This is a genomic window from Stenotrophomonas sp. PS02300 (assembly GCF_029959395.1).
GTDB classification, from domain to species: Bacteria; Pseudomonadota; Gammaproteobacteria; order Xanthomonadales; family Xanthomonadaceae; genus Stenotrophomonas; species Stenotrophomonas maltophilia_AD.
Window position 1 is genome coordinate 1 of record NZ_JASCOP010000007.1, and the last position, 57,517, is coordinate 57,517.

Here is a 57,517-nt window from a genome sequence, read left to right on the forward strand (position 1 = left end):
TGCTGGGGGGCCCCGTGGGGCCGGTGGTGAGCGATTTCCCGCAGGTGGTGAGTGCCGGTGGCAACAATGCCGCGCGCAGCATGCTGCTGCGCGACGTCAACAACCTCACCGCCTACCTCGGCCGCTCGGCCCCGGAGCTGCTGGACACCTGGTACGGCGAAGAGATGTGGGCGCTGTTCGAGGCCGGTGAACTGCTGCCGGACAGCCCGCTGACCGGTGAATTCGTCCATGACGAATCCACCATCGACCTGGACAGCGTGCGCCACGCGATCAACGACGCGCGCGAAGAAGCGCTGATCCGCCAGCAGGGCCGCGAAGCGGCGGAAGAAGAAGACGCCTGATGCGGTACAGCCACGCAGGGCGTGGCTCTACGCGATCAGACGACCGAACCCACCTGCGGTAGAGCCACGCCCTGCGTGGCTGCGCCTGCTCAGGCGTACAACGCCTTGGCGTGATACGCGATGTGCTCGCCGATGAACGACCCGATGAAGTAATAGCTGTGGTCATACCCCGGCTGCATCCGCAGCTGCAGCGGGTGCCCCGCCGCCGTGCACGCGGCCTGCAGCCACTGCGGCTGCAGCTGGCTGTCCAGGAGCTCATCGCCGGCGCCCTGGTCGACCAGCAGTGGCAGCTTCTCGGTGGCCGTGGCCACCAGTTCGCTGGCATCCCACTGCGCCCAGCCAGCACGATCCTCGCCCAGGTAAGCGCTGAAGGCCTTCTGCCCCCACGGCACCCGGGTCGGGGCCACGATCGGCGAGAACGCCGACACGCTGCGGTAGCGCCCAGGGTTGCGCAGCGCGATCACCAGCGCGCCGTGGCCGCCCATGGAATGCCCGCTGATGCTGCGCGCGCCGGTGGCCGGCAGGTGCGCCTCGATCAGCGCCGGCAGCTCGTCAACGATGTAGTCGTGCATGCGGTAGTGCGCCGCCCACGGCTGCTCGGTGGCGTTGAGGTAGAACCCCGCGCCCTTGCCCAGGTCGTAGCCCTCGGCATCGGCCACGTCATCGCCGCGCGGGCTGGTATCGGGCGCGACCAGGATCACCCCGTGCTCGGCCGCGTACCGCTGCGCGCCGGCCTTGGTGATGAAGTTCTGCTCGGTGCAGGTCAGCCCGCTCAGCCAGTACAGCACCGGCAGCTTCTGCGTGGCCGCCTGTGGCGGCAGGTACACCGCCACCTTCATCTCGCAGTTGAGCACCGCCGAGCGGTGCTGGTACACGTCCTGCCAACCGCCGAAGGCGGCGCGGTGTTCGATGCGTTCCATGGGCATTCCCGCCGTGATCAGTAGTGGACGACCGAGCGGATCGACTTGCCTTCATGCATCAGGTCGAAGGCTTCGTTGATCTCGTCCAGGCCCATGGTGTGGGTGACGAACGGCGCCAGTTCGATATCGCCCTTCATCGCATCTTCGACCATGCCCGGCAGCTGGCTGCGACCCTTCACGCCGCCGAAGGCGGTGCCCTTCCACGAGCGGCCGGTGACCAGCTGGAACGGGCGGGTGGAGATTTCCTGGCCCGAACCGGCCACGCCGATGACCACCGACTGGCCCCAGCCGCGGTGCGCGCATTCCAGCGCCGCGCGCATCACGTTGACGTTGCCGATGCATTCGAAGGTGTGGTCCACGCCCCAGGTGGTCATTTCCACGATGACCTGCTGGATCGGCTTGTCGAAGTCCTTCGGGTTGATGCAGTCGGTGGCGCCGAACTGTTTGGCCAGTTCGAACTTGGAGGGGTTGGTATCGATGGCGAAGATGCGACCGGCCTTGGCCTGGCGCGCACCCTGGATCACCGCCAAGCCGATGCCGCCCAGCCCGAACACCGCCACCGAATCACCTTCCTGCACCTTGGCGGTGTTGTGCACCGCGCCGATGCCGGTGGTCACGCCACAGCCGAGCAGGCACACATGCTCCGGGTTGGCCTCCGGGTTGATCTTCGCCAGCGAGACCTCGGCCACCACCGTGTATTCGCTGAAGGTGGAGCAGCCCATGTAGTGGTAGATCGGCTGGCCGTTGTAGGAGAAGCGGGTGGTGCCGTCGGGCATCACGCCCTTGCCCTGGGTGGCACGCACGGCCACGCACAGGTTGGTCTTGCCGGAAGTACAGAACAGGCACTCGCCGCATTCGGCGGTGTACAGCGGAATGACGTGGTCGCCCGGCTTCACGCTGGTCACGCCCTCGCCCACTTCCACCACGATGCCGGCGCCTTCATGGCCCAGCACGGCCGGGAACAGGCCTTCCGGATCATCGCCGGACAGGGTGAAGGCATCGGTGTGGCAGACCCCGGTATGGGTGATGCGCACCAGCACTTCGCCCTTCTGCGGCGGGGCGACGTCGATCTCGACGATCTTCAGCGGTTCGCCAGCGGCGAAGGCAACGGCAGCACGGGATTTCATGGGGAGGTCTCCAGGACAGATGACAAGGCGGGACAGCGCGCGGCGAAGCGCACGCTCATTTCAGGTAGGAACGGATCAGCGCGCTCATGTCGCGCACGCGCTCGGCGCGCTGCACATCGGACTGCGCCGGCTGGCCGAATTCTTCGCGCAGGTGGGCTTCCATCACTTCGGACATCAGCCCGTTGACCGCGCCACGGATGGCGGCGATCTGCTGCAGTACCGGACCGCATTCGGCGCCCACTTCCAGCGCGCGGTCGAGCGCGTCGCACTGGCCGCGGATGCGCCGCACCCGGGCCAGGACCTTCTTCTTTTCTTCCGGGGAGTGAGGCACGGCAGCGCGACCAGAGAACTATACTGGGGGATAGTATACACAACCGGGCGAGCGGCGCTGCACGGCGCCGTCACGGCTGGCCATGGATGCTCATCCCAACCCCACCCCAGCCGCGGACCGACGATGCCCGATGCCCCTCCTTTCGTTGTCCGCTCGTTCGAAGCCAACTACGCCGCTTCCGGCAGCGTCGAACGCATCCTGTCCCTCACCGTGGACTGCAGCTGCGGCACCACCTCCTCGTGCGGATCGAGCCAGCTGATCCACCTGCCCGGTGGCGCGCTGTTCCGCTGTGAGCGCTGTGGCTCGCACCAGGCGATCAGCCATGCGCGCCTGGACGCCAGCAGCGCGCCCGCACCGATGCTGCGCACCCCGGCCGCGCTGCGCGCCGCCGCGCCGGTGGTCACGCTGCGCTCCTGATCCACCGCGTTCCCTGCTGACATGGCCACGCCGTCCGGCTCCCGTCTGGTTGTCTACGCCGCGCTCGTCGGCAACCTGTGCATCGCCATCGCCAAGTTCGTGGCCGCCGGGCTGTCGGGCAGCTCGGCAATGCTCAGCGAAGGGGTGCATTCGCTGGTGGACACCACCAACGAACTGCTGCTGTTGTACGGCCTGCACCGCGCCGAGAAAAAGCCCGACACCGTGCACCCGTTCGGCTACGGCCGTGAACTGTATTTCTGGAGCTTCATCGTGGCCCTGCTGGTCTTCGCGGCCGGCGCGGGGGTCTCGGCGTATGAAGGCATCCAGCACATCCGTCACCCGGAACCGGCCACCAACCACACGGTGAGCTACGTGGTGCTGGGCATCTCGTTCGTGTTCGAAGGCGTTTCATGGTGGGTGGCACTGCGCGAGTTCCGCGCGACCAAGGGCTCACAGGGCTATTTCGAAGCCTTCCGGCGCAGCAAGGACCCCACCACCTTCACCGTGTTGCTGGAAGACAGTGCCGCGTTGCTCGGCCTGGCGTTCGCCGCCATCGGCCTGGCCGCAGCGCAGTGGTTGGACATGCCGGTGCTCGATGGCGTGGCCTCGCTGTGCATCGCCGGCGTCCTGGCGGCCACCGCGTTCCTTCTGGCACGCGAGACCAAGGGGCTGCTGGTCGGCGAGCCGGCCCACCCGCACGTGGCACAACGCATCATGGCCGTGGCCAACACCGATGCCGACCTGCGCAGCGCCAACGGCGTGACCACCATGCAGATGGGCCCGGACCAGGTCGTGGCGATGCTGAGCGCCGAATTCGAAGACGACCGCACCACCCCGCAGATCGAGGCGTGCATCACCCGTATCGAACGCGCGGTGAAACAGGAGTACCCGGAGCTGGTGGCGCTGTTCGTCAAGCCGCAGACGCCGGAGGTCTACCGGGCGCGGCGCGCGGCACTGGGTGATCCGGGATGAAGGCTTCAGCTCGCGCCCCGGCCCGGGGGGATCCGTCTTCATGGTCGCTACACGCGATCAGATAATCTAGCCGGCCTGCGCACGCCCCACTTTGCCCGCGAGACCTCTTTGAACGTTACCGATCCCACAGACAAGCACAGCGGGCGCGACACCGAGCGGGTGAAAATGGCGCTTGCCGCCGGCGCGATCGTGGGGACGTGGTTCTGGGACGTGACCCACGACCGGCTTACCGTCGACGAGGCGCTGACCCATGCGTTTGGCCTGGACCCTGGTGCCGCCCACCGCGAGCTGCGCCTGGAGCAGATGCTGTCGGCCGTGCATCCGGATGACCATGCCGATCTGGCAACGGCCATCAGCGAGGCGCTGATGCGCGGCGGCCGCTACGCGCACCAGTACCGCACGCGCAACGCCGAAGGCCAGTACCGTTGGATAGAAGCGATCGGCCGGGTCGACCTGGACGCCGAAGGGCGCGCTACCGGGTTCCAGGGCGTGCTGATCGACATCGACGAGCGCCGCCAGATCGAGAGCGAGCGCGACCAGGCCCAGACGTTGTTGCGCTCCTTCGTGGATGCTGCCCCGGGCGTGGTGTACGCCAAGGACCGCGGAGGCCGGCTGTTGATCGGCAACCACGGCACCACCGAACTGATCGGCCTGCCACCGGAGCAGTACGTCGGGCGTACCGATGCCGAACTGTTGAATGATCCGGTGCAGGCAGCCGCGGTCATGGCGACTGACGAACGCATCATGGCCACCGGGCAGTCCCAGCAGCTGGAGGAGGAAATCAATTTCCCCGACGGCCGCCGCGCACACTGGCTGTCGACCAAGGCGCCGCTGCGCGATGCCGACGGCACCGTGATCGGGCTGATCGGCACCTCGCTGGACATTACCGAGCGCAAGGCCGCCGAAGCACGCCATCAGGAAATCGAAGAGCGCTACCGGCTGGCGGCGCGCGCCACCAACGATGCGATCTGGGATTGGCGCATGGCAGACGGCCAGGTCATCTGGAACGAGGCACTGGCCGATCTGTTCGGCCATGACCGGATGGAAACCGACGCGCAGTGGTGGCTCGACCACATCCACCCGGAGGATCGGGCGCGCGTCGATGCCGATATCCATGCGGTGATCGCAAGCGACGGCACGGTCTGGTACGGCGAGTACCGCTTCCGCCGCAGCGACGGCAGTTACGCCGATGTGCTCGACCGCGGTGCGGTGCTGCGCGGCGTGGACGGCGAGCCGCTGCGCATGATCGGCGCGATGCTGGACCTCTCCGCCCGCAAGGTGGCCGAGGCGGCGTTGGCAGAGAGCGAAGAACGCCTGCGCTTTGCCACCGAAGCCGGCGACATGGGCTTCTGGGACGTGGACCTGGTGCACGACGTACTGATCTGGCCGCCCCGCACCAAGGCGATGTTCGGGATCTCCGCCGATGTCGAGGTCGGCATGGGTGACTTCTACGCCGGCCTGCATCCGCTCGACCGCGAGGCCACCAGCGCCGCCTTCGCGGCGGCCGCCGATCCGGCGCAGCGCGCGCTCTACGACGTGGAATACCGCACCATCGGCAAGGAAGATGGCGTGGTGCGCTGGGTTGCGGCCAAGGGGCGCGGCCATTTCGAGGGCGACCGCTGCGTGCGCGTGGTCGGCGTGGCGATTGAAGTCACCGCGCGCAAGGCCGCCGAAGCGCGCCTGCAGGAACTCAACGAGCACCTGGAAAGCCGCGTGCTGGAAGAGGTGGCCGAGCGCACCCGGGTGGAGGATGCGCTGCGGCAGAGCCAGAAGATGGAGGCGGTAGGCCAGCTCACCGGCGGCATCGCGCACGATTTCAACAACATGCTGGCCACGGTGATCGGCCCGCTGGATCTGTTGTCGCTGCGCTTGGGCGACGCCGACCCACTCATCAACCGCTACATCGACATGGCCATCGATGGCGCCAACCGTGCCGCACAGCTGACCCAGCGATTGCTGGCCTTCTCGCGCCAGCAGCCGCTGCAGCCGGTACCGGTGGATGCCAACCAGCTGGTGGTGGGCATGTCCGACCTGTTCGTGCATTCGCTCGGCGGCAGCATCCGCCTGCAGACCGTGCTGGCCGCCGACCTGTGGTTGACCTTCGCCGACGCCAATCAGTTGGAAAACGTCATCCTCAACTTGGCGGTCAACGCCCGCGATGCCATGCCCGGGGGCGGCCATCTGGGCGTGGAGACCGCCAACTGCGTGATCGATCCAGGCAACGCCACGGCGCATCCGGAGGTTCCGAGCGGCGAGTATGTGCTGATCACCGTGTCCGACAGTGGCGCCGGCATGTCGCCGGAAGTGATCGCCAAGGCATTCGATCCGTTCTTCACCACCAAGCAGGTCGGCCAGGGCACCGGACTGGGGCTGTCGCAGGTATACGGGTTCGTGAAGCAGTCTGCCGGCCATGTGAAGCTGTGCTCGACGCCCGGCGAAGGCACCACGGTGAGGCTCTATCTGCCGCGCCTGGTCGCCGAACCGGCGGCAGCGTACGTGCCTGCGGTGCGCGATGCCATCGTGCCGGGCGGCGGCCGCGAGTTGATCCTGGTAGTGGAAGACGAACCGGTGGTGCGGCAGTTTTCGGTGGAAGCGCTCACCGCGCTGGGTTACGACGTGCTGGCCGCAGAAGGCGCGGCCACGGCGCTGTCGCTGCTGGACACCCACCCGGCCATCGCGCTGTTGTTCACCGATGTGGTGATGCCGGAAATCAACGGGCGCCAGCTGGCCGACGAGGCCCTGCGCCGCCGTCCGGACCTGAAGGTGCTGTTCACCACTGGCTACAGCCGCAACGCGCTGGAGCGCGATGGCGTGATCGCCCCGGGCGTGCAGCTGATCGGAAAGCCGTTCACCGTCGATTCCCTGGCCACGCGCGTGCGCGCGGTGCTGGCCGGGGCCGGCTGAGCAGGAGAGCTGGCGCCTCAGCGCTTGCTTCGGCCGGCCATGTTGGCCCGCCATGAGTCCAGCGCCGCCGCCAGCTCCATCGACGGATGCAGGCCGAACGTGCGGTGGTACATGCCGGCAAAACGCCCCTGGTCCCACACCCCGTACCGTGCGCACACCGACGTGACGGTATCGCCCGGGGTGGCCTCGCGCAGCGCCTTGCGGATCACGTGCAACCGTTCCAGCATGAAGTACTGGTGCGGCCCCATGCCGAACACTTCATCGAATGCGCGGCTCAACGAGCGCTGCGAGGTGCCGGCGCTCAGCACCAGGTCACCGATCACCGCCTCCCCCCGGATGCTCTTGTGGATGTGGTCCAGGCTGAGACGGATGATTTCGTTGCGCGGCAATGTCGGCCGCCCTCGGGTGCGCCGCACGGCTTCGGGGTTGGCCAGCACCATGCAGCGCAGCAGCGCGTGGATGACCTGGCCACTGAACGACCGGCGCACGCTGGGCTCGTCGAACACGCTGGGGGTCTGCCGGTGGATCGCCAGCGCGCGGGTGACCAGGGTGATGACCGGTGCCATCTCGGCACGGCCGACATTCACTGCGTAGGTGCGATCAATATGGTCGTCGAACAGTTCGGCCACTTCGCGCGCGCGCTGCACTACCGCAGTGGTATCCATGTCCAGCGCAATGAACTTCGATTGCGTGCGGGTAAAACCGTGCACCTCGACACCGGGGGCGAACCAGACGAACTGGTCATCAGCGGTCGCGCTCCCCTGCATGAACGCGTCGCTGCCGGGCAACGAGATGTGCACCACGTAACGTCCGGGCTGGCTCAGCCCGTTGTACAGCGCCGGGGCGCCATCCTGGCCGAGCATCGCGGTGACGTCACCGGCATCCAGGATGTCCAGTGTCCAGGCCCGACCCACCGGCCCGGTCACGCGCATCAGGCCATCCACGCCCGCGAGCGCGTCGGCGTAGGCCTCGAAGTCGGTGAAGCTCAGCAACGGCATCGGAGTTACCCGGTTCCGGTGGGACAGGATGCTTCAGCGGCGCCGGCCACGAAACCGAACTTGCACGGCTTCGGGACCGGTATTTGTACTTGCCGGGGTGGGTCGGCTACGTTGTGAAGGGGGTGAAGCGAACGGAAGCGATCAGGTCGGCGCGAAACCGCGCGTGCTCTTCTTCTCGTTCTTTTCCGCCTTCTTTTCCTTCGCAGTCTTGGCAGGTTTTTTCTTCTGCTCTTTCTGCTTGTCCAGACCCTTGGCCATGACGGCATGCTCCCTGTAGATGGCGTGCAGCATGGCACATTGCAGGGCTGCCGGACGCATTGGCGGACGAATGGTCCGCCCGGCGCGTGATCAGTTGAAGATTTCGCGGATGGCGGTGACCCGGCCGTCCCGGAAAACGATCTGGATGGTCTTGCGCGACTGGTAATACTCCCAGCGCTCGCCCAGGTTTCCGCCCTGGTCACTTTCTTCCTGGATCACCCGGTCCGGCTTGCCGGCCACCTGGGTCACCCTGCCTGCGTTGTCGCCCGAGTTCACCAGGTTGTTGCCGAACCGTACGCTGTCGGCCATCGCCGTGCCGGCCATCAGGCCCAGCGCCAGCACCCATACACTCCTGTTCATCATCCCTGCTCTCCTTGTACCCATGGCGGGTAAGCCATGGGCAACTTTGCCATAAACCGGCTGCGGCGGTCGCAGGAAGGGCATCCGCCTCAGGGCAACGGATGCGCCGGCACGCCATCGTGGGTCATCTTCACGGGCAGGATGTGCCCCTGCGCATCGAACTCCATGCGGTCGATGGCGGTGGCACGTTCATTGCGGCCGGTCTTCCCCAGCGGGCGCCGGTGGTAGACGATGTACCAGCTGTCGTCATCGGGCGCATGGATGAGCGAATGGTGGCCGGCGCTGGTGGCAATGGCCGGGTCCTGCTGCAGGATCCGGCCGATCCGCTTGAACGGCCCCGTGGGCGCGTCGGCGATGGCGTAGGCCACCGAATAATCCGGCTCGCCCCAGCCGCCTTCGGACCACATGTAGTAGTAGCGGCCGCCGCGCTTGAACATCAGCGAGCCCTCGACATACTCCGGCGCGGGGGTGATTTCCTTGTACAGCGTGCCATCTGGCAGCGGCTCGATGCCGGTGAAATCGTCCTTCAGCCGCACGATGTTGGCGTGCTTCCAGCCGCCGTAGAGCATGTACCAGGTGCCGTCGTCGTCCTTGAACACGAACTGGTCGATGGGCTGGGCGCCGTTGCGGAATGAGCCGATCAGCGGCTTGCCCAGCAGGTCGCGGTACGGGCCCTCGGGCCGGTCGGCCACGGCCACGCCAATGCCGCCCACTTCGCTGTCATTCTTGATGTCATTGGCGGAGAAGAAGAAATAGTACTTTCCGTCCTTCTCCACCACCGACGGGGCCCACAAGGCCTCTTTGGCCCAAGAGACCGCTTCGATCTTCAGCACCCCGGGATGCCGGGTCCACTGCACCAGGTCGGGCGACGAAAACGCGTCGAACGCGGTCTGCTCGGCATAGGGTCGCGAGCTGGTCGGGAAGATCCAATAGGTCTTGCCGAACACCGCCGCTTCCGGATCGGCATACCAGCCGGGCAGGATCGGGTTGCCGGACATCGGCGCGGCCACCGCGCCAAACGAAACCGCTGCCGCCAGTGCTGCGGCCACCATCATCGTGCTGCGAACCCCCATGCCCTGCCCTCCCATGCCAGATCATCGAGGGGCCAGTTTAGATCGATTCAAGCGCCGACTTTGTGCGCACTGCAGCATTTTCCCGTGGCAGTTCCAAGGCTGCGCGCAGCCCGCCACCTTCCCGATTGGCCAGGGTCAACCGCCCACCCAGCGCGCGGCTGAGCTGGTCGGCGATGGCCAGACCCAGCCCGGTTCCACCGCTGGTCCGCCCACGCGAAGGCTCCAGCCGATGGAACGGCTGCAGCACGGCCGCCAGTGACGCCTCGGGGATGCCTGGCCCGCGGTCCATCACATCAATGCTCACCCCGCCCTGCGCGCCTATGGTCAGACCCACGTCGGCGCTGCCGGCGTACGCCAGCGCGTTGTCGATCAGGTTCTGCACCACCCGCCGCAGCACCTGCGGGTGGGTCTGCAGCGTGGCCTGGGCACCGGCCACGCGCCGCACCGGCTTGCCCACCTCCTCGTAGTCGCCCACCACGCTGTCGAGGAACGCGGGCAGATCGAGCTGCACCGGGGTGCCCATGCTGACGGTTGCGCTGCGCGCGTAATCGATGCCCTCGCGCACCAGCTGGCTGAGCTGGGTCACATCGCCCAGCAGGCGCTCCTGCGCGGGTGTCTCTTCCAGCGATTCAATGCGCAGCCGCAGGCGCGTGATCGGCGTCTGCAGGTCGTGCGAGATCGCCGCCAGGATCTGCATGCGTTCGCTGACATGCGCGGCCACGCGCGATTGCAGCGCGTTCAGCGCGCGTGCCGCGGTCGCCACTTCCTGCGGTCCCTGTTCGCTGATCGCATCGCCCTGCCCGGCCACGTCCAGGCGGTCGGCGGCGTCGGCCAGCCGTACCAGCGGGCGGGTGGCCAGGCGCACCGCCAGCCACACGCAGCCCAGCAACAGCAGCACCTGCGCGGCGAGCACCCACGGCAGCCAGCGCGCGATCGGCAGCAGCGAAGGCGTGACTTCGATGGTCAACGGCTGGCCATCGGCCAGGGTCAGCTCCACTTCGTAGCGCTCGGGCGACGCCGAGACCGCGCGCGGGCGCAATGCATAGCGGTGTGCCAGCGAATCATCGATCAACCCGGCCACCTGGCGTGCACGCTCGCTGGCCAGCGCGCTGCCCGGCTGTGCGGGGCGCAGCAGGTAGCGGTAAGTGCGCCGTTCCAGCTGCGGCAGCCACGCCGTGCGTTCGGCCGGAGAAAGATGCTCGAGCAGCGCCACGCTGAGCGGCACGTCATCCTCCATGTTGCTCAACATCATCGCGCGCGTGGCGGTGGCGCGCTCCTGGAACAGCAGCGCGAACGACAGGCCATGGGCAAGCAGCATGCCGGCCGCCAGGATCAACAGCAGCCGCGTACCCAGCGTGCGCGGCAACCAGGAGAACCTGCGGGGCTGCACGGCAGCGTTCATGCGTCCTCGTCGAGCAGTACGACCGGCTGGCTGAACACATAGCCTTCGCTGCGCACGGTCTTGATGAAGGTCTGTTCGCGCGCGCCATCGCCCAGGCGCTGGCGCAGGCGGCTGACCAGCAGGTCGATGGAGCGGTCGAACAGTTCGGCGTCGCGCCCTTGGGTCAGGTTGAGCAGCTGGTCGCGGCTGAGCACGCGCTGCGGATGGTCGATGAACACCCGCAGCAGGCGGAACTCGCCGCCACTGAGCGGATACACCGTGCCGGCCTCATCCAGCAGGTGCCGCGCACTGGTATCCAGCCGCCAGCTGCCAAAGCGGATCAACCGTGCGGCCTCGCTCACCTGCAGGTTCGGCGGCAGCATGCGCGCGCGCCGGATCACCGCAGTGATGCGCGCCAGCAGCTCGCGCGAGGAGAACGGCTTGACCACGTAATCGTCGGCGCCCATTTCCAGCCCGATGATGCGGTCGGTTTCATCATCGCGCGCGGTCAGCATCACCACCGGCACGGCGCGGTGCTTGCCGGCGCGCAGGTTGCGGCACAACGACAGCCCGTCTTCGCCCGGCATCATCACGTCCAGCACGATCAGGTCCACGTCGCTGGTCTCCAGCGTGGCGCGCATTTCGCGCCCGTCGGCCGCCTGGCTCACGCGCAGGCCGTTGCGGCGCAGGTAGTCGCCCACCAGCTGGCGGATATCGGCGTCGTCATCGACAACCAGGATGTGGTCGGTATGGGTGGTCATGCCTGCTCCGCGTGGTGGCCATCGGTGACCCGCTGCGGGCCCGTGGACGCATGGTATCGCCGCCAACGCGGCCCGGCGCCAACGCGGGGGCATCCATTTGTATGACTGTGTATCACCCCCCGCTGTGGTGCGGTAAGGCAACAAATCTCCGGGTTGGCGGACACCTGCCGGATACGGGCCGGGCGTTGAATGGCCTCCAACGCCGGCGGCTCCTCCGCTGGCCGCCCACCCCGAGGACACCTGCATGAACGCCATTGCACACATCGGTTCCACCTCCCCCTCCGCCGGTCGCCGGGGCCTGTCCCTGCGCGTAGCCGCCGCGCTGTTGACCGTGGCCCTGACGGCAATCGGCTCGGCCGCCGCCGCGCCTGCCCCCCATGCACTGGAAGCGAACAAGCATGTCGTCGCTGGCGATCTGGACGTGGCCTATGCCGAGTTGGGCCCGGCCGACGGCGAGGTGGTCGTGCTGCTGCACGGCTGGCCCTATGACATCAATGCCTATGCCGAGGTGGCGCCACAGCTGGCGGCCAAGGGCTACCGGGTGATCGTGCCGCACCTGCGCGGGTATGGCAGCACCCGCTTCCTGTCGGCGCAGACGCCGCGCAATGGCGAACCGGCCGCGCTTGCTTCCGATGTGCTGAACCTGCTTGATGCCCTGCACATCCCGCGCGCCAACCTGGCCGGCTTCGACTGGGGTGCGCGCTCGGCCGACATCGTTGCCGCATTGTGGCCGGAGCGGATCAAGTCGCTGGTCTCGGTCAGCGGCTATCTCATCGGCAGCCAGGAAGCAGGCAAGACGCCGCTGCCACCGCAGGCCGAGCTGCAGTGGTGGTACCAGTTCTACTTCGCCACCGATCGCGGCCAGGCCGGTTACGCACGCTACACGCACGACTTCGCCCGCCAGATCTGGCAGCTGGCTTCGCCGCAGTGGCGCTTCGACGACGCCACGTTCGCGCGCAGCGCCGCCGCGCTGGACAACCCCGACCACGTGGCCATCGTGGTGCACAACTACCGCTGGCGCCTGGGCCTGGCCGACGGCGAGCCGAAGTACGCTGCACTGGAGCAGCGGCTGGCACAGGCGCCGAACATCGGCGTGCCGACCATCACCCTGGAGGGCGATGCCAACGGCGCGCCGCACCCCAAGGCCGAGGCCTATGCCGCCAAGTTCACCGGTCCCTATGAGCATCGCCTGCTGCAGGGCGGCGTGGGCCACAACCCGCCGCAGGAAGCACCGCAGGCGTTCGTCCAAGCGGTGATCGATGCCGCTGCACTCTGATCCGCCCCCTTCATCCACACCGAGGCAATCCCCATGAATGCAATCGACAAGATTCTGTACACCGGCAAGACCCACACCGTCGGCGGCCGCGCCGGACGCGCGTACAGCGACGACGGCCAACTGGACATCGCCCTCTCCCCGCCGGGTAGCGGCAAGCCGGGCACCAATCCCGAGCAGCTGTTCGCGGCCGGCTGGTCGGCCTGCTTCCAGGGCGCGATGGCGAAGGCCGCGCGCGGCTTGAACCTGACCCTGCCCGCCGACACCGCCGTTGATGCCGAAGTCGACCTCGGCATGGTCGGCGAGGACTACCAGCTTCAGGCACGGCTGCGGATCAGCGTGCCCGGCATGGACCCCGCACAGGCCTCGGCACTGGTGGACGCAGCACACCGCACCTGCCCCTACTCCAAGGCCACGCGCGGCAACATCGACGTGCAGCTCTCGGTCGCCTGAGGAGATGGACCATGCGCATGCTTCGCCCGATCATCACCCTGCTGGCCGCGTGCATCTCCGCCAGCGCCTGTACGCCGGGCGCAGCGGCCGACCCGGTCCCGCCCAGCCCCAACATGCCGGCGCCGCAGGCGCCGGAGTTCACCGGCATCGAGCACTGGCTCAACGGCCCGCCGCAATCGCTGAGGCAGCTGCGCGGCAAGGTGGTGCTGGTGGAGTTCTGGACCTACTCCTGCATCAACTGCCTCAACGTGATGCCGCACGTGAAGCGGTGGCATGACACCTACGCCAGCCAGGGGCTGACCGTGATCGGCGTGCACACCCCCGAGTTCGGTTATGAAAAGCTGCCGCGCAACGTGGAGGCGGCAGTGAAGCGGCTCGGTGTCACCTGGCCGGTGGCGCAGGACAACGCTTACCAGACCTGGCGCGCGTACGGAAACCAGTACTGGCCGGCGCTGTACCTGATCGACCAGGAAGGTCGCATCGTCTACCGGCATTTCGGCGAAGGCGATTACGCGGCCACCGAAGCGCAGATCCGCAAACTACTCGCCTCATAGCCTCAGAACCGGTACACGAAACCCAGCCGAAGGCCGGCGTCCTTGAAGTCGACGTTGCCGCTGAAGCTGTCCTTGTCGGCGTCTGCCTCGATCCGGGTGTAGGTGTAGTCGAGGGTGAATCCGGTGCGCTCCCAGGGGAACCATTCCACGCCGGCGCGCCCGAAGTAGATGTCGCCGTCGATGTCATCCACGCTGACGGTGAAGTAGCCCACGTCGGCGGAAAGGCGCCAGTCGTCCGCCGGCGTCCAACGCCAGCCGCCGCCGATCATCGGCGCGGGCACATCGGCCGATACCCGGCTGCTGGCCGCGCCACCGCCCTGGTTGCCGCCCACGTCCACATCCAGCTTGATGCCCAGTTCCATGCGGTACCAGACCAGGCCGACGCGCGGACCCAATGCCCACTGGTCGTGCGATGCCGCCCACCAGGTATAGGACGCCTCGTAGGCATCGATATCCACATCGGTGCGTATCGTGCTGGACGCTTGATAGAGCGTTCCGTCGAACTCGATGTCGCGGTTGATCTGGCGGGTCGCATCGGCGCTCTGCGTGTAATACGAGAGCGCGAACTCATGCTTTTCCCACGGGCGCCAGGTCAGGCCGACGGTGGCGACCAGGTTGTCGTCGCCCAGCCCCAGGTCGCGGTGCAGGTCGATGTCGGTACCCCGCCTGCCTTCGCCATCGGCACGGATCTCGGTATCGAACGACGTCACATAGCCGCTGACATGTACGCTGAAGGTGTCCAGCGGTTCCACGGCGTGGGCGCATGGGGCGAACGCCAACACGAGTGTCGGCAGGCCGAGGATGAAGAGGGTGTTGCGGGACGGCAGGGAGAACGACATGACCGGTGCTCCGGGGTGGCCGAGCTCAAGGGAGTGGTGCGGGGTCCGCCAGACTGCAAACCATGGTTGCACCATTCAGGCCGGCGATGGTCAGTAAATGTACTTAATGGGGCAGCCAGGCAGGGCCTGGCTCTACGATGGCGTTTGGGCGGCTGCTTGCCTTTTGAGGATCCTGCATGGAGTTTCTGGTCAACATCGATGTCGACAATCTTGATGCGGCGCTGGCGTTCTACACGCGTGCGTTCGAGCTGCGCGCGGGACGGCGCTTCGGAAGCGACGGCGTGGAACTGCTGGGTGGACCGGCACCGATCTACCTGCTGGCCAAGGCATCAGGCAGCTAGGCCACGCCACAGGTGCGCGACCGCCGCGATTACCGCAGGCATTGGACGCCGCTGCACCTGGACTGGGTGGTGGATGACCTGGAAGCCGCCCTGGCACGGGCGGTAGGCGCAGGCGCACGCGTGGAACAGCCGCCGGCAACCCACGCCTGGGGACGCATCGCCCTGCTCGCCGATCCGTTCGGCCACGGCTTCTGCCTGCTGCAGTTCCTCGGCCGTGGCTACGACGAGATCAGCGACTGACGCGCGTCATCAGTGCGACAGGTACTGTTCGGCGGAAAAAGAGCGCAGGAAATCATCTGCCTCGCGCTTGGACATGCCGTTTTTGCGGGCGTCGGCAAAATCGCGCTGGAATTCCGCTGTTTTCTGGTAGGCCTCGAACTTCGCCGCGCGGTAGGCCGCGAACGCCGCAGCGTCCATCGCCTGGCGTTCGACCACCTTTCCGGCCTCCACCCGGATCAGCTGGTAGTGGTCGTAGGTGGACCCATAGCCCATGTGCACGTACCGGATCTGGCTTCCATCGGGGATCACCAGCGTACCGCTGTACCAGTCGGCCACCACGCGCGCGACGTCGGGAAACAGGGTCGGAAGCAGCTCCTTGGTTTCCTCCAGGGACACTGCGATGGTCACCGATGCCAGCACCAGCTGGTCCTGGTCGATGCGCCAGCGGGCCACGTAGCCGCGCCAGTTCGCGCTGGATGCCACGGTGTCTTCCGGCGGCGCCCAGCCGATCCGCTCCAGATGCGCGGACAGTGGATTGGTGTTGAGCGGCAATTTCTCGCCGTTCACCTCGATCGTGTCCGGAATCTGCGCAGTGGCCTGCACCGCCCCGGGGAGCAGCAACGCCAGCATGCACAGCACCACCAGGATCGAACGGATCATGCAGGTTCCCCTTTCTCAATCGGTCCCGCGCAGCATATCCACGAACGCGCGCAATGCCGAGGACATCTGCCGCTGGCGTGGGTAGTACAGCACCCAGCCGGCGAACGGTTCGCTCCAGTCTTCCAGCACCGCCACCAGCCGGCCATCGTCCAGGTAAGGGCGCGCCGCATCCTCCAGCACGTAGGCCAGGCCCAGGCCGTCCAGCACCGCCTGCAGGATGGTGTGCTGGTCGCCCAGCGTGAGCCGGCCCGGCACATCGATGTCCAGGGTCTGGCCATCGCGCTCGAACTGCCACTTGTACAGATGGCCGCTGGCGAAACGAAAACGCACGCACTCATGCTCCACCAGCTCGCGCGGGTGCAGTGGCACCGCCCGGTCCTGCAGGTAAACCGGCGAGGCCACGATCAGCCCGCGCAGCGGCGGCCCCAGCGGCACCGCCACCATGTCTTCCGGCACGAACTCATGCAGCCGCACCCCCGCGTCGTAGCCCTCGGCCACGATATCCACCAGCCCATCGTCCTGCGCCACCTCCAACCGCACATCCGGGTGCGCGCGCAGGTAATGCGCCAGGCGCGGGCCCAGCTCGGTATGCACCGCCGCGCGGGTGGCATTGATGCGCAGCAGCCCGGCCGGCGCCGCACGGAAGTGGTTCATCTCCTCCAGCGCGTCGTGCACCTGGCCCAGCGCCGGCTGCAGGCGGTCGAGCAGTCGCTGCCCGGCCTCGGTGAGGGCCACGCTGCGGGTGGTGCGGTGGAACAGCCCCACCCCCAACCGCTCTTCCAGCGCGCGGATCGCATAGCTCACCGCCGAGGTCGACAGCGCCAGCTCCGCCCCGGCACGGCGGAAGCTGCGGTGACGGGCTACCGCCGCGAACGCCGCCAGGTGGGTCAGGTTGTCAGTAGCCACGATTGTGCAGTCTGCCTTGATGAATCATGCCGATATACTGACTGTATACCCATGGGAAGCGGGCGTATTGTAAAGCGCCTTTCCATAAATCCCAGGATATCCCCATGTCCCTCGCCCATGGCTATGCCGTGCATGACCAGACCGCGCCGCTGGTGCCGTTCTCCTTCGAGCGCCGCCCGGTCGGTGCCGACGATGTCCGCATCCAGATCCTCTACAGCGGCATCTGCCACTCCGACCTGCACCAGGCCCGCGACGACTGGGGCGGCGCCCAGTTCCCGATGGTGCCGGGCCACGAAATCATCGGCCGGGTCACCGAAGTCGGCGCCAACGTCACCCGCTTCAAGGTCGGCGACTTCGCCGGCGTCGGCTGCATGGTCGATTCCTGCCGCCATTGCGACGCCTGCGACCACGACCTGGAGCAGTACTGCGAAAAGGGCCCGACCTACACCTACAACAGCAAGGAGCGCGGCAGCGACCAGCTCACCTTCGGCGGCTACTCCGACCACATCGTGGTTGAACAGCGCTTCGTGGTGAAGGTCTCCGAGACGCTCGACCTGAAGGCCGCCGCCCCGCTGCTGTGCGCCGGCATCACCACCTACTCCCCCCTGCGCCACTGGAAGGTCGGCCCCGGCCAGAAGGTCGGCGTGATCGGCCTGGGTGGCCTCGGCCACATGGGCGTGAAGTTCGCCAAGGCCATGGGCGCCACCGTGGTGATGATCACCACCACCCCGGAAAAGGGTGCCGATGCCAAGCGCCTGGGTGCCGATGAAGTGCTGGTCTCGCGCGACCCGGCGCAGATGAAGGCCCACGCCAACAGCTTCGACTTCCTGCTCAACACCATCCCGGTCAGCCACGACACCAACACGTACATGCAGCTGCTCAAGCGTGATGCCACCATGTGCCTGGTCGGCGTGATCACCGAACTGGACCCGCCGCTGATGGGTTCCAGCGTGATCTTCGGCCGCAAGCACGTGACCGGCTCGGCGATCGGCGGCATGGCCGAAACCCAGGAAATGATGGATTTCTGTGCCGAACACAACATCGTCAGCGACGTGGAAGTGATCGACATCAAGACCGTCAACGAAGCCTGGGCGCGCATGGCGAAGAACGATGTGCGTTACCGCTTCGTAATCGACATGGCGACGTTGGCGGCATAACGCTTGCGTTCGACAAGGTGACGACCAACGGTCGTCACCTACCGGTTCCGGTTGTTCAGTAAGCGAACTGCTTGAACACCGGGTCCACGCTCTGGTTCCACTCACCGTGGTACAGCGCCAGCTTGCGCTCGGCCGGGGTGATGCCCGACGCCACGATCTCCTGCAGCACATCCAGGAAGTGGCTTTCATCCTGCCCATCCGCATTGCGCGCCGCGCGTCGCTTCAGGCCCGCGATCGCGATCTTCAACGCCTCGGCCGCCAGGTCGCGCACCGTGCCACCGCGGAACGGCAGGTTCAGCGCATGCTTCGGTACGCCATCGCGCAGCGCATGGCGCTCCACCAGGCTGAAGTCACGCACCAGGTCCCACGCCGCATCCAGCGCCGCATCGTCGTACAGCAACCCCACCCAGAATGCCGGCAGCGCACACAGCCGCGCCCACGGACCACCATCGGCCCCGCGCATTTCCAGGTACTTCTTCAAGCGCACTTCCGGGAACGCCGTGGTCATGTGGTCCGACCAGTCACGCAGCGTCGGCAGCTGGCCCGGCAGCACCGGCAGCTTGCCCACCATGAAATCGCGGAAGCTCTGCCCGCTGGCATCGTGGTACACGCCATCGCGGTAAGAGAAGTACATCGGCACATCGAGCAGGTAATCCACGTAACGCTCGTAACCGAAGCCATCCTCGAACACGAAGTCGAGCATGCCCGTACGGTCCGCATCCGTGTCCGTCCAGATGTGCGAGCGGTAGCTCAGGTAACCATTCGGCTTGCCCTCGGTGAACGGCGAATCGGCGAACAGCGCCGTGGCGATCGGCTGCAGCGCCAGCGACACCCGGAACTTCTTCACCATGTCCGCTTCGGTGGCGTAATCCAGGTTCACCTGCACCGTGCAGGTGCGCGTCATCATGTCCAGCCCAAGCGAACCCACCTTCGGCATGTAGTCGCGCATGATGCGGTAGCGGCCCTTGGGCATCCACGGCATCTCCTCGCGCGTCCACTTCGGCTGGAAGCCCATGCCCAGGAAGCCCAGCTCCAGCTCCGCCGCCACCTGCGCCACCTCGTTGAGGTGCGTGCCGGTTTCCACGCAGGTCTGGTGGATGCTTTCCAGCGCCGCACCCGACAGCTCCAGCTGCCCGGCCGGCTCCAGCGTGACCGACGCGTTGTCGCGCAGCAGTGCGATGGTGCGGCCGTTCTCCTGCACCGGCGCCCAGCCGAAGCGGGTCAGCCCGGTCAGCAGCGCTTCAATGCCGCGCTCGCCATCAAAGGTGGGCGGGCGCAGGTCGTCCAGCCGGAAGCCGAACTTCTCGTGTTCCGTGCCGATGCGCCACTGCGCCTTGGGCTTTTCGCCGGAGGCCAACGTGGCGACCAGTTCATTGCGGTCGGTGATCGGCGTCTCGGCGACGTGGCTGGGGCTCGACAAGGGGAGGCTCGCAGGGATTCTGGACTGGACGGGGATGTGGGGCTGATCGCCCTGCATCGCAAGGGCGCAGTATAGGGTGGCCGTTCCGGCCGTCATGCCACCGTGACGGTTTTCTGCATCCTATTGGATGGGACTTGACCGCCTGCCATGCCCGCCGCGCCTGGCTTGCGCGCGTCGGGCCCGGTGCCCGGCAGCAGCAGGGCGCGCCCGCTTGGCCGATACTGCACCGCAATGGACATGCCCGTTACCCCCGATCCGCTGCTGGCCGAGATGGCCAGCCTTGCCGACTGCCAGCGCGCGGGCGGGTATGCGTGCATCACCGCGCGCCGCGAACACGGCGCCCAGTCGGTGGACATCCCGCAACCGCAGTTCGCCATCCTGCTGCAGGGGCGCAAGCAGGTGCGCACCGCACACCAGACCCTGCAGCTGGTGCCCGGCGACCTGTTCCTGATCACCCGCCGCTGCCGGATCGATGTAGTCAACACGCCCGACCCGCAGAGCGGGCTGTACCTCAGCGCGATCGTGCCGCTGTGCGCCGAAGCGTTGTCGGCCGCGCGCGTGCTGTGGAACGAGCCCTTGCCCGAGGCCGGCGACGCACTGGCCAAGCTGTCACTGCACGACCATGCCGACACCCTGCGCCAATGGCGGCAGGCACTGGAGCACGCCCAGTACACCGACGCCCGCCTGGCCCTGGCCTCGCTGGTGCTGGCCTTCTGCCGGCGTGGCCATGGCAGCCTGCTGGTGGCGCCCGAACCCAGCCTGGGCGAACGCATCCGCGACCTGATTGCCGCCCAGCCCGAGCGCGACTGGCAATCCCGTGATTTCGAAGCCCAGCTTGGCCTCAGCGGCGCCACCCTGCGCCGGCGCCTGGCCAGCGAGCAGTCCAGCGTGCGCGAGCTGATCGCCGATGCACGCCTGGCCCACGCCATGAACCTGCTCTACACCACGCAGCTGCCGCTCAAGACCGTGGCTGCCCGCGTCGGCTACCGCTCGCCGGGCAGCTTCAGCAAGCGCTTCGCCGCGCGCTACGGGCTGGAACCGACAGCAATCGGCAACAGCTGAGCGCACCGCGAGCGTTTCGCCGCGCATTCTGAGCGGAACGCCGCGCCCGCCCCGCGCACCATGCAGGCACCGCGGCGCTGCCGCCTTGTATGGAAACGACCATGTCCTTCCCCCGTGTGCGTGTACTTGCCACCGCCCTGCTGCTGGCCACGGTTGCCGCACCTGCGTTCGCCACCACCACCCACCACCCGCGTGAGCAGGTGCCCGGCGTCTACCACCAACGGATCGGCGAACTGGAAGTCACCGCGCTGTTCGATGGCACCGTTGCGCTGGGCCGCTCGGAACTGGTCGGCATCGCGCCTGGCGCGGTGACCCGCCTGCTCGACCACCGCTACGTCCCCGAAGACGGCAAAGGCCTGCAGACCGCGGTAAACGCCTACCTGATCCAGCGCGGCAACCACCTCACCCTGGTCGACACCGGCACCGCCGGCTGCTTCGGGCCGGGGCTGGGCCAGGTGCTGGGCAACCTGCGCAAGGCCGGCTACGACCCGGCCGACGTGGATGATGTCCTGCTCACCCACGCCCACCCCGACCACCTGTGCGGCCTGCTCGATGCACAGGACAAGGTCGCGTATCCGAATGCCACCGTGTGGCTGTCCGACGCCGATGCGGCCTATTGGCTGGACCCGGCCAGCGAAGCCGGCGCGCCGCAGGGCGTGCGTTTTGCCTTCGCGTTGGCGCGCAAGGCCGTGGCGCCCTACGTGGCCAGCGGCAAGCTGCACCGTTTCAGCCCCGGCCAGGCGCTGCCCAACGGCGTCACCGCGCTGGACAGCCACGGGCATACCCCGGGCCATGTGTCCTGGAAGATCGAGGGCGGTGAGGGGCAGGCAGTCCTGGTGTGGGGCGACATCGTGCACTTCCACGCCGTGCAGTTCGCCCAGCCACAGGCCGCATTCGAAGCCGACAGCGACCGCACGGCGGCCATTGCCAGCCGCCGCGCGATGATGGCGCAGGCGGCGGATGGAGGCTGGTGGGTCGCCGGTGCCCACCTGCCGTTCCCGGGGTTGGGCCATGTCCGCCGGGAAAGCAGCGCGTTCGCGTGGGTCCCGGGCGAATTCGCGCCGTTGCCGGCGCGGTAGCACCCGACCGTTGGTCGGGTGGCGGGTGACGCCTTACGGCGCCTCGGGCGCCGGCTTGTTCAGGCCCAGCCAGCCGCCGATGATCCCGCGTGCCTCGTCCACGCCCTGGCGGGCCGGGCCGGAGAAGGTCTGCACGCTGACGGTGTCGCCGAATGCGGACTGCAGCTCCTTGCGCACCTTCTGCAGGGCAATGCCCTGCTGGCCACGGCCGAGCTTGTCGGCCTTGGTCAGCAGCGCGTGCGCCGGCAGCCCGCGCCGGACCGCATAGGCCAGCATCTGCCGGTCGTAGTCCTTGAGCGGGTGGCGGATGTCCATCACCACCACCAGCCCGCGCAGTGCCTCGCGGGTGCGGAAGTACTGGTCGATGAAGGCCTGCCAGTGCGCCTGCAGGTCCAGCGGCACCTTGGCGTAGCCGTAACCGGGCAGATCGACCAGCTTGGCGTCCGGGGTGACTTCGAAGAACACCAGCTGCTGGGTGCGGCCGGGGGTCTTGGAGACCCGGGCCAGGCTGTTCTGGCGGGTCAGGGCGTTGAGGGCACTGGATTTGCCGGCGTTGGAGCGGCCGGCAAAGGCCACTTCGGCCCCCACGTCGTCCGGCAATTGCCGGGTATTGTGGGCCGAGAGAAGGTAATGGGCGCGTTCGAGGAGCAATGACATGGGCATAGGATCGCATGTCCGGGCCCCACGCGTGCTGCCGGTCACGGGTTTTGCCGCACTGCCGCGTTGACCCCGGCGTGAAACGGCATGGATAATCGGGCGATCCCCGCGTGTGCAGCCTGCACACGCCAGGCCGGTCCACACGGAGCTTCCGCATGCGCCATGCTCGCGTTCTTGCCGTTTCCGCTGTCGCTGTATCGTTGCTCGCCGCTGTTGCCTATGCCCAGACCGCAGTGACCCCGCTGCCGGACAACACGCCGGTGAGGACGGCGTCGCTCGAAGTCGATTTCAGCAAGACCACCTGGGGCGATGCCAAGGCGGGCCAGACCAAGGCTGCCGCGTGTGCGGCCTGCCACTCGGCCGATGGCAACGCCACGGTGGAGATGTACCCCAGCATCGCCGGCCAGAGCGAGCGCTACGTCGCCCAGCAGATGGCCCTGATCGCCAACGGCCAGCGCACCTCCGGGGCCTCGGCGGCGATGGTGCCGTTCGTACAGGACCTCAGCCCGCAGGACATGCGCGACATCGGTGCGTATTTCGCAACGCAGAAGGCCAGCGCCGGGCTTGCCGACGACAGCCTGGTGGCCGAAGGTCCCTACAAGGACAAGAAGTTCTACGAAATCGGCCAGCAGCTCTACCGCGGCGGCGATGCCTCGCGCGGCATTCCGGCGTGCATGGCCTGCCACGGCCCCACCGGTGCCGGCAACCCGGGCCCGGCCTACCCCCATGTGGGGGGCCAGCACGCCTCGTACGTGGCGCGACGGCTGCAGGAGTACCAGGCCGGGGTGACCCAGCAGACCGACAAGGCGCACTTCCAGATCATGGCGACCATCGCCAAGTCGCTGACCGAACAGGAAATCCAGGCACTGGGCAGCTACCTGCAGGGCCTGCACAACCGCGCCGATGACGTGGCCGCCGCCGCGCCGCGCTCGGCCGTGGGCGGTGCACGCCAATGACGGCGGGCCGGGACCGATGACAGATGCGCCCCGCCCAGGCGGCGGGTTATGTTCACTGCCACGCCGGCACTGGGCCGGCGTTGTTTTTTCCGATGGAGATGGATGTAGATGACGTTGATGCCCCGCCTGATGCTGTTGCTGCTGGCCCTGAGCCCCCTGTCCGTACTGGCCGCGCCCGCCCCCGCCGCACTGGTGGAAGGCAAGGATTACGAAGTGATCCAGGCCCCCGGCCCGCTCGCGCCGCTGGCCGGCAGGATCGAAGTGGCGGAAGTGTTCGGCTACACCTGCCCGCACTGCGCCCACTTCGAGCCGCTCCTGCAGGCCTGGCAGAAGAAGCTGCCCAAGGACGTGCGCTTCACGCCGGTGCCGGCCGTGTTCGGCGGCTACTGGGATTCCTATGCCCGCGCCTACTACGCCGCCGACCAGCTGGGCGTGGCCAAGCGCAGCCATGCGGCGATGTTCGACGCGCTGCATGAAAAGGGCTCGCTGCCGCTGTCCAACGTATCGCCCCAGGAGCTGGCCGGCTTCTACAAGGACTACGGCGTGACCGAACAGCAGTTCACCACCGCGCTGAAGAGCGATGAAGTGGAGGCCAAGCTCAAGGTGGCAAAATCCTTCGCCCAGCGCACCAAGGTGCAGGGCACCCCGTCGCTGATCGTCAACGGCAAGTACCTGGTCAAGGGCACCTCCTTCGAGGAGATGCTGCGCAATGCCGATGCGCTGATCGCGCGCGAACGCGCCGCGAAGGCTCGCTGAACCGTCACGTACCCTGCACGCGGCGCCCCGGCGGCCGCGTGTCATCATTCCCCCCCTGGCCGGCGCCCGACGCGCCGGCCCCAACATGCTCTGCTGGAGACGCTTCGATGAAGACCCGTTTCGCCCTCATGCTCATGGCCCTGCTGCCGATCCTGGCCGCCTGCAAGGCCCAGGACGGTACCGCCAACACCGCCACGTCGACCGAACCGGCTGCGCCGACCAGCACCCCCGCCACTGAAACCGCCCCGGCCCCGACCGAGGCCGCACCGGCCGCCAGTGGCGAAACCGCCGCCGCCGAGACCGCCGCCGCCGAAGCCACCACCCCGGCCCCGGCCCCCGCGTCCTCACAGCCGACCGGTCCGGCCCCGGTGGAAGGCACCGACTACGTGGTCATCGCCGACGGCAAGCCGTTCCAGCCGGCCACCGGCAAGATCGAAGTGGCCGAAGTCTTCGGCTTCGTCTGCCCGGCCTGCGCCGCGTTCCAGCCGCTGATCGGGCCGTGGAAGGCCGGCCTGCCGAGCGATGTGAACTTCGTGTACGTGCCGGCCATGTTCGGCGGCACCTGGGATGACTACGCCAAGGCGTTCTACGCCGCGCAGGCGCTGGGCCTGGAAGACAAGACCCACGAAGCGCTGTACAAGGCCATCCACGTCGACCAGGCCCTGAAGGGCGAGCGCGGCCGTGATTCGGTGCAGGAGATCGCCGCCTTCTACGCCAAGCACGGTGCCGATCCCAAGCAGTTCGAAGCCACCATGTCGAGCTTCGCGGTGAGCGCCAAGACCAGTGCCGCCAAGCAGTTCGCCCAGCGCAGCCAGATCACCGGCACGCCGTCGGTGATCGTCAACGGCAAGTACCTGGTCAAGGGCAAGAGCTTCCCGGACATGCTGCGCATCGCCGATCACCTGATCGCCCGCGAACGCGCCGCCAAGGGCAACTGAGCCATCAAGAGCAAGCGACCGTCGTGACTTCCCCCAACACGCGGACCCTGCGCCTGCTGACGGCCAACATCCAGGCCGGCTCCAGCACCCGCCGCTACAGCGACTATGTGACCCGCAGCTGGTCACATGCGCTGCCGGCGGGGCGCAAGCGGACCAGCCTGGACGCCATCGCACAGCTGGCCCGCGGTCACGACATCGTCGGCCTGCAGGAGGCCGACCCCGGCAGCCTGCGCTCGGGTTTCACCAACCAGACCCACTACCTGGCCGAGCGCGCCGGCTTCAATTACTGGAGCCACCAACCCAACCGCCGCATGGGCGGGGTGGCCTCCAGTGCCAACGGCCTGTTGAGCCGGCTGGAACCGGTGGAAGTCCAGGACCATGCCCTGCCCGGCCGCATCGGCGGGCGCGGCGTGCTGCTGGCCAAGTTCGGCGATGGCAACGAGGGCCTTGCGGTGGCCGTGGCCCACCTGTCGCTGGGCACCAACTCGCGCATGTCGCAGCTGGCCTTCATCGCCGACCTGTTGTCCGAGCATTCCAACGCGGTGCTGATGGGCGATTTCAACTGCCTGGCCGAACGCCCGGAAATGCAGGTGCTGTACCAGAAGACCAACCTGCAGCCGCCCGGCTGCGCGGTGCCCACCTTCCCGAGCTGGCGCCCGGACCGGGCCATCGACCACATCCTGCTCAGCAACGGCCTGCAGCAACGCAGCGCCGAAGCGGTACCGGCGGCGTTTTCCGATCACCTGGCGCTGGCCATGGAGATCGATGTGCCCAGCCACGCCCTGCGCTGACCACGTAAACGGGATGTCCACAGCGCATATGCGCTAATGCGTGGGGTCTGCCGGCAACGGCACCGTGAGCCCCTTCGTCCATGAACATCGTGGAGACGCCTCCCAGCGAGGTGCGCACGCTTCGACCCGTCTTCCTGCTTGCCGCCACGATCGTGGCGGCATTCGCCATTCTGGTCACCGCGTTTCCCATTTCCTCCGGCGTGCTGCTGCTGGAAGCGCAGACCTGGGCGTCGCGCAACGTGGGCTGGTACTACCTGCTGGCAATGACCGTGTACCTGGTGTTCGTGGTCGGCGTGGCGCTGTCCGGCTACGGCCAGGTGAAACTGGGCGCGGACCATGACGAGCCGGAGTTCAGCTACCTCTCCTGGGCCGGCATGCTGTTCGCGGCCGGGATCAGCATCACGCTGTTCTTCTTCTGCGTGTCCGAACCGCTCACCCATTACCTGCAGCCGCCGCAGGGCGGCGTGGGCGGCGGCGAAGCCGGTGCCCGCCAGGCCATGCAGCTGCTGTTCCTGCACTGGGGCCTGCATGGCTGGGGCGTGTTCGCGCTGGCGGCGATGGCGCTGGCCTACTTCGCCTATCGCCATAACCTGCCACTGGCGCTGCGTTCGGCGCTGTACCCGCTGATCGGCAAGCGCATCAACGGCCCGATCGGCTACACCGTGGATGCACTGGGCATCGTGGCCACCGTGTTCGGCATCGGCGCGGACATGGGCTTTGGCGTGCTGCACCTCAATGCCGGCCTGAACGTGCTGCTGCCGATCCCGCACGCCCCGTGGGTGCAGGTGGCGCTGATCGCGCTGATGATGGGCGCGGCGATCATCGTGGCGGTGTCCGGCGTGGAAAAGGGCGTGCGCTGGATGTCGGACATCAACATGCTGCTGGCCATCGCGCTGCTGCTGTTCATGCTGTTCGCCGGGCCCACCCAATACCTGCTCAGCACTTTCATGCAAAACCTGGGCGATTACCTGGGCAACGTGGTGGGCAAGAGTTTCGATGTGTATGCCTACGGCGGCCGCGCCGACTGGCTGGGCAACTGGACGGTGTTCTACTGGGCCTGGTGGATCGGCTGGGCGCCGTTCGTGGGGCTGTTCATCGCGCGCATTTCGCGCGGCCGCACCATCCGCGAGTTCGTGTTCGGCGTACTGCTGATCCCGCTGGGCTTCACCCTGGCGTGGCTGTCCATCTTCGGCAACAGCGCCTTGGACCAGGTACTGCACCACGGCCAGGAGCACCTGGCGCAGTTGGCCGTGGATAACCCGCCGACCGTGCTGTACGCGCTGCTGGAGAGCTACCCGTGGAGCCGCGCGGTGATCACCGTGACGGTGATGGTCAGCTTCATTTTCTTCGTCACCTCGGCCGACTCGGGCACCGTGGTGCTGTCCACCCTGTCCTCGCACGGCGGCCTGCCGGAAGAAGATGGCCCGCGCTGGCTGCGCGTGTTCTGGGGGGTGATGACCGCACTGGTCACCGCCGGACTGCTGCTGGCGGGCAGCATGGATGCACTCAAATCGGCGGTGGTGCTCGCCTCGTTGCCGTTCTCGGTGGTGCTGCTGCTGATGCTGTGGGGACTGACCCGCGCACTGGGCGAGGAATCGCAACGCAAGAAGGCCTCGCAGTACTCGCCGATCCCGCTGATCGGCCAGTCGCGCCACCAGCGTGGCTGGCGCCAGCGCATCACCCAGGCCGTGCATTTCCCGGTGCGCGACGAGGTGTACCGCTTCATGGATACCGACGTGCGCCCGGCCATCGAAGCGGTGGCCACCCAGCTGCGCGAGCAGGGCCTGGACGTCACCACCCGGTTCGAACCGGGGCAGATGGAACTGGAAGTCAACCATGGCGAACAGCAGGTGTTCCGCTACCAGGTGGTGATGCGCGGTTACCTTACCCCCTCGTTCGCCGCGCAGCGCTTCCGCAACCAGCGCTACTACCGCGCCGAAGTGCACCTCTATGAAGGTGGACAGGATTACGAGCTGGTCGGCTACAGCCGCCAGCAGATCATCAACGACATCATCGACCAGTACGAGCGCCACCTGCAGTTCCTGCATCTGACCCGTTGAACCCGCTGGTCTCCCGACGCAAACAGGAGTCATCGACATGCCCACCCTCCCCGACCAGCTGCTGTACATCGGCGGCCGCTACGTGGCCTCGCAGGGCAACCGCACCTTCGAGGTGGTCAACCCGGCCAACGGCGAGGTGCTGGCCAACGTGCACAGCGCCAACAGCGACGACCTGGACGCCGCGGTGGAAAGTGCCCATGCCGGCCAGAAGGCCTGGGCGGCGCTCACCACCGTGGAGCGCTCGCGCATCCTGCTGCGCGCGGTGGCGCTGCTGCGCGAACGCAACGACGACTTGGCCGAACTGGAAAGCCTCAACACCGGCAAGCCGCTGAGCGAAACCCGCAGCGTGGACATCGTCACCGGTGCCGACGTGCTGGAGTACTACGCCGGGGTGATGCACGGGCTGGAAGGCAGCCAGGTGCCGCTGCGCGAAGGCAGCTTCTTCTACACGCGGCAGGAACCGCTGGGGGTGGTCGGCGCGATCGGTGCCTGGAACTACCCGATCCAGATCGCCCTGTGGAAGGCGGCCCCCGCGCTCGCCGCGGGCAACGCGATGATCTTCAAGCCCAGCGAAGTGACCCCGCTGACCGCGCTGAAGCTGGCCGAAATCTTCACCGAAGCCGGCCTGCCCGACGGCGTGTTCAACGTGCTGCCCGGCGATGGCGCCGGCGTGGGCTCGGCGCTGACCGAACACCCGGGCATCGAAAAGATCTCCTTCACCGGCGGCACCGCCACCGGGCGCAAGGTGATGGCCAGTGCGTCCAGTTCCACGCTCAAGGAGGTGACGATGGAGCTGGGCGGCAAGTCGCCGCTGATCATCTGCGCCGATGCGGATATCGCGCTTGCCGCCGACGTGGCGATGATGGCCAACTTCTACAGCTCCGGCCAGGTCTGCACCAACGGCACCCGCGTGTTCGTGCCGCGTGCATTGCTGGCGGATGTCGAGCAGGCGCTGCGCGAGCGCGTGGCCCGTATCCGCATTGGTGATCCGCTGGCCGAAGACACCAACTTCGGCCCGCTGGTCAGTGCCGCGCACATGCGCCGCGTGCTGGCGCACATCGAAAGCGGCAAGGCCGATGGCGCCCGTGTGGTGTGTGGGGGCGAGCGCCTCACCGACGGCGCGCTGGGCAAGGGCTGCTATGTCGCACCGACCATCTTCAGCGACTGCCGCGACGACATGGCCATCGTGCGCGAAGAGATCTTCGGGCCGGTGCTCAGCCTGTTGTCCTATGAGGATGAGGACGAAGCCATCCAGCGCGCCAATGCCACCGAGTACGGTCTCGCGGCCGGCGTGGTGACCGCAGATCTCAGCCGCGCGCACCGGCTGATCCACCGTCTCGAGGCGGGCATCTGCTGGGTCAACTGCTGGGGCGAGTCGCCGGCCACGATGCCGGTGGGCGGCTACAAGCAGTCCGGCGTGGGCCGCGAGAACGGCCTGGCCACGCTGCGTGCCTACACCCGCACCAAATCCGTCCAGATCGAACTGGACCGCTACGCATCGGTGTTCTGACCATGAAGCGCGAATACGACTACATCATCATCGGCGCCGGTTCGGCCGGCAACACCCTGGCCGCGCGCCTCACCGAAGACGCGGGCGTGAGCGTACTGCTGCTCGAAGCCGGCGGCCCGGACTACCGGCTGGATTTCCGCACGCAGATGCCGGCCGCGCTGGCCTACCCGCTGCAGGGCCGGCGCTACAACTGGGCCTATGAAACCGAGCCGGAGCCGCACATGGACAACCGGCGCATGGAATGCGGGCGCGGCAAGGGCCTGGGCGGCTCCTCGCTGATCAACGGCATGTGCTACATCCGCGGCAACGCGCTGGATTTCGACCAGTGGGCCACCTTCGATGGGCTGGAGGACTGGAGCTACCTGGACGTGCTGCCCTACTTCCGCAAGGCGGAGACGCGCGACATCGGGCCCAATGATTACCACGGCGGCGACGGCCCGGTCAGCGTGGCCACCCCGAAGAACGACAACAACGTGCTGTTCCACGCCATGGTCGAGGCCGGCGTGCAGGCCGGCTACCCGCGCACCGACGACCTCAACGGGTACCAGCAGGAAGGCTTCGGCCCGATGGACCGCACGGTGACGCCGCGCGGGCGCCGCTCCAGCACCGCGCGCGGCTACCTGGACATGGCCAAGGGCCGGCCCGGGCTGGAGATCGTCACCCATGCCACCACCGACCGCATCCTGTTCGACGGCAAGCGCGCGGTAGGCGTGCGCTACCTGGCCGGCGGCAGCGCCGACCCGATCGACGCGCAGGCGCGGCGCGAGGTACTGCTGTGCGCCGGTGCGATTGCCTCACCACAGATCCTGCAGCGCTCCGGCGTGGGCGCGCCGGCCTTGCTGGCGTCGCTGGGCGTGCCGCTGGTGCACGACCTGCCCGGCGTGGGCGAGAACCTGCAGGATCATCTGGAGGTGTACATGCAGTACGCCTGCACCAAGCCGGTGTCGCTGTACCCGGCACTGCAGTGGTGGAACCAGCCGGGGATCGGCGCGGAGTGGCTGTTCAGCGGTACCGGGATCGGCGCCAGCAACCAGTTCGAGGCCGGCGGCTTCATCCGCACCCGTGACGATTTCGCCTGGCCCAACATCCAGTACCACTTCCTGCCGGTGGCGATCAATTACAACGGCACCAACGCGGTAAAGGAACACGGGTTCCAGGCGCACGTGGGCTCGATGCGCACCCCCAGCCGTGGCCGCGTGCACGCGCGCTCGCTGGACCCGCACCAGCATCCCTCGATCCTGTTCAATTACCAGGCCACCGACCAGGACTGGCAGGAGTTCCGCGATGCGATCCGGATCACCCGCGAGATCATCGCCCAGCCCGCGCTGGACGAATACCGCGGCCGCGAGATCAGCCCGAGTGCGGACTGCAGGACCGATGCCGAGCTGGATGCCTTCGTGCGCGCCCGTGCCGAAACCGCCTACCACCCGTCGTGTTCGTGCGCGATGGGTACCGATGCGATGAGCGTGGTGGACGGCCAGGGCCGCGTGCATGGCATGCAGGGCCTGCGCGTGGTGGATGCCTCGATCATGCCGCGCATCATCACCGGCAACCTCAACGCGACCACGATCATGATTGCCGAGAAGATCGCCGACCGCATCCGCGGCCGCGAACCGTTGCCGCGCAGCACGGCCACGTACTACGTGGCCGGCGATGCGCCGGTGCGGCGCTGACGGGGCTTACCCCGTCGGTTCGGCGAACACCGGCTCGCGTCGTTTGGCGGTCACCGTGCTGCCAATGGACGCCACCACCGTGCAGCCGATCGCCGCCCATTGCAGCGGCGTCAGGTGTTCGGCCAGCAGGCCCATCGCCAGCAGTGCGGCCACCGCCGGTTCCATGCTGATCAGGATGCCGAAGGTTTCCTTCGGCAGGCGCTTCAACGCCGCCATTTCCAGCGACATCGGAATGGCGCTGGAGACCACCGCCACACCCAACCCGAACAGCAGGATCTTCGGGTCCAGCAGCGCCATGCCGGCGTGCGCCACGCCCACCGGCACCACCACCAGCGCCGCCGCGCACAGGCCCAGCGATACCGTGTGCCCTGCATGCAGGTGGCCGGCGCGTTTGCCGAAGATGATGTACAGCGCCCAGCACACCGCCGCGCCCAGTGCATACAGCACGCCGCCCAGATCGAGCGGTTCGCCATGCCCCAGTGGCAGCAGCAACAGCAGGCCGGTGGCGGCGCAGCCGACCCAGACGAAATCGATCGGCCGGCGCGACGACCACATCGCCACCGCCAGCGGCCCGCAGAATTCGATGGCCACCGCGATGCCGAACGGGATCGTGCGCAGCGCCATGTAGAACAGCAGGTTCATCACCCCCAGGGTGATGCCGTAGCGGAAGATCGCGCCCGCATCGGCCCGCGTGGTGGTCCAGCGCCACGGCCGGAACACCGCCAGCAGCACCAAGGCGGAGAAGCCCACGCGCAGCGCGCTGGTGCCCTGCGCGCCGATCACCGGGAACAGTTGTTTGGCGAACGAGGTGCCCACGGCCAGGGCGGTGACCGAGCCGAGCACGGCCAGGACGGGGAACAATGTGGAGAGGCGCGACGAAGTCATCGCGCGAGGATACGCCCAGGCACCCGTTGTGAGATACCTGGCGTGTCGTTACCCGCGCACTGCCGCCTCGATCTTCGCCACATCGATCTTCTTCATGGTCATCATCGCTTCGAAGGCGCGCTTGGCCACGGCCGGGTCGCTGCTGTTGAACGCCTCGGTCAGCACCCGCGGCGTGATCTGCCACGACAGGCCCCACTTGTCTTTGCACCAGCCGCAATCGCTTTCCTGCCCACCGTTGCCGACGATGGCATTCCAGAGGCGGTCGGTTTCGGCCTGGTCGTCGGTGGCGATCTGGAACGAAAACGCCTCGCTGTGCTTGAACGCCGGCCCGCCGTTCAAGCCGATGCAGGGAATGCCGACTACGGTGAACTCCACGGTCAGCACATCGCCCTTCTTGCCGGACGGAAAGTCGGACGGCGCGCGATGCACGGCCTGCACCGAGCTGTCCGGGAAGGTGGCGGCATAGAAGGCGGCCGCTTCCTCGGCGGTGCCGTCGTACCAGAGACAAAGCGTGTTCTTGGCAATCATTGGACGTTCCTGGAAGCGGGCCGCAGCCCGGGTGCGCCCACCGTAGGCGCGGCCACGTTAAAGGCGGGTGGGTCGAGGGTTGAAACCGGTAGACATTGCGGATGGGACTGATTCGCATTACCATGCTGCGGTCCCGTTTGCGCCAGGGAGGCGCACGGCGATCAGTTGCCAAAGCCCGTGCCGCTGCACCGCACCCGCCCGCCTACTGCCCCCCACCGTCCGCAGCGCCCGGCATCCGAGGATCGCCGCCTGGTGCGCCGCCGCCCAGGAAACGCTGATGCTCCGTACCGCCGCTGTGCTGTCCCGCCCCCTGTCCCACGGCCGCCTGCCGCAGGCGCTGTTGATCGCCCTGGCCACGCTTGCCGCTGCCCCGGCCTTCGCGCAGGACGCCACCCCCGATGCCACCACGCTGGACAAGATCGTGGTCAAGGGCGAGCGCGCGGAAGTCTATTCGGTCCGCCGCACCTCCGCCGGCACCCGCTTCGACCTGGCCCCGCGCGAGATCCCGCAGTCGATCAGCATCATCAGCCACCAGCGCATCGAGGACCAGAACCTTGATGACATCATCGACGTGCTGGCCAACACCACCGGCGTCACCAGCACTCAGTCCGACAGCGAGCGCACCGAGTTCTACGCGCGCGGTTTCTACATTGACAATTACCAGTTCGACGGCCTGCCCACCACGATGGTGCAGAACTGGAGCTATGGTGACTCCGGCCTGGACCTGGCCCTGTACGACCGTGTCGAAGTGGTGCGTGGTGCCACCGGCCTGCTCACGGGCGCGGGCAACCCGTCGGCGTCGGTCAACCTGATCCGCAAGCACGCCGACAGCGCCGAACTGACCGGCAGCGTGTCGGTCAACGTCGGCAGCTGGGGCCGCACCCGCAGCACCGTGGACGTGACCACCCCGCTGAATGCCAGTGGTTCGGTACGTGCACGCGTGATCGGCAGCTACCTCGACACTGATGCGCAGATGGACCGCTACAACCAGCGCAAGACCCTGGGTTACGCGGTCATTGATGCCGACCTGACCCCGGATACGCAGCTGAGCGTCGGCTACGACTACCAGCAGAAGCGTGCTACCGGCGTAACCTGGGGCGGGTTCCCGATGTTCTATTCCGACGGCAGCCGTACCAGCTACGATGAATCCTTCAATCCGGCCACGAACTGGACCTATTGGGACACGACCACCAAGCGCGCCTTCGCAACGCTGGAGCACGGCTTCGCCAATGGCTGGAAGTTCAAGATCGGCGCCTCGCATGACAAGACCGACTCGGACGACAAGCTGTTCTACCCTTACTTCACGATCTATGGGTTCGACAAAACTACGGGGGCAGGTGTGGTGCCCTACTCGGGCTACTACCAGACCGAGCGCAATGTCGATGCGGTGGATGGCTACGTGGATGGTCCGTTCCAGCTGTTCGGCCGCGAGCACCAGTTCATGGCTGGCCTGAGCTACAACCAGCGTGACTTCGTCAACAACGGCGCGTTCGATTTCCCTGGCCCAATGCCGAGCTACCTGGGCTGGACAGGTGATTTCCCAGAGCCAGCGTGGGCGCCGATGCAAGAGTTCAGTCGCGGAACCATCACCCAGAAGGCCGGTTACGCCGCTACACGCCTGTCGCTTGCCGATCCGCTGAAGCTGATTATTGGCGCGCGTTACACCGACTGGAAGAGCGAAGACGAAGGTGCCGATCGAGCGCACAAGGTCACTACCCCTTACGCCGGCATGGTCTTCGACATCAACGACACCTGGTCCACCTACGCCAGTTATACCGAGATCTTCCAGCCGCAGACTGCGCGTGATCGCAACGACCGCTTTCTTGATCCGGTGGATGGCAAGAGCTACGAAGTGGGCGTGAAAGGCGCCTGGTTTGAAGACCGATTGAATGCGTCGCTTTCGGTGTTCCGCATTGAGCAGGACAACGTAGCCCAGATCACGAACGAACCGATCATCGGTCGGCCAGGCGAGTTTGCGTACGAGGCAGCACGCGGCACGGTCAGCCGTGGCTTCGAGTTCGAACTCAATGGCGAGCTGGCGCCGGGCTGGAATGCCACTTTGGGTGCGTCGCGCTACGTGGCCAAAGAGGCGGACGGTAGCGATATCAATACGCAGTTGCCGCAGACCTCGATCAAGGCATACACCAGTTATACCCCGCAGACATTGGCCGACCTGACCTTCGGTGGTGGTGTGAACTGGCAGAATCGCATCTACGCGACCGACGCGGTGTACGGCCGCTTCGAGCAGGACGCCTACGCTCTGGTCAGCGCCTTCGTCCGCTACCGCCTCGCGCCGCAGTTCAGCGTGCAGGTCAATCTGAACAATCTGCTGGACAAGACCTACTACTCGCAGATTTACGGCTACGGTGCCTACGGCGACGGCCGCAACGGCTCGATCACCTTCACCTGGTCGTTCTGACGGCCTGCAGGAAAACATAGTGCCAGGCCCTGCCTGGCAAACGCAGAAAGCCGGGCGCCCCCCGGCTTTCTGCGTTTCCGCACACCGCCCCATTCACCCTCGCCCGCCCTCCAGTAGTCTTACCGACGCCTGCGCAGCAGAACTTCGGATGCCCCCCTGCCCCTGCGGACCTACCCTTCAGGTCAAACCCCGGGCAGAGCGCGTGACATGACCACCAGCACACCGAACATCCTGTTCGTGATGGCCGATGACATCGGCTGGTTCAACATCAGCTGCAACAACAACGGCATCATGGGCTACCGCACGCCCAACATCGACCGCATCGCGCGCGAGGGTGCCAACTTCACCGACTTCTACGGCCAGCAGAGCTGCACCGCCGGCCGCGCCGCCTTCATCACCGGCCAGTCGCCGATCCGCACCGGCCTGACCAAGGTCGGCATGCCCGGCGCCACCCTGGGCCTGAGCTTCGAAGATCCCTCCATCGGGCAGTTCCTCAAGCACTTCGGCTATGCCACCGGCCAGTTCGGCAAGAACCACCTGGGCGATCGCAACGAACACCTGCCCACCGTGCACGGCATGGACGAATTCTTCGGCAACCTGTATCACCTCAATGCCGAAGAGGAACCCGAATACCCCAACTACCCCAAGGACCCGGCGTTCCGCAAACGCTTCGGGCCGCGCGGCGTGCTCAAGTGCAAGGCCACCGACACCGCCGACGACACCAACGACCCCCAGTTCGGCATCGTGGGCGCGCAGGCCATCGAGAACACCGGGCCGCTCACCCGCAAGCGCATGGAGACGGTGGACGAGGAATTCCTGGCATCCGCACTGGACTTCATCGAGCGCAAGACCGAAGCCGGGCAGCCGTGGTTCTGCTACTTCAATCCAACCCGCATGCATGTCTTCACCCACCTCAAGCCCGAGTCCGAAGGCAAGACCGGCCTCGGCGTGTATCCCGACGGCATGGTCGAGCTGGACGGCTATGTCGGCCAGCTGCTGGACCGCCTGGACCAGCTGAAGGTCACCGAAAACACCATCGTGGTGTTCACCACCGACAACGGCGCCGAGGTCTGCACCTGGCCCGATGGCGGCGCCACTCCGTTCCGCGGCGAGAAGGACACCAACTGGGAAGGCGGCTGGCGCGTGCCCTGCGTGATGCGCTGGCCGGGGGTGATCGAGCCGGGCCGCGTGATCAACGACATCGCCTCGCTGCAGGACTTCATTCCCACCTTCGCCGCCGCCAACGGCGAGCCGGAGCTGGTGGACAAGGTCAAGCAGGGCTACGAGATGGGCGGCAAGACCTACAAGGTGCACCTGGACGGCGTGAACCTGCTGCCGTACCTGTCGGGCAAGACCGACAAGGCCCCACGCGAGGCGTTCATCTACTGGAGCGACGATGGCGACTGCATGGCCGTGCGGCTGGGGCGCTGGAAGGTGGTGTTTTCCGAACAGCGCGCCAGCGGGCTGGATAGCTGGCGTGAGCCGCTGGCGCAGATGCGCATTCCCAAGTTCTTCGACCTGCGCGCCGATCCCTTCGAACGCGGTGAAGAGAGCTTCAAGTACAACGACTGGTTCCTGGAGCAGAACTTCCTGCTCTACATCGCGCCGCCCGCGCTGGCCAAGTGGATGGAGAGCTTCAAGACCTTCCCGCCACGCGCGCGTGCCGCCAGCTTCAGCATCGACAAGGTGATGGAATCGATGATGCCGCGTTGAACGAACGAGGGCACCGCAAGGTGCCCTCGTTCAACCCCGTTACGCCGACATCAGAACCGCAGGTCCGCGCGCAGGTACCAGTAACGCCCCTTCGGGATGTCGTAGGTGGACGCGTCATACCCGTTCAACGAGCACGACAGGCAGATCGGCGGATCCTTGTCGAACGCGTTGTTCAAGCCGGCGCTGAGCTGCAGGCCCTTCATCCAGTCGAACTTGTAGCCCACCTGGAAGTCGTTGTAGGTGGTTGCCGCCAGTTCGTTGGTACCGGCCGCCTGGTCGCTGCACACCGGGAACGCGGCGGCATCGCCGCACTGTTCGGTGAGCTTGGAGATGTGGCGCACGGTCCACGAGGCATTCCAGGCGCCCATGTTCCAGCTCAGCGACGCGTTGCTGGTCCATTCCGGAATCGAGCTGTCGGTGACTTCCACGCCCGGCTCCTGCGGCTGGCGCTGGCCTGCCGCACCCACCGCCTCGTAACGGCCGACGAAGGTGTTCTGCCAACCGATCTTGAACTGGCCGAGATCGGTCTGCGGCAACGTCCAGAACAGGTCCACGTCCCAGCCGTCGGTCTTGATCGAGCCCAGGTTGGTGAGGCGGTTGTTGAAGCCGCTGACCGCACCGGTGGAGGCACGGGTGATGCCATCGCAGTAGATGGAATCCAGCGTATCCACGCACAGGTCGAGCTGGGTCTGCGCATTGATCGCCTGGATGGCGCCTTCGATGTTGTGGCGGTAGAAGGTCACTTCCACGTCGAAGCGTTCGGACCACGAGGCGTTGTTGCCGAACCACGGGCTCCATACGAAGCCGGCACTGAAGCTGCGCGAGGTTTCCGGATCCAGCTGGTCATTGCCGCCGGTGGTGACCGAGATCTGCGAGTTGGCCTGCTGGAAACCGGTTGGCACGCCCAGCGCCGCGCAGTTGGCCGCACTGCCACGCGGCGGCGTACCGCCCAGGCCCACCGAGCACGGATCGAACAGCTGCAGATCGGCACGCGCCGCCGAACCGTACAGTTCACCGATGGACGGTGCGCGGAAGCCTTCGGCATAGCTGGTGCGCAGCACGAAGTCGTCGGTCACCTGCCAGCGCAGGCCGTACTTGGGCGTGAACTCGCCGCCGAAGGTGGAGTAATCCGAGTACCGCCCGGCCAGGCTCAGGTCCAGCTTTTCACCGAGTGCGCTCTTCGCGAAGATCGGCACCGCCAGTTCGAGGTACACCTCGTTGACGTCGTACGAACCGGAGGTCGGCAGCGATGGCACGCCATTGTAGTGGCCACGCACCGTGATCGGATCGGGCTGGTATTCGCCTTCGTACTTGCGGTACTCGTAACCGGTGGCGAACGACAGCGGCCCGGCCGGCAGCGTGAACAGGTCACTGCTCAGGTTGGCGGTGAACAGGGTGAGCTCGTTCTGGCTCTGGTCGTGCACCACCGGCTGGATCCAGTCCAGCATCGGACGGGTGATGGTGCCGGGGCCGCCGAAGATATTCAGCGGCACGCAGCCCGGGGTGGCCGCGCAGATGGCCGGGTCACCCAACGCGATGTTGGCGTTGTAGATGTTGTAGCTGCCGTAGTTGGTCTGTTCGGCCTTGTTCTTGCTGTACATGCCGTTGACGTCCCACGACCAGCTGCGGTCGGCGGCCTGGAACAGGCCCACCAGCCCGGTGGCGAAGTACGTGGTGTTCACTTCCTGCTCGAAGATGCGCGGCCCGCCTTCCACCGGCCGGCGGCCGATCATGCTCAGGTTGCTGGACGAATCCAGGTCGAAGCCGAACGGGTTGTACGGGTTGAGCGCGGAGATGACGATGTTGTCGGCCAGCGGGTTGCCGGTGGCGCCATCGGGACCGAAGAACAGCGGCTCGGGGCCGGCCTGGTTGGTCGATTCGCGGCGGTTGGCCAGCGCCTTGATATACCACTGCACGTTGTCGGTGATGTCGAAGCGGAACTGGCCGAAGATGCCCTTGCGCTCGGACGGGGTCAGCAGCAGGTTGTACTCGGCGAAGTTGAAGCGGTCCGCCGTGGTGAAGCAGTGGTAATCGTCCGTGCGGTCGCAACCGCCCACGCCGTTGAAGGTGGGGCTGGTGGCGCCGTTGTTGGGCGTGATGTTGTAGGCAATGCCGGTGTTCGGGTCGGTGAACATGAAGCGGCCGGTCGGGGTGGCCGAGCTGCCGAACGACAGGCCGGTGCCGGGAACCGGGTAGCGCGACTGTTCGCGGGTGTTGGCATATACCGCGTCCTGCTTGGTCCAGCTGGCGCCCAGGAACAGGCTGTAGCGGTCGCCACTGGTGCCCCAGGCGAGGTCCACGCCCTTCTGGGTGCCATCGCCCTTGCTGTACTCACCGTAGTTCACGGTGACCTGGCCGCCGTCGAATTCACGGCGGGTAATGATGTTGACCACGCCGGCAATCGCGTCCGAGCCGTACAGCGACGAAGCGCCGTCTTCGAGCACTTCAATGCGCTCGACGATCGCCAGCGGAATGGTGTTGAGGTCGGTGGCCGCGCCCACGCCCGAGGCGGAGGACTCGTTGACCCAGCGGATGCCATCCACCAGCACCAGCACGCGCTTGGCGCCCAGGTGGCGAAGGTCGACCTGGGCCGAACCAGCGCCCACGCCGCTGCCATCGGGCGGGAAGCCGAAGTTGCCCGACGAGTTGAACTTGGCGTTGAGCGCCGAACCGGAACCGGTCAGCTGCTGCAGCACCTCGCCGATGGAATTCAGGCCGGTGCGTTCGATCTCGCTGCGGGTGAGGGTCTGAATCGGCACCTGGCCTTCGACCTCTGCCCGCTTGATGCGGGTACCGGTGACTTCCACCCGGTCCAGTTCGGTGGTGGTGCGGGGAGCATCCTGCGCGGTGGCAAGGGTGGGGACGGACAGCAGGCACAGCGCTACGGCAGCCGCCAAGGGGCGGTAATGCAGGTTGTTCATTCGCTCTCTCTCCAAAGGAATGGCTTGCTGGGACCGCCTCGCCTCCCCCTTGAAGCGCGGCAGCGTCTCCTTTGTAAACAACCTGTAAAGATGAAGGCGTGATGAAAGTGTGGATTTCACGCGGACGTTACGGATGCGGCACCCAGCGGCGTGTTTGAGCCGACAAACGGCTGCACGGGACCCGAATTCCGGACGAAAGCGCCCTATTCCGTATGGCAGCTCAAGGCGGTGCCCGACCACCGGCACTGCATGCGGGTGGCCGAAGGGGTGTCGTCCTGCACGGGGATGCCCTGCGCACGCGCGGCCCGGACCCACGTTTGGCGGCTGCGGACATTCTGGAACTGGTACCACCCCACCAGCGACACCGCACCGGCGCGCTGGGCAGCGCCCTGGTCCGGCAGCGGATTGCCGTGGGGGTCGCGGCTTTGACCCGTGAGATAGGCGGCCCGGCGATGGCTGTTGCCGTCCATGGTGTAGACCGTCCGGGAGCGGTCAGGCCAGACAAGTTCGACCCGCAGCGGGCCCATGCCCAACCTGTCGTACAGCTTCAGCCTGCGCTCGTGCAGGTTCATCGACAGCTCGTCGAGCCGTTGGTAACCGGTGGTGGCCCCGGCCAGGTGGCGGGCCAGCTGCGCGCCAAGGCGGGTCTGCAGCGCAGTGTCCTGCGCCACTGTCACCGCGCTGAGCTGGGGCAGGGTTCGCTCGTGGTCGGCAACGCGCACCCCAACGGAAACCGCCGCCAGTGCAGTCGCGGGTAGCAGCACGCACACCAGCACAACAACAACGAGCAAGCAGCCCTGCAACTTCATCGCAATGCCTCCGTGCCCCAACCGCGTTAATCCGTCAGTACGCCGCAGCGCAGTTCCACGCGCTCCGGCCCGCCGGTGGGCGGGCCGGACGTTCTGCTACGGGTTCACGAACGCGATCTTTTCCATGTGCGCGTTGTTGGCGGCTGCCAACACCTTGGCCATCACGTCGTACTCGGCGTTGGGGTCGGTGGCGATGCGCAGTTCGGGAACGTTGCCGGTGTTGGCCTGTGCGGCGTCCTGCATGCGCTGCTGCAGCGAGTTGACCGCAACCATCTGCCCGTTCCAGCTGACCTGGTTGCTGGCGTCCACGCGCAGTTCGATCGGCGGCGGCGGTGCGGTGGGCGGTACCACGGTAGTGGGTTGCGGCAGGTTGACCGGGATGGGCATGGACACCATCGGGGCGGTCACGATGAAGATGATCAACAGCACCAGCATTACATCCACCAACGGGGTGACGTTGATGTCGGCCAGTGGTCCGGAGTTGCCTGCCGCACTGAATGCCATGGTGAGGGTCCTTGTTGTTGGGTTCCTGCGGGCCGGCCAACGGCCGGCGCTACCGTTTCGTTTGAGTCTCCTGCAGCCGTTGGGGCTGGCGGCTCTGACATTACGCCCGTGCGTGGCGCCTGTTCAGGGGGGCGACGGGTGTCGTTCATCATTGAGTTGGCTTGCCCTCACCGGCTTTCACCCCCGCCCGCTATCCTTTCAGCATGAACCGACTCCCCCTCCTGATCCTCAGTTCCGCCACCCTGCTCGCCTGCACGGGCGTGGGCGCCGATGCCGGTGCCCAGAGCTTGGATGCCCAGCGCGCGCAGATGAAGGCGGCCATCGAGAATGCCGAGCGCGGCCAGTTCGATCCTGCCCAGTCAGCGGGCCTGACCCGGCACCCGTTGTATGGCTGGCTGGAGTTCGCCAACCTGCGCCGCAACATCGATACGGTCACCAGTGCCCGGGCCCAGGACTTCCTGAAGCGCTACAACGGGCAGGCCGTGGCCACCAGCTTCCGTAATGTGTGGCTGCCGTCCGTTGCCCGTCGCGAGGATTGGCCGACCCTGCTGGCCAACTGGGCACCGACCGAGAATGTCGGCCTGCGCTGCGCCCAGCTCAACGCCCGCCAGGCCACCGGCAAGGCCGATGCGCAGTGGGTCAGCGAGGCCCAGGCGATCTGGCGCAGCACCGGCAAGTCCCTGCCCGATGCCTGCGACCCCGTTTTTGCGGTGCTGGATGCCAAGGGCGGGCTGAGCGCGGAGCTGCGCTGGGAGCGCATCGATGCCGCTGCCGATGCGCAGCAGCCGGCGGTGATGCGCAGCGCCGCACGCGGGCTGCCGGCCGCCGATCTGGCGCTGGCCAACACCTATGCGGCGTTCGTGGACAAGCCCAATGCCAGCGCGCTGAACTGGCCGCGCAACGAACGCAGCCGGCGCATCGCTACCGATGGCCTGGCCAAGCTGGCCAAGGCCGACCCGGACGCGACCGAACAGCAGCTGCCGCAGTACGCCAACGCGCTGCAGCTGAGCGCCGCCCAGCAGGCGGACGTGAAGTACCAGATCGCGCTGTGGACGGTGGCGTCGTATGGGCCCGATTCCGCACGCCGGCTCAATGCCGTGCCGGATTCGGCGTATGACGAGCGCCTGCACGAATGGCGGGCGCGCGAGGCGATGTCGCGCGGCGATTGGCCGGCCACGCTGGCCGCGATCCGCAAGATGGGCCCGACCCAGCGCAATGACTCGCGCTGGCGCTATTTCGAGGCGCGCATGCTGGACAAGACCGGCAAGCGCAACGAAGCGCTGCCGCTGTACCGCGAAGCGGCGCGCGCGGCCACCTTCCATGGCTTCCTGGCCGCCGACCAGCTCGGCCAGAGCACCTACACGCTGTGCCCGGTGGAACCCAAGGACAGTGCGCAGGCACAGGCCACGGTGGCGCGTGACCCGGCGATCGTGCGCGCGATGGAGCTGTTCAAGATCGAACGTTCGGGCTGGGCCGTGGCCGAGTGGAACGATGCCTTGACCCGCTTCGACACCACCCAGCGCCGCATCGCGGTGGAGGTGGCGCGCGACAACGGCTGGTTCGACCGCGCGGTGTTCTCGCTGGGCAAGACCCCGGAAGAGCAGCGCCTGTACAGCCTGCGCTTCCCGCTGCACCACGATGATGCGATCCGCCGCGAATCGGCGCGCAACGCGATTGACCCGGCCTGGGTGGCCGCCGAGATCCGCGCCGAGAGCATCTTCAACCCGAAGGCGCGTTCCCCGGCCAATGCGATGGGGCTGATGCAGGTGCTGCCGGCCACCGGCGCGAGCGTGGCCAAGACCATCGGCCTGACCAACTACGGCGGTGCGGCCAGCCTGTATGACGCCGACACCAACATCGCCATCGGCACCGCCTACCTGCGCCAGCTGATGAACAAGTACGAAGGCCTGCCGTACGTGACCATCGCCGCCTACAACGCCGGGCCGACCCCGACCGCACGCTGGCAGTCGCAGCGGCCGGGCTTCGATCCGGACATCTGGATCGAGACCATCAGCTACAAGGAAACCCGCGAGTACGTGGCGCGGATCCTGGCCTTCAGCGTGATCTACGACTGGCGGTTGAACGGCGATGCGCTGCCGGTGACCGACCGCATGAACGGGCGGCTGCAGGCGAAGCGGAAGGCGTTCACCTGCCCGACCGATGCGGAGAAGGGCGGCGACTGAGGGCCTGCCCACGGCCGGCGTTGCCGGCCGTGGCATCATGGGCCCATGAAGATCTATCTCGTTGGCGGCGCCGTGCGCGACCGCCTGCTGCAGCGTCCTGCCGGCGACCGCGACTGGGTGGTGGTCGGTGCCACCCAGCCGGAAATGGAAGCGCTGGGTTACAAGGCGGTGGGCAAGGACTTTCCGGTGTTCCTGCACCCGCACACGGGCGAGGAATACGCGCTGGCGCGGACCGAGCGTAAATCCGGGCGCGGCTACCGGGGCTTCGTGGTCGATGCCGATCCATCGGTGACGCTGGAAGAAGACCTGCTGCGCCGCGATTTCACCATCAATGCGATTGCCTGCGATGAGGCCAGCGGTGAGCTGGTGGACCCTTACGGCGGCGTGCGCGACATTGAACAGCGGGTGCTGCGCCATGTGGGCCCCGCCTTCGTGGAAGATCCGCTGCGGGTGCTGCGTGCAGCGCGCTTCATGGCGCGCTTTGCACCGCTGGGCTTCAGCGTGGCACCGGAGACGATGCAGCTGATGCGGCAGATCGCAGACAGCGGCGAGCTGGATGCACTGGTACCCGAACGGGTCTGGCAGGAACTGCGCCGCGTGCTCGGATCGGCGCAACCGTCGGCCTTCCTGCGCACGCTGCACGATGCCGGTGCGCTGGGTGCGGTGTTGCCCGAACTGGAAGCGCTGTATGGCGTGCCGCAGCGCGCCGAGTACCACCCCGAAGTGGATACCGGCGTACACCAGGAAATGGTCAGCGATGTCGCCGCGCAGCTGGCGCCGGGCGATGACATGGTGGGGTTCGCCGCGCTTACCCACGACCTGGGCAAGGCGCTGACTCCGCACGCGGAATGGCCGCGCCATGTGATGCATGAGGAGCGCGGGCTGGAACCGCTGCGTGCGCTGTGTGATCGCCTGAAGGTTCCGCTGGATCACCGCCAGCTGGCCGAGGCGGTGTGCCGCGACCATCTCAACGTGCACCGCATTGATGAACTGCGCGATGGCACGGTGCTGGATCTGCTGGGCCGCTGCGATGGGTTCCGGCGGCCCGAACGGATCGCAAGGATCGCGGTGTGCTGCGAGGCCGACGCGCGTGGCCGTCTCGGCTTCGAGGATCGGCCGTACCCACAGGCCGAAACGCTCAAGCGACTGCACCAGGCGGCGTTGTCAGTGCAGGCCCGCGACCTGGATCTGGCCCACCTGAAAGGCCCTGCGGTAGGCGAAGCGCTGGCCCAGGCCCGCATCAAGGCCATTGCCGCCGCCCGTCGTTGATCCTACGGATGCACCACGAACAGGCCGCCTGCTCCGGGTGAGCGGGCGAGATCGGCGTCCGACAGGCGCGCCCGCGCGGTAGTGATGAAAAGGCGTCCGTCGTCGGCGAATGCCAGGCTGCCTACGTGCGCGGCAGGTACCGGGATCGAGCGCAGGACCGCACCGTTGGGGGCGAGTTCCACCACCGCATGGCCGCCCCACATCGCCACCCACAGGTGGCCTTCCGGCCCCATCGTCATGCCATCAGGTTTGCCTGGCACGCCGAGGAAATCGGTCACCACGCGCGGTTCGCCCAAGCTGCCGGCGTCGATATCGACCGGATAGGCGAGCAGCGTGCGCGCCAGCGTATCGATCACGAACAGCGTGCGCTCGTCGGCGGAGAAGGCCATGCCGTTGGCCACGCCCAGCCCCTCTGCCACGCGCTGCGCGGGTGCTTCCTGGCGGGTTGCATGGAACAGCGCGCCACGGCCGGACAACAGGCCGCGATGCATGGAACCGCCCCACAGCCCGCCCTGGCTGTCCACCACCATATCGTTGAGCCGGCATCCCGCACCGACATCGATCTCCGGGCCGGCAGTGATGCTTCCCTCCGGCCCCAGCCGCAGGAAGTGTGTCTCTCCATTTCCCACCAGCGCGGACCCCACCCGGCCCAACGCCCACACCGGTTCGGTCAGCGGCACGCGCGTGCACACCGTACCCTCCCAGCGCAGCAGGCACGGCACGGTCGGGTCGACCCAGTACAAAGTGCCTTCGGCATCGAAGAGGGGCGACTCGCCCACCATCGTCTGCGCGGCATGCGCCAGCGTCGCCACCGGCGCGGGCGGCGCCTGCAAGGCCTGGATCCACGCGGCAGCACGCCGGCCGACGTCATCGGCGGCCCGGCCGGGACGGTACAGATCGGTGCCGACGCCGAAGGCCCGCACACCTGCGTCGCGGTATGCCCCAATGTCGCCGACGCTCGCGCCACCCACGGCGATCAGGGTCACGCCGGCCGGCAGCACCGCCGACAGCGCCGACAACTGCGGTCGCGCGCCATGGGCCGGGAACGCCTTGAGGTGGCGTGCACCGGCGGCGATGGCGGCGAACGCTTCGGATGCAGTGGCGAACCCGGGCAAGGGGATCATGCCCTTCGCCACTGCGGCAGCAATCACGGCCGGATCGGTATTGGGCGACACGCAGAACGCGCAACCGGTGGCAGCGAGCTGCTCGACCGCATCGGTGGTCACCACCGTGCCGGCACCGATCAGCATGCGCCCTTCAAAATGCGCTGCCAGTGCGGCGATGGTGGGGAACGGGTCCGGCGAATTGAGCGGCACTTCCGCCAGCCGCACGCCGGCGGTATACAGCGCCTCCACCACCGCAATCGCTTCGTCGCCGGTCAGCCCGCGCAGGATCGCGATCAGGCCCGTTTCGGCCAGTGCGCGGTTGAACACCGCATCATGCGCACTCATGCCACCGCTCCCGCTGCCTGGTGCAACGCCAGGAACCCGCGGGTCGAGGCCTGTTGCGAGGCGATGGGCCTGCCGGAGCTCCCCAGCTCCTGCAGTGCGCGCGCATACAGCGCACACACGGGCGCGGCACCGATCAACGGCACCTCATTAAATCCGTCTGCCCAGTAGCGACGCACGTCGGCGAGCTCCGCGCCGATCAGCAACCCACGCAGATAGGAAGCCCCCTCGCGCCGGGCCAGGTCACCCCGGATCACCCGCGCCCGCGCGCCGAACAGCAGGGTGGTCAATCCCGCACCGCCCTGCGCGGCACGCACGCCATCGATGAACGCCGCGCCGTCTTCGGCCGGACCGTCAACCACCGATGCCAGCAGACCCGCTGCAGTGAGCCGGTCGAAGATCTCGCCCGACATCGCGGTCATGAACTCCACCACCACGCCCTGTTCCAGCCGCACCCACTTGCTGTGCGTGCCGGGCAAGGCCACCAGTCCGGTGGCGGGAATCGTCCCGAGCGCGACCATCCCCAACAGCTCGGTTTCCTCCCCGCGCATGATGTCCGGTGAACCATCGCCGCGCCGGCAGGCCAGCCCCGGAACGATCGCCACCGCATGCGCACCGATCTGCACCTCATGCAGGCGCCCGGCGATGGCATCCGGTGATGCCGGGCAGTCCACGTATCCCGCATCACTCCAGCCGATGTTCGAGCCGATCATGCCGCTGGCGTAGATCCGCGAGGCATGTGGCCACGCCGTTGCCACCTCCTCCAGCAGGGCCTGCATCTGCGACCGCTCCAGCCCGGCAATGCCGCCCGGCTGTTCGATCGTCGCGCTGACGGTTCCGTCGGCATCGATCCGGTACGCGCGGAAGTTGGTGCTGCCCCAGTTGATGCCGATGATGTAATTCGTGTCCTGCACACTCATCGCCGGGTCACCCCTGCACCACCGTCCAATGGAAACACCGAACCGGTGATCCAGCCGCTGCGCGGCGAGGCCAGGAACAACGCCAGCTCGGCGGCGTCTCCGGGCGTACCCAAGCGCCCCAGGGGATGTCGTTGCTCGTTGCTGCGCCGGGCAGCCGCCGGATCGGCGGCGCGCGCGAACGAGGCCTGCAGCATCGGCGTGTCCACCGACGCCGGCGCGATGGTGTTGACCCGGATGTTGTCCGGGGCAAACTCCAGCGCGGCGGTGCGCGCCATTTCCTCCAGCGCGGCCTTGGAGGCGGCATACGCCGCCAGCCCCGGGGTGGCGAAACGCGCGTTGATCGACGACACCAGCACGATGCTGCCACCGCGCCCGCGCATGTCCGGCACCACCTCGCGCATCACCCGCAGCGCACCGAGCACGTTGACCGAGTACACGTCCAGCCAAAGGTCGTCGCTGCTGTCGAGCGTACTGCCCGGCGGACAGATGCCGGCGCAATGCACCAGCGCGTCAAAGGGCCCCAGCGCCGTGCGCAGGTCGGCAATCGCAGCACTGACCGCCTCCGGCGAGCGCAGGTCGGCCACGGCACTGGCGTCCGCCCCGCTCGACACGCCCTGGTCCAGCGCCGCCACCCGGGCGCCATCGGCGCGCAGCCGCGTCACCGCCGCTGCGCCTATCCCGCTGGCCGCGCCGGTCACCAGCGCCGTGCGCCCCTGCATTCCCGCCTCGCTCATGCCCTGCCCATCCTTTCCAGAGGAACCATGCTCAGAACCGGTAGGTCAGGCTGGCCTTGTAGGACCGGCCGAACACCACGTTGGTACGCAGGCCTTCGGCATAGCCGTCGAAGGTGCGCTGTTCGCTGTCGAGCAGGTTGTTGCCTTCCAGCTTCAGCGACAGGCGCTCGCTGAAATCGTAGCTCATCGATGCCGACAGGTCCTTGTAGGTATCGTTGTAGATGCCGGTGGACGCCGCCGACAACCCCACCATGCACTCGTCACGCCAGTTGTAGGCCAGGCGGATGCCGAAGGGGCCGTTCTCGTAGTAGCCGATCAGGTTGGCGTTGTTCTTGGACAGGCCCGGGAAGGTCATCGCATTGCCGTTGATGTCGGTGATCGGGGTTTCCGAGTCGATCCAGGTGTAGGTGGCCACCACGCCGAAGCCGTCGAACATGCCGCTGAAGGGCACCTGCGCCAGCAGCTCGGCGCCCTTCACCTTGGCCTTGTCGCCGTTGATCTTGCGCAGCACCAGGAAGTTGACGTTGCTGTAGGTTTCCGCGCTCTGGCGCTGCACGATGAAGGTGGACACATCCTTGTAGAACAGGCCGGCCGAGAGCAGGCCCTGGCCGCCGTAGTACCACTCCAGCGACAGGTCGTACTGGGTGGCCTTGAACGGGTCCAGGTCCGGTGCGCCGCCGCTGCCGGTGCCCGGCGAGGTCTGCACGCCGTTGGCATCGAACACGGCGTTGTTGTTGAGGGTGACGCCGTTGTTGAGGTCTTCGGTATTGGGGAAGGCGACCACTTTGGCCGCGCCGCCGCGCAGCACCAGGCTGTCGGTGATCTGCAGCTTGGCCACCGCCGAGGGCAGTACGTTGCGGTCATCCCGTTCGAAGTTCGACGGGGTCAGCACGCCGGTGCCGCTGATCAGGTTGCCGCGCGAGGTCAGGTCACGGCCCACGAAGCGCAGGCCGACGTTGCCGCCCAGCGCCATGCCGCCCACCTCGGTGTCCCAGTTGAGCTTGGCGTAGGCCTCGAGGAAGTCTTCATCGACGCTGAAGGTGGCCGAATAGGCCAGCGCGGTATTGGCCGGATCCAGGCACTGCGGGTTCTGCGAGATCTGCGGCAACGTGGTGAAGCTGTCGCAGCCGCCGAAGGTGCCGCGGAATGCCCCCAGGTAATCGCGCGGCAGGCCGGCGAACTCCCCCGGCAGGAAGTCGTTGTTGCTGTACACGCGGATGTACGGATCCATCTGCGTGACCGGAATGCCTCCGGCCGGGCGGATGTCGGCGCGGCGCGGGTCCTGCAGGCTTTCCAGGCGGCTGAAACGCGCGCCGACGTCCAGCGAGCGCAGCGGGCCGTTGTCGAAGGCCAGGCTCCAGTCGGTGCGCAGCGCGCGCGAGTCGGTCTGCGCGCGCCAGTCGTTGTCGAACAGGATGGACATGCGCCACTGCGCCGGATCGACCACGTTGACGCCACTGACATTGAAGCTGCCGAAGCTGCCGCTGCGCAGGTCGAAGTCGGTGACCGAGGTCAGCCCGGCCATCGGCGCCAGCCGCATGTAGCGCTGGTTGTAGCTGGCGGTGGAACGCCCCCAGTCCAGTTCGGCCGAACCGGTCACGCGTTCGCCGACCTGGAAGCTGGCGCGCAGCGCGCTGGACAGGGTGTCCGAATCGATGTCGGCCACTTCGGTGTTGAGCAGCACGGTGCCGGTGGATCGGCCGGCCAGCAGGATGTCGTGGTCGGAGTAGACCGCGTTGCTCAGGCCGGCGGAGGGGTTGAAGGCAATCCAGTAGCGGTCGCGCTCGGCCTTCTGCCGGGAGTAGAAGGTATCCCATGACAGCTCCACGCCATCGGCCGGGCGCCACTGCAGCACCGCGCTCAGGCCAACCTTGGTGCGGTCATCGTCGATGTTCTGCGCGCGCATGTCGGTGCTGCCGAAGCGCGTGCGGGTGGGGTCGGTCGGGTCGTTGAAGCGTGCATACCCGGAGAACGTGTCCAGACCCTGCTGCACGACGTTGCGGCGGCCGTAGGTGGCCGACAGCAGCGCACCGAAGGTGCGGTCCTCGTTGCGCCGCGAGATCAGCCCGAACGCGTTGTGGCCCCAGGAATCGGCCATGTCGTCGTAGGTGCCGGCCAGGCTGACCACGTTCTGGTCGCTGTCGCCCGACAGCGGCTGCCGGGTGTGGATGTCGACGATGCCACCCAGCCCGCCGGAAATCTGGTCGGCGCCGGCCAGCTTGGTGACTTCCAGCCGCGAGATCAGCTCGGAGGGCACCAGCGAGAGCAGGCCGTAGGTGGAGGTGGCCAGCTGGTCCAGGCCGTTGCCGCCGCGCCCGGTGGCATCGACGATCTGGCGGCCGTTGTACAGCAGCACGTTTTCTTTCAGGCCGCGCACCAGGATGTCGCTGCCCTCGCCCATGCCGCGCTCGAGCTGCACGCCGGCCACCCGGCCCAGCGATTCGGCGACGTTGGTGTCGGGCAGCTTGCCGATGTCATCGGCCACGATCGCGTCGACGATCTGCGGCGAATCGCGTTTGAGGTCGCGCGAGGCTTCCAGGCTGCCGCGGATGCCGACCACGCTCACGGCGTCGAGCGTCTGCGCCTGCGGGTCGCCGGCGGTGGTGGTGGTGGCGGGCGGAGCATCCTGTGCGGCGGCCAGCATCGGCGCCAGCAGGCAGGTGCCCAAGGCGGTGAACAAGGTGGAACGTCGAAAACGAAGCATGTATCGGCCCTCTCCCAAGGTAGGGATCCCGCTGCAGGCCCCCGACCTGCCCAGCTGGATCCAGCGCTTTTTCGTCGTTGCTGCTGCGCTGCGGCTTGGCAGCGTGTAGCTAATATAGCAATATGATTTGACCGCGCACGCTGCAATGCAGCGAAGAATCAAGACCCGCCTGTAGCGTCTGCGGCCACTTCCCTTCCATAGTGTTGCTATCCATGGCACACGCTTTCCAACAAGGACCCGGCGCAATGGCCGTTCTGCAAGGTGTCTTCCCGATCCTGCCCAGCATCTTCGACGCGCACGGCGCGCTCGACGAGGCCGGGACCGAAGCCGTGTTCGAGTACATCCTGGCCGCCGGTGCGGCCGGGGTGGTGTTTCCGGGCCTGGCCAGCGAGTACGACATGCTCACGCTGGATGAGCGCCTGCACCTGACGGCCTGCATCGGCCGCTGGAACCGCGGCCGCGTGCCGTTCATCGTCGGCGCCAGCGCCCGCACGCTGGAAGACGCGGTGCGGCTGGCCCAGGCCGGTGGCCAGGCCGGTGCGAGCGCTGCGATGGTGCTCACCCCGCACGCGCTGGCCGGTGATGCCGAGGGCATGGCCGCGTTCTTCAGCCGCCTGGCCAGCGAATCGGGCGTGGCGGTGATGCTGCAGAACGCACCGGCGCCGATGGGCGTCGGGTTGGGCGTCGACGAGGTGGTGGCACTGACCGCGCGCGTCCCCGCCATTGAATACGTCAAGGAAGAAACGATGCCCTCGGGGCATCGCATCACCGCGTTGTCCGAACGCGCCGGCAGCAGCGTGCGCGCGGTGTTCGGCGGTGCCGGCGCCCGCTATGTACTGGATGAACTCACGCGCGGTGCGGTCGGCACGATGCCGGCCTGCGAAATCACCGAGGTCCACGTGGCGATGCTGGCGGCCTGGGCGGCGGGCGATCAGTCGCGTGCGCGAACGTTGTTCGAACGCACCCTGCCGCTGCTCAGCATGCAGGCGGTGTTCCGCTGGCGCCTGACCAAGGCCATCCTGCTGCGCCGCGGCCTGATCGGCAGCGACCATGTGCGTGCCCCGGGACCGGCACTGGACCGCTTCGACGAACACGAACTGGATATCCTGCTGGATCGCATCAGCGACCTGCTGCCGTTGGACACCGTCCCCGGGCAGGCACGGAGAAGCCACGCGTGAGCCAGGTCACCCAGGTTGAAACCTTCATCCTCACCGTTCCGCGCACCACGCCCTACCTGGGGCCGCTGGGGCCGGGCGAGCGGGTCAACTCCCGCGGCTACCTGGTGCGCAGGGGCAACGGGACGCTCTACCCCACCGTGGACCGCTCGGTGCTGGTGCGCGTCACCACCGCCGATGGCGCGGTGGGCTGGGGCGAAACCTATGGCATCTGCGCGCCGCGCGCGACCTGCGAGATCATCAACGACCTGCTTGCGCCGGAACTGATCGGGCGCGAGCCGGACGACGTGGAGCAGATCTGGGACGACCTGTACGGGCTGATGCGCGTGCGTGGCTGCGGCAGCGGGTTCCACACCGATGCGCTGGCGGCGCTGGACATCGCCCTGTGGGACCTGCGCGCGCGTGCGGCCGGCCAGCCGCTGTGGGCGCTGCTGGGTGAGCGGCGGCGCGACACCATTCCCGGTTATGTATCGGGCCTGCCGGCGGCAACGGTCGCGGAGAAGGTGGCGATGGCGCACGCGTTTGCGGCGCAGGGCCACGATGCCTTCAAGGTGCATGCCGTGGTCAGCCATGAGGGCATCGTCGAAGAAATGCAGGCGCTACGCGCCGAGCTGGGCGATGCGGTGCACCTGATGGTGGACCTGCACTGGAAGTTCGATCACGCGCGGGCATTGGCGCTGGCAGGGCAACTGCTGCCGGCGCAGCTGACCTTCATCGAAGCACCGCTCAAGCCCGAGGATGTGGCCGGGCTGATCGCGTTGGGAAGCGACAGCCCCATTCCCGTCGCCGCCGGCGAAGAGTGGCCCACCGACCATGTCGCGCGGTTGCGGCTGGTCGGGGGAACGCTGGCCTACGTGCAACCGGAGATGGGCCACACCGGCATCACCCAGTTCCTGCGCATTGCCCACCTGGCGGCAACGCACGGGGTGCAGGTCGCGCCGCACGCCACCATCGGCGGCGGCATCTTCATGGCCGCCAGCCTGCATGCATCGGCGGTCATCGACGGCCTGTGGCGCCACGAGTGGCAGCACTCCATCTTCTCGCGCTCGGTGGAGATGCTCGACACCGACATGGCGTATGAGCGCGAGGGTTACACGCTGCCCTCCGGTCATGGCCTGGGCGCGCAGCCGAACGCGCGCTTCTGGGAGCACGCCGAGTTCGTTCCCTGAGCGTTGGGGCCGGACACTGTCCGGCCCTTCTCAACCTGCCGCCACCGCCTCGGCGTCCGGGCCAACCAGCGTCATTCGCGAACGCTTGGCTTTTCTCAGCGCGGTCCACGCCAGCAGCACTGCAATGGGGTGCAGGAACGCCATCAGCACGAACGCGCGGTCGAAGTTGCCGTCTGCCACCAGGTGGCCCACCACCTGCGCCGAGACCATGCCGCCGAGTGCACTGCCGCAGCCCACCAGCCCCGCCACCGACGCGATGTAGCGCGACGGGAACAGATCCACCGTCATCGCGGTGAGGTTGATCTGGTAGGTCAGGTGCGCGAAGGTCACCACGCACGCCAGCGCGAGCAGCAGCGGAATCGGCGGATGCAGCGCCACCAGCATGCCGATCGGCGCCAGGCACGCTGCACCGATCATGGTGGTCAGGCGTGCCCGCACCGGGCTCATGCCGCGCTTGACCAGCCGTCCTGATATCAGGCCCCCGCCCACGCTGCCGATGTCGGCGGCGACGTAGACGATCCACGCCAGCGAGGCGATCGCGGCCAGGCTCATGCCGCGCGCGTCGCCCAGGTATTTGGGGAACCAGAACAGGTAGAAGTACCAGACCGGATCCGCCACCGCGCGCGAGGCGACCAGCGCCCACACCGTGCGGTCGCGCGCCAGCCGGCCCCAGACGCCTTTCATCGACGCCGCCGGTGCGGTTGCCGCGGGTGTTTCCAGCGTCGGCGTGGCGACCGCCTCGACCGTTGCGGCCGCAGGCACCTCGGTGGCCGCCTGTCGCGCCGGGCGCGGATAGACGAAGTACCACGCAATCATCCACAGCAGCCCGGCCACGCCAGTGATCCAGAACGCGCTGCGCCAGCCGTAGGTCAATGCAATGCCGCCGATCAACGGCGGCGCCAGCGTCGCGCCGATCATCGCACCGGCGGTGTAGAGGCCCAGCGCCAGGCCACGCTGCGGCGCCGGGAACTGCTCCGACACCACCTTGGTGCCCACCGTGTAGTTGCCCGGCTCACCCAGCCCCAGCGCGAAGCGCGCCGCGCCCAGCTCGAACGCACTGCGTACGAAGCCGGTGGCGATGTTGGCCAGCGACCACCAGCCCACGAACAGCAGCAGCGCCACGCGCGCGCCCAGCCAGTCGGTAACCCGCCCCGCCATCACGTAGGCCGCCGCGTAGGCGAACAGGAACACCTGCACCACGCGGGCGTATTCCAGGTCGCTCATGCCCAGGTCGGCCTGGATGGTGGTGGCCAGGATCGACAGCGCCTGCCGGTCCAGGTAGTTGATCACCGTGGAAAAGAACAGCAGGGCCAGCAGCACCCACTTGGTGTTCCTGCCGCCGGTCATGCGCCCGCACGCTTGGACATTGCCGATGCCTCCCCTTCGGAAGGCTGCAACGTATTGCTATTGTAGCAACATGTCAAACCGCACTGCGGCAAAGCCCTCAGCCGATCTCGGCGGCCGCCGTGCGCAGTGCCGCGACCAGTTCTTCGGTGGCCGATTCGGGGATCCAGCCGGACATCGCAATGCCGGCATGCACCGGATCGCCCATGGCAATGGCCACGATGTGGTGGTCGCGTTCGTCGGCCACGTGCACGCGTGCGTGCCCCTGCCGCCTTGTCTGTTCCAGGGTGGCCAGCAGCTGCTCGATCCCCTCCGGGAACATCGGGATGGGGCGGTCGGCGTACAGCTCGCGCACCTCCTCGTCGGACAGCTGCGCCAGCAGCACGATGCCGATGCCGCTGGTGGTCGCCGGCAGCAGGCCGATGCGGCCCAGGCCCCGCGCCGCCTCGATTCCCGGCGGCGCATGGAACAGGTAGCTGACGCTGTCGTTCCACAGTACGCCCAGCGCCACGGTATGGCCGAACCGCCGCAGGTGCTCGAGCACGGGCAGCGCGCGGCGGATCAGCCCGGAGGCGAACAGGCTCTGCGCGGCCAGCACGTGCATGCCCGGGCCGGCGGTGTATTTGCGGTCGGCGGTCTGCCGGGCAATGCCCAGGTAGGCCAGCGTCTTGAGCAGCCGGTTGACCCGGGTGGGGTTGGCATCCAGCTGCCGGGCCAGTTCGCGGCAGCCCACCGGCTCGGGCGAGGACGCCAGCGCCTGCAGGGTCGCGATACCGTCGATCAGGCTCTGGTTGGGCTGGGCATTGGGCTTGGTTCGCATCCGGAAAGCGTACTTCCCCGCCGGAGGTAATGCCACCAATAGCAACACAATGCCCGGTTCCCGCTAGAAATCGAACCGCATCCCCACCGTGCCTTCGATCACCTTGAGCTCCTTCTGACGGCTGCTTTCCAGGTCGCGCGTGTAGTCGGCGACCGCAAACGCGCTGACATTGGCGTTGAAGCGCGCCACCACCCCGAAGCCGACTTCCAGCGCGCGCGAATCCTGCTGGTTGGTGATGCGGTTGCTGTCGAAGTCGATGCGGTCTTCGCCATCGAGCGTCTGCCAGTAGTTGAGCTTGAAGTACGGCTGCCACCCGTTGCCGGCAATGTCGTAGTCGGCAGCCACGCGCAGGCCGACGCGGCCGGTCCAGGCGTTGTCGGCATTGAAGCGCAGCTGCGCGATGCGGTCGGCGGTATCGTCCACCGAGGTGCGCTGCCAGATCACCTGCACCTGCGGTTCCAGCCACCAGGCCGACTGGCCAAAGCGCAGCAGCGGCTTGCCCAGCTCCACCGACGCCGTGGTGCCGTCACCCTCCACGTCTATTCCGATGCCACGCGCGGAGGTGGCCTCGCCGTCGTAACGGCTCTGCATGACCACCACGTCCAGGTAGCCGCCCGCGCTGCCGGTGCGCGTCCAGTACAGGCCCACGTGCTTGTCATCCAGGCGGGTGCTGCCCACCGCGACGTTTTCCCAGCCGATCGCAAAGCCGTTGACGTTGCCCTGCGCACGGGTGCGGCCGACGAATACGCCGAACTGATCGCGGCGGCTGTCGTCGGCGTTGGCGTACAGGTCCAACCCGGCCTGCACGCCCTGGATGTCACCGTCGAACCCGGGCTGGGCATCGCCCTCCCAGTGCTGGTCGTGGCTTTGCCCGACCAGCCGTGCCCATGCCGCGCGGACACCGCCCTGCCCGGCCAGGATGCGCTGCTCGCCCTGGCGTTCGTGGAAGGTTCCCAGGCTGGCCAGGCTGGTCTCGCGCAACAGCGGCGGCACTACCGAGTCCACGCTGGTCTCCAGCCGATACAGGGGGACGACGGCCTCTTCGGAAGGACGTGCATCCGGCGTCGGCGGCACTGCCAGCGGACCGGGAATGGCGGCCACCTCGGTCGGTACCGGTGGCGGCACCTCCACCTGCGGTTCCGGCACCGGCGGCGGCGGGGCCGGTTCCGGTGGGGGTGCCGGCTCTGCGGCCACCGGGTCTGGATTCTCGGGGACATCCGGTGAGGGGGGCGGCGGCAGCGCAGGCGGCGGCGCCCCCTGCGCCTCCGGCGGCGGTGGCTCAGGCGTCACCGAGCCCAGACCCGTCGGCGGTGAAGTCGCCGCGGCGACCACTCCGTTGACCAGGGTCGAACGCAGGTACCAGTTCTCGCCACTCCCTGCGCTGACGCCGCCCTTGAACAGGAAATATTCAAATGCACCGGCCGCCACCGGGCTGTACAACGCGAACGCGTTGGCGCTGGTGCTGGCACCGTTGATCGCCTGCACCACCAGGATGCCGTCGGCCACCGTTTCGGTGCCTGCGCCGCCCGCATTGAGGATGCCCACGCCGGTGGTGCCGTCGGCAACGCCGTTGGAGATCACCAGCCGGTCCGACGCGGAGTCGTCCGCGCCCAGCACCGTGTCCAGGTACAGCGCGCCGCCGTTGCCGGTGTAATGCCGGCGATGGTGAACGCGTCGCCCGCACCGTTGGTGCCATTGGTCAGGTCGATCCGCCCTGCGTTGGTCACGCTCACCGGCAATGCAGCGTTGAAGGCAACGATGCTGGCATTGACGCCGCCGCCGAACAGCGTGCTGGTGGCGTCGACATCGAGCGTACCGGTGCCGCTGGCGCTGTCGCCCAGGCCCAGGTCGCCATCGAAGGTGAGCTGGGTGTCATTGCGCAGCGCCACCGCTTCCCAACCGGTGAAACGCGCCACGCCGCTGGTCTTGACGTTGTCCATGCTCAACGTGTCATTGCCCAGGCCACCGGCGAAGCCGGGCAATGCGCCCAGGTGGGCGACGTTGAGATCGGCCAGCGCAGCCGTGTCGTCTCCCTCGCCCATGTCGACCAGGCCATGCACCACCCCACCGCCGCTCCAGTCCACACGGTCATTGCCGAAGCTGAGGCGGATCTCGCCACGCACGGTGCCGCCGGTGATGGTCACCGAATCGTTGCCGCCGCTGACGCTGATGTTGCCGCCGATGTAACCATCGGAGAGCACGATGGTGTCGTTGCCGAAGCCGGTGACGAGGTTGCCGTCGATGGTGCCGCCGGACATCAGGAAGGTGTTGTCTTCCAGCTTCATGTTGACCCGGCCGATGCGGCCGCCGGTCATTTCGCCGTAATCACCGTCATCGAACGCGCCGACGATGCGCCCGTCGGTCATGCGGAAGCGGTCGAGACCATCGCCCTGCAGCAGCGCACCGATGGTGCCGCCGGTCATCAGGAACGTATCCATGCCCGACCCCTGCTGCACCGTGCCGGTCACCGTCCCACCGCTGACCTCGAGGCTGTCCAGGCCTTCGCCCTGGTCGATGCGGTCCATCGTTCCGTCGCGGATGACGATGGCATCGCTCCCTACGCCCTGGAGAACGCCGCCGCTGAGCGTACCGCCCAGCATCTCGAACCGGTCGGCGCCGGTCCCGAAAATGATGCCGCTGGATCCACTGATGACGCCGCGGTTGATGACGGTCGTGGCCGCATTGGTCACGATGGCGCCGCCGCCGGTGTTGCTGATCGTGCCGCGGTTGTCGATCAGATGCCCCGCCCCGCCATTGAGACCGATCGATGCGCCTCCGGCGACCACCAATTGCGCACCGCTCTCTACGTTGATGGTGACGTTGCT

49 protein-coding genes and 2 pseudogenes (1 of these 51 cut by a window edge) are annotated in these 57,517 nt (G+C 67.4%); 24 read left to right on the forward strand and 27 right to left on the reverse strand.

All coding sequences use genetic code 11. The features are described from left to right. A pseudogene (locus QMX79_RS02940) lies at window positions 1–341 on the forward strand (serine protein kinase RIO); the annotation flags it as partial. An 89-nt stretch (window positions 342–430) separates the two neighbouring features. Here the strand turns inward: QMX79_RS02940 and fghA are convergent. The 3 genes from fghA to QMX79_RS02955 are packed head-to-tail and all read right to left on the reverse strand — an operon-like array spanning window position 431 to window position 2,719. Then, on the reverse strand, window positions 431–1,261 hold the full coding sequence (fghA, locus tag QMX79_RS02945; protein ID WP_282244213.1) for an S-formylglutathione hydrolase: 831 nt from the start codon (window positions 1,259–1,261) through the stop codon (window positions 431–433). 17 nt (window positions 1,262–1,278) lie between these two features. Continuing rightward, window positions 1,279–2,388, reverse strand: a complete 1,110-nt coding sequence (locus QMX79_RS02950; RefSeq protein WP_282244214.1) for an S-(hydroxymethyl)glutathione dehydrogenase/class III alcohol dehydrogenase — start codon at window positions 2,386–2,388, stop codon at window positions 1,279–1,281. Between the two features lie 55 nt (window positions 2,389–2,443). Further along, complete coding sequence (locus QMX79_RS02955; protein ID WP_282244215.1) at window positions 2,444–2,719, reverse strand: metal/formaldehyde-sensitive transcriptional repressor; 276 nt, start codon at window positions 2,717–2,719, stop codon at window positions 2,444–2,446. Between the two features lie 123 nt (window positions 2,720–2,842). Between QMX79_RS02955 and QMX79_RS02960 the strand changes: the two genes are divergently transcribed. The 3 genes from QMX79_RS02960 to QMX79_RS02970 all read left to right on the forward strand — a co-directional run bounded on the left by QMX79_RS02960 (window position 2,843) and on the right by QMX79_RS02970 (window position 7,012). After that, window positions 2,843–3,136 carry a hypothetical protein gene (locus tag QMX79_RS02960; protein WP_282244217.1) on the forward strand — a complete coding sequence of 98 codons (294 nt, stop codon included), beginning with the start codon at window positions 2,843–2,845 and terminating at the stop codon, window positions 3,134–3,136. Window positions 3,137–3,157: 21 nt separating this feature from the next. Next, on the forward strand, window positions 3,158–4,108 hold the full coding sequence (locus QMX79_RS02965; protein ID WP_282244219.1) for a cation diffusion facilitator family transporter: 951 nt from the start codon (window positions 3,158–3,160) through the stop codon (window positions 4,106–4,108). Window positions 4,109–4,216: 108 nt separating this feature from the next. Beyond that, the gene (locus QMX79_RS02970; protein WP_282244221.1) at window positions 4,217–7,012 is read left to right on the forward strand and encodes a PAS domain-containing protein; all 2,796 of its coding nucleotides are present in this window, start codon (window positions 4,217–4,219) and stop codon (window positions 7,010–7,012) included. A gap of 17 nt (window positions 7,013–7,029) precedes the next feature. Here the strand turns inward: QMX79_RS02970 and QMX79_RS02975 are convergent, their stop codons facing one another. The 6 genes from QMX79_RS02975 to QMX79_RS03000 form a co-directional block, all read right to left on the reverse strand. After that, a complete protein-coding gene (locus QMX79_RS02975; RefSeq protein WP_282244223.1) occupies window positions 7,030–8,010 on the reverse strand; it encodes an AraC family transcriptional regulator in 981 nt (326 codons plus the stop codon). A 141-nt stretch (window positions 8,011–8,151) separates the two neighbouring features. After that, window positions 8,152–8,301, reverse strand: coding sequence for a hypothetical protein (locus tag QMX79_RS02980; protein ID WP_282244225.1), 150 nt, complete (start codon window positions 8,299–8,301; stop codon window positions 8,152–8,154). 57 nt (window positions 8,302–8,358) lie between these two features. Beyond that, window positions 8,359–8,628: a DUF2845 domain-containing protein gene (locus tag QMX79_RS02985; protein ID WP_282244227.1), complete on the reverse strand. Its 270-nt coding sequence runs from the start codon at window positions 8,626–8,628 to the stop codon at window positions 8,359–8,361. 89 nt (window positions 8,629–8,717) lie between these two features. After that, entirely contained in the window at window positions 8,718–9,701 is a 984-nt protein-coding gene (locus tag QMX79_RS02990; protein WP_282244229.1) for a glycoside hydrolase family 43 protein, read from the reverse strand. Window positions 9,702–9,738: 37 nt separating this feature from the next. Next, window positions 9,739–11,103: a HAMP domain-containing sensor histidine kinase gene (locus tag QMX79_RS02995; RefSeq protein ID WP_282244230.1), complete on the reverse strand. Its 1,365-nt coding sequence runs from the start codon at window positions 11,101–11,103 to the stop codon at window positions 9,739–9,741. Further along, window positions 11,100–11,843, reverse strand: a complete 744-nt coding sequence (locus tag QMX79_RS03000) for a response regulator (protein ID WP_282244231.1) — start codon at window positions 11,841–11,843, stop codon at window positions 11,100–11,102. The genes QMX79_RS02995 and QMX79_RS03000 overlap by 4 nt, the downstream gene beginning before the upstream one ends. Before the next feature lie 244 nt (window positions 11,844–12,087). Between QMX79_RS03000 and QMX79_RS03005 the strand changes: the two genes are divergently transcribed. The 3 genes from QMX79_RS03005 to QMX79_RS03015 are packed head-to-tail and all read left to right on the forward strand — an operon-like array spanning window position 12,088 to window position 14,123. Further along, a complete protein-coding gene (locus QMX79_RS03005; protein WP_282244232.1) occupies window positions 12,088–13,119 on the forward strand; it encodes an alpha/beta hydrolase in 1,032 nt (343 codons plus the stop codon). A gap of 33 nt (window positions 13,120–13,152) precedes the next feature. Next, a complete protein-coding gene (locus QMX79_RS03010; protein WP_282244233.1) occupies window positions 13,153–13,569 on the forward strand; it encodes an organic hydroperoxide resistance protein in 417 nt (138 codons plus the stop codon). 11 nt (window positions 13,570–13,580) lie between these two features. Beyond that, window positions 13,581–14,123 (forward strand): thioredoxin family protein, encoded by a 543-nt coding sequence (locus QMX79_RS03015; protein WP_282244234.1) that lies wholly within the window; start codon window positions 13,581–13,583, stop codon window positions 14,121–14,123. A gap of 2 nt (window positions 14,124–14,125) precedes the next feature. Here QMX79_RS03015 and QMX79_RS03020 read toward each other — a convergent pair whose 3' ends face one another. Then, window positions 14,126–14,962: a hypothetical protein gene (locus tag QMX79_RS03020; protein ID WP_282244235.1), complete on the reverse strand. Its 837-nt coding sequence runs from the start codon at window positions 14,960–14,962 to the stop codon at window positions 14,126–14,128. Between the two features lie 176 nt (window positions 14,963–15,138). Here QMX79_RS03020 and QMX79_RS03025 point away from each other — a divergent pair. Further along, window positions 15,139–15,543 (forward strand): annotated as a pseudogene (locus QMX79_RS03025) (VOC family protein). Window positions 15,544–15,552: 9 nt separating this feature from the next. On the opposite strand, the gene QMX79_RS03030 reads toward QMX79_RS03025, so the two are convergent. Both QMX79_RS03030 and QMX79_RS03035 read right to left on the reverse strand, forming a co-directional pair. Then, window positions 15,553–16,182, reverse strand: a complete 630-nt coding sequence (locus tag QMX79_RS03030) for a hypothetical protein (RefSeq protein ID WP_282244236.1) — start codon at window positions 16,180–16,182, stop codon at window positions 15,553–15,555. A gap of 15 nt (window positions 16,183–16,197) precedes the next feature. Next, window positions 16,198–17,088 carry a LysR family transcriptional regulator gene (locus tag QMX79_RS03035; protein WP_282244237.1) on the reverse strand — a complete coding sequence of 297 codons (891 nt, stop codon included), beginning with the start codon at window positions 17,086–17,088 and terminating at the stop codon, window positions 16,198–16,200. Between the two features lie 104 nt (window positions 17,089–17,192). Between QMX79_RS03035 and QMX79_RS03040 the strand changes: the two genes are divergently transcribed. Then, window positions 17,193–18,245 (forward strand): NAD(P)-dependent alcohol dehydrogenase, encoded by a 1,053-nt coding sequence (locus tag QMX79_RS03040; RefSeq protein WP_282244238.1) that lies wholly within the window; start codon window positions 17,193–17,195, stop codon window positions 18,243–18,245. 55 nt (window positions 18,246–18,300) lie between these two features. On the opposite strand, the gene QMX79_RS03045 is transcribed toward QMX79_RS03040, so the two are convergent. Beyond that, entirely contained in the window at window positions 18,301–19,665 is a 1,365-nt protein-coding gene (locus QMX79_RS03045) for a glutamate--cysteine ligase (protein WP_282244239.1), read from the reverse strand. A gap of 231 nt (window positions 19,666–19,896) precedes the next feature. Between QMX79_RS03045 and QMX79_RS03050 the strand changes: the two genes are divergently transcribed. Further along, the gene (locus QMX79_RS03050) at window positions 19,897–20,727 is read left to right on the forward strand and encodes a helix-turn-helix transcriptional regulator (protein ID WP_282244240.1); all 831 of its coding nucleotides are present in this window, start codon (window positions 19,897–19,899) and stop codon (window positions 20,725–20,727) included. A gap of 101 nt (window positions 20,728–20,828) precedes the next feature. Then, on the forward strand, window positions 20,829–21,806 hold the full coding sequence (locus tag QMX79_RS03055) for an MBL fold metallo-hydrolase (RefSeq protein ID WP_282244242.1): 978 nt from the start codon (window positions 20,829–20,831) through the stop codon (window positions 21,804–21,806). A 33-nt stretch (window positions 21,807–21,839) separates the two neighbouring features. Here the strand turns inward: QMX79_RS03055 and yihA are convergent, their stop codons facing one another. Then, the gene (yihA, locus tag QMX79_RS03060) at window positions 21,840–22,463 is read right to left on the reverse strand and encodes a ribosome biogenesis GTP-binding protein YihA/YsxC (protein ID WP_282244244.1); all 624 of its coding nucleotides are present in this window, start codon (window positions 22,461–22,463) and stop codon (window positions 21,840–21,842) included. A gap of 155 nt (window positions 22,464–22,618) precedes the next feature. Between yihA and QMX79_RS03065 the strand changes: the two genes are divergently transcribed. From QMX79_RS03065 to betA, 7 genes are all read left to right on the forward strand, one after another. Further along, entirely contained in the window at window positions 22,619–23,419 is an 801-nt protein-coding gene (locus QMX79_RS03065) for a c-type cytochrome (protein WP_282244246.1), read from the forward strand. A gap of 108 nt (window positions 23,420–23,527) precedes the next feature. Next, entirely contained in the window at window positions 23,528–24,175 is a 648-nt protein-coding gene (locus QMX79_RS03070; protein WP_282244248.1) for a thiol:disulfide interchange protein DsbA/DsbL, read from the forward strand. A gap of 107 nt (window positions 24,176–24,282) precedes the next feature. Beyond that, window positions 24,283–25,113, forward strand: coding sequence for a thiol:disulfide interchange protein DsbA/DsbL (locus QMX79_RS03075; RefSeq protein ID WP_282244250.1), 831 nt, complete (start codon window positions 24,283–24,285; stop codon window positions 25,111–25,113). A gap of 53 nt (window positions 25,114–25,166) precedes the next feature. Next, window positions 25,167–25,904: an endonuclease/exonuclease/phosphatase family protein gene (locus tag QMX79_RS03080; protein WP_282244314.1), complete on the forward strand. Its 738-nt coding sequence runs from the start codon at window positions 25,167–25,169 to the stop codon at window positions 25,902–25,904. Between the two features lie 80 nt (window positions 25,905–25,984). Beyond that, entirely contained in the window at window positions 25,985–27,964 is a 1,980-nt protein-coding gene (gene betT, locus QMX79_RS03085) for a choline BCCT transporter BetT (RefSeq protein ID WP_282244252.1), read from the forward strand. 37 nt (window positions 27,965–28,001) lie between these two features. Continuing rightward, on the forward strand, window positions 28,002–29,474 hold the full coding sequence (betB, locus tag QMX79_RS03090; protein WP_282244254.1) for a betaine-aldehyde dehydrogenase: 1,473 nt from the start codon (window positions 28,002–28,004) through the stop codon (window positions 29,472–29,474). A 2-nt stretch (window positions 29,475–29,476) separates the two neighbouring features. Next, window positions 29,477–31,147 carry a choline dehydrogenase gene (gene betA / locus QMX79_RS03095; protein ID WP_282244256.1) on the forward strand — a complete coding sequence of 557 codons (1,671 nt, stop codon included), beginning with the start codon at window positions 29,477–29,479 and terminating at the stop codon, window positions 31,145–31,147. Window positions 31,148–31,153: 6 nt separating this feature from the next. Here betA and QMX79_RS03100 read toward each other — a convergent pair whose 3' ends face one another. Then, on the reverse strand, window positions 31,154–32,032 hold the full coding sequence (locus tag QMX79_RS03100) for an EamA family transporter (RefSeq protein ID WP_282244258.1): 879 nt from the start codon (window positions 32,030–32,032) through the stop codon (window positions 31,154–31,156). Window positions 32,033–32,080: 48 nt separating this feature from the next. Beyond that, window positions 32,081–32,560, reverse strand: a complete 480-nt coding sequence (locus QMX79_RS03105; RefSeq protein WP_282244260.1) for a VOC family protein — start codon at window positions 32,558–32,560, stop codon at window positions 32,081–32,083. Window positions 32,561–32,837: 277 nt separating this feature from the next. Here QMX79_RS03105 and fhuE point away from each other — a divergent pair, with 277 nt between their 5' ends. Together fhuE and QMX79_RS03115 are read left to right on the forward strand one after the other, a co-directional pair. Then, window positions 32,838–34,979 carry a ferric-rhodotorulic acid/ferric-coprogen receptor FhuE gene (fhuE, locus tag QMX79_RS03110; protein WP_282244262.1) on the forward strand — a complete coding sequence of 714 codons (2,142 nt, stop codon included), beginning with the start codon at window positions 32,838–32,840 and terminating at the stop codon, window positions 34,977–34,979. Between the two features lie 207 nt (window positions 34,980–35,186). Continuing rightward, window positions 35,187–36,692 (forward strand): arylsulfatase, encoded by a 1,506-nt coding sequence (locus tag QMX79_RS03115; protein WP_282244265.1) that lies wholly within the window; start codon window positions 35,187–35,189, stop codon window positions 36,690–36,692. 50 nt (window positions 36,693–36,742) lie between these two features. On the opposite strand, the gene QMX79_RS03120 is transcribed toward QMX79_RS03115, so the two are convergent. From QMX79_RS03120 to QMX79_RS03130, 3 genes are all read right to left on the reverse strand, one after another. Next, window positions 36,743–39,613 carry a TonB-dependent receptor gene (locus tag QMX79_RS03120; RefSeq protein ID WP_282244267.1) on the reverse strand — a complete coding sequence of 957 codons (2,871 nt, stop codon included), beginning with the start codon at window positions 39,611–39,613 and terminating at the stop codon, window positions 36,743–36,745. A gap of 203 nt (window positions 39,614–39,816) precedes the next feature. Beyond that, window positions 39,817–40,422: a hypothetical protein gene (locus QMX79_RS03125; RefSeq protein WP_282244269.1), complete on the reverse strand. Its 606-nt coding sequence runs from the start codon at window positions 40,420–40,422 to the stop codon at window positions 39,817–39,819. Between the two features lie 96 nt (window positions 40,423–40,518). Further along, on the reverse strand, window positions 40,519–40,926 hold the full coding sequence (locus QMX79_RS03130; protein ID WP_282244271.1) for a biopolymer transporter ExbD: 408 nt from the start codon (window positions 40,924–40,926) through the stop codon (window positions 40,519–40,521). Between the two features lie 203 nt (window positions 40,927–41,129). Here QMX79_RS03130 and QMX79_RS03135 point away from each other — a divergent pair, with 203 nt between their 5' ends. After that, a complete protein-coding gene (locus tag QMX79_RS03135; protein ID WP_282244273.1) occupies window positions 41,130–43,109 on the forward strand; it encodes a transglycosylase SLT domain-containing protein in 1,980 nt (659 codons plus the stop codon). A gap of 45 nt (window positions 43,110–43,154) precedes the next feature. Further along, the gene (locus tag QMX79_RS03140; protein WP_282244276.1) at window positions 43,155–44,378 is read left to right on the forward strand and encodes a multifunctional CCA addition/repair protein; all 1,224 of its coding nucleotides are present in this window, start codon (window positions 43,155–43,157) and stop codon (window positions 44,376–44,378) included. 2 nt (window positions 44,379–44,380) lie between these two features. Here QMX79_RS03140 and QMX79_RS03145 read toward each other — a convergent pair whose 3' ends face one another. The 4 genes from QMX79_RS03145 to QMX79_RS03160 are packed head-to-tail and all read right to left on the reverse strand — an operon-like array spanning window position 44,381 to window position 50,184. After that, window positions 44,381–45,829, reverse strand: a complete 1,449-nt coding sequence (locus QMX79_RS03145; RefSeq protein ID WP_282244277.1) for a 2-dehydro-3-deoxy-6-phosphogalactonate aldolase — start codon at window positions 45,827–45,829, stop codon at window positions 44,381–44,383. Continuing rightward, window positions 45,826–46,746, reverse strand: coding sequence for a 2-dehydro-3-deoxygalactonokinase (locus tag QMX79_RS03150; protein WP_282244279.1), 921 nt, complete (start codon window positions 46,744–46,746; stop codon window positions 45,826–45,828). Before QMX79_RS03150 ends, QMX79_RS03145 begins: the two co-directional genes overlap by 4 nt. Then, window positions 46,743–47,480, reverse strand: a complete 738-nt coding sequence (locus QMX79_RS03155; protein ID WP_282244281.1) for an SDR family oxidoreductase — start codon at window positions 47,478–47,480, stop codon at window positions 46,743–46,745. Before QMX79_RS03155 ends, QMX79_RS03150 begins: the two co-directional genes overlap by 4 nt. Before the next feature lie 31 nt (window positions 47,481–47,511). Then, complete coding sequence (locus QMX79_RS03160; RefSeq protein WP_282244283.1) at window positions 47,512–50,184, reverse strand: TonB-dependent receptor; 2,673 nt, start codon at window positions 50,182–50,184, stop codon at window positions 47,512–47,514. 245 nt (window positions 50,185–50,429) lie between these two features. On the opposite strand from QMX79_RS03160, the gene QMX79_RS03165 reads away from it, so the two are divergent. Together QMX79_RS03165 and QMX79_RS03170 are read left to right on the forward strand one after the other, a co-directional pair. After that, on the forward strand, window positions 50,430–51,362 hold the full coding sequence (locus QMX79_RS03165; protein WP_282244285.1) for a dihydrodipicolinate synthase family protein: 933 nt from the start codon (window positions 50,430–50,432) through the stop codon (window positions 51,360–51,362). Next, complete coding sequence (locus QMX79_RS03170) at window positions 51,359–52,528, forward strand: mandelate racemase/muconate lactonizing enzyme family protein (RefSeq protein ID WP_282244287.1); 1,170 nt, start codon at window positions 51,359–51,361, stop codon at window positions 52,526–52,528. The genes QMX79_RS03165 and QMX79_RS03170 overlap by 4 nt, the downstream gene beginning before the upstream one ends. 30 nt (window positions 52,529–52,558) lie before the next feature. On the opposite strand, the gene QMX79_RS03175 is transcribed toward QMX79_RS03170, so the two are convergent. From QMX79_RS03175 to QMX79_RS03190, 4 genes are all read right to left on the reverse strand, one after another. Next, window positions 52,559–53,875, reverse strand: a complete 1,317-nt coding sequence (locus tag QMX79_RS03175) for an MFS transporter (RefSeq protein ID WP_282244288.1) — start codon at window positions 53,873–53,875, stop codon at window positions 52,559–52,561. Window positions 53,876–53,972: 97 nt separating this feature from the next. Further along, a complete protein-coding gene (locus tag QMX79_RS03180) occupies window positions 53,973–54,692 on the reverse strand; it encodes a helix-turn-helix domain-containing protein (RefSeq protein WP_282244289.1) in 720 nt (239 codons plus the stop codon). A gap of 63 nt (window positions 54,693–54,755) precedes the next feature. Further along, window positions 54,756–56,309: an autotransporter outer membrane beta-barrel domain-containing protein gene (locus tag QMX79_RS03185; protein ID WP_282244290.1), complete on the reverse strand. Its 1,554-nt coding sequence runs from the start codon at window positions 56,307–56,309 to the stop codon at window positions 54,756–54,758. Then, window positions 56,270–57,517: the 3' portion of a hypothetical protein gene (locus QMX79_RS03190; protein WP_282244292.1), read on the reverse strand. Its footprint extends 12 nt past the window's final position; the window shows 1,248 of its 1,260 coding nt (coding positions 13–1,260); the start codon falls outside the window, past its right edge; the stop codon is at window positions 56,270–56,272. Before QMX79_RS03190 ends, QMX79_RS03185 begins: the two co-directional genes overlap by 40 nt.

Coding starts and splice junctions, on each gene's coding strand:
- QMX79_RS03050 (WP_282244240.1), top strand. CDS start 19,897: ATGGACATGCCCGTTACCCCCGATCCGCTGCTGGCCGAGATGGCCAGC.
- QMX79_RS03040 (WP_282244238.1), top strand. CDS start 17,193: ATGTCCCTCGCCCATGGCTATGCCGTGCATGACCAGACCGCGCCGCTG.
- QMX79_RS03070 (WP_282244248.1), top strand. CDS start 23,528: ATGACGTTGATGCCCCGCCTGATGCTGTTGCTGCTGGCCCTGAGCCCC.
- QMX79_RS03125 (WP_282244269.1), bottom strand. CDS start 40,422: ATGAAGTTGCAGGGCTGCTTGCTCGTTGTTGTTGTGCTGGTGTGCGTG.
- QMX79_RS03115 (WP_282244265.1), top strand. CDS start 35,187: ATGACCACCAGCACACCGAACATCCTGTTCGTGATGGCCGATGACATC.
- QMX79_RS03055 (WP_282244242.1), top strand. CDS start 20,829: ATGTCCTTCCCCCGTGTGCGTGTACTTGCCACCGCCCTGCTGCTGGCC.
- QMX79_RS02985 (WP_282244227.1), bottom strand. CDS start 8,628: ATGAACAGGAGTGTATGGGTGCTGGCGCTGGGCCTGATGGCCGGCACG.
- betA (WP_282244256.1), top strand. CDS start 29,477: ATGAAGCGCGAATACGACTACATCATCATCGGCGCCGGTTCGGCCGGC.
- QMX79_RS03120 (WP_282244267.1), bottom strand. CDS start 39,613: ATGAACAACCTGCATTACCGCCCCTTGGCGGCTGCCGTAGCGCTGTGC.
- QMX79_RS03030 (WP_282244236.1), bottom strand. CDS start 16,182: ATGATCCGTTCGATCCTGGTGGTGCTGTGCATGCTGGCGTTGCTGCTC.
- betB (WP_282244254.1), top strand. CDS start 28,002: ATGCCCACCCTCCCCGACCAGCTGCTGTACATCGGCGGCCGCTACGTG.
- QMX79_RS03000 (WP_282244231.1), bottom strand. CDS start 11,843: ATGACCACCCATACCGACCACATCCTGGTTGTCGATGACGACGCCGAT.
- QMX79_RS03150 (WP_282244279.1), bottom strand. CDS start 46,746: ATGAGTGTGCAGGACACGAATTACATCATCGGCATCAACTGGGGCAGC.
- QMX79_RS03155 (WP_282244281.1), bottom strand. CDS start 47,480: ATGAGCGAGGCGGGAATGCAGGGGCGCACGGCGCTGGTGACCGGCGCG.
- QMX79_RS02965 (WP_282244219.1), top strand. CDS start 3,158: ATGGCCACGCCGTCCGGCTCCCGTCTGGTTGTCTACGCCGCGCTCGTC.
- QMX79_RS03130 (WP_282244271.1), bottom strand. CDS start 40,926: ATGGCATTCAGTGCGGCAGGCAACTCCGGACCACTGGCCGACATCAAC.
- yihA (WP_282244244.1), bottom strand. CDS start 22,463: ATGTCATTGCTCCTCGAACGCGCCCATTACCTTCTCTCGGCCCACAAT.
- QMX79_RS03145 (WP_282244277.1), bottom strand. CDS start 45,829: ATGAGTGCGCATGATGCGGTGTTCAACCGCGCACTGGCCGAAACGGGC.
- QMX79_RS02995 (WP_282244230.1), bottom strand. CDS start 11,103: ATGAACGCTGCCGTGCAGCCCCGCAGGTTCTCCTGGTTGCCGCGCACG.
- QMX79_RS03135 (WP_282244273.1), top strand. CDS start 41,130: ATGAACCGACTCCCCCTCCTGATCCTCAGTTCCGCCACCCTGCTCGCC.
- QMX79_RS02980 (WP_282244225.1), bottom strand. CDS start 8,301: ATGCTGCACGCCATCTACAGGGAGCATGCCGTCATGGCCAAGGGTCTG.
- QMX79_RS02975 (WP_282244223.1), bottom strand. CDS start 8,010: ATGCCGTTGCTGAGCTTCACCGACTTCGAGGCCTACGCCGACGCGCTC.
- fhuE (WP_282244262.1), top strand. CDS start 32,838: ATGCTCCGTACCGCCGCTGTGCTGTCCCGCCCCCTGTCCCACGGCCGC.
- QMX79_RS03180 (WP_282244289.1), bottom strand. CDS start 54,692: ATGCGAACCAAGCCCAATGCCCAGCCCAACCAGAGCCTGATCGACGGT.
- QMX79_RS03065 (WP_282244246.1), top strand. CDS start 22,619: ATGCGCCATGCTCGCGTTCTTGCCGTTTCCGCTGTCGCTGTATCGTTG.
- QMX79_RS03160 (WP_282244283.1), bottom strand. CDS start 50,184: ATGCTTCGTTTTCGACGTTCCACCTTGTTCACCGCCTTGGGCACCTGC.
- QMX79_RS03140 (WP_282244276.1), top strand. CDS start 43,155: ATGAAGATCTATCTCGTTGGCGGCGCCGTGCGCGACCGCCTGCTGCAG.
- QMX79_RS03175 (WP_282244288.1), bottom strand. CDS start 53,875: ATGACCGGCGGCAGGAACACCAAGTGGGTGCTGCTGGCCCTGCTGTTC.
- QMX79_RS03075 (WP_282244250.1), top strand. CDS start 24,283: ATGAAGACCCGTTTCGCCCTCATGCTCATGGCCCTGCTGCCGATCCTG.
- QMX79_RS03010 (WP_282244233.1), top strand. CDS start 13,153: ATGAATGCAATCGACAAGATTCTGTACACCGGCAAGACCCACACCGTC.
- QMX79_RS03020 (WP_282244235.1), bottom strand. CDS start 14,962: ATGTCGTTCTCCCTGCCGTCCCGCAACACCCTCTTCATCCTCGGCCTG.
- QMX79_RS02950 (WP_282244214.1), bottom strand. CDS start 2,388: ATGAAATCCCGTGCTGCCGTTGCCTTCGCCGCTGGCGAACCGCTGAAG.
- QMX79_RS03100 (WP_282244258.1), bottom strand. CDS start 32,032: ATGACTTCGTCGCGCCTCTCCACATTGTTCCCCGTCCTGGCCGTGCTC.
- betT (WP_282244252.1), top strand. CDS start 25,985: ATGAACATCGTGGAGACGCCTCCCAGCGAGGTGCGCACGCTTCGACCC.
- QMX79_RS03105 (WP_282244260.1), bottom strand. CDS start 32,560: ATGATTGCCAAGAACACGCTTTGTCTCTGGTACGACGGCACCGCCGAG.
- QMX79_RS03165 (WP_282244285.1), top strand. CDS start 50,430: ATGGCCGTTCTGCAAGGTGTCTTCCCGATCCTGCCCAGCATCTTCGAC.
- QMX79_RS02960 (WP_282244217.1), top strand. CDS start 2,843: ATGCCCGATGCCCCTCCTTTCGTTGTCCGCTCGTTCGAAGCCAACTAC.
- QMX79_RS03015 (WP_282244234.1), top strand. CDS start 13,581: ATGCGCATGCTTCGCCCGATCATCACCCTGCTGGCCGCGTGCATCTCC.
- QMX79_RS02990 (WP_282244229.1), bottom strand. CDS start 9,701: ATGGGGGTTCGCAGCACGATGATGGTGGCCGCAGCACTGGCGGCAGCG.
- fghA (WP_282244213.1), bottom strand. CDS start 1,261: ATGGAACGCATCGAACACCGCGCCGCCTTCGGCGGTTGGCAGGACGTG.
- QMX79_RS03005 (WP_282244232.1), top strand. CDS start 12,088: ATGAACGCCATTGCACACATCGGTTCCACCTCCCCCTCCGCCGGTCGC.